The 57,671-nt window shown below is 60.8% G+C and carries 49 protein-coding genes (2 of these 49 running past the window's edge); 22 read left to right on the top strand and 27 right to left on the bottom strand.

From position 1 onward, the window contains the following. A protein-coding gene (locus tag ACZ5WW_RS22160) for a fatty acid desaturase (RefSeq protein WP_377162983.1) crosses the window boundary here: on the top strand, nt 1–274 show its 3' end. It extends 791 nt beyond the left edge of the window; only the last 274 of its 1,065 coding nucleotides appear in the window; the start codon falls outside the window, past its left edge; it ends in the stop codon at nt 272–274. Here the strand turns inward: ACZ5WW_RS22160 and ACZ5WW_RS22155 are convergent. Continuing rightward, on the bottom strand, nt 271–612 hold the full coding sequence (locus ACZ5WW_RS22155; protein WP_377162981.1) for a zinc ribbon domain-containing protein YjdM: 342 nt from the start codon (nt 610–612) through the stop codon (nt 271–273). The two genes, ACZ5WW_RS22160 and ACZ5WW_RS22155, sit on opposite strands and share 4 nt — an antisense overlap. A 102-nt stretch (nt 613–714) precedes the next feature. On the opposite strand from ACZ5WW_RS22155, the gene ACZ5WW_RS22150 reads away from it, so the two are divergent. Beyond that, nucleotides 715–1,467: a hypothetical protein gene (locus ACZ5WW_RS22150; RefSeq protein ID WP_377162979.1), complete on the top strand. Its 753-nt coding sequence runs from the start codon at nt 715–717 to the stop codon at nt 1,465–1,467. Between the two features lie 20 nt (nt 1,468–1,487). Here the strand turns inward: ACZ5WW_RS22150 and ACZ5WW_RS22145 are convergent, their stop codons facing one another. After that, entirely contained in the window at nt 1,488–2,108 is a 621-nt protein-coding gene (locus tag ACZ5WW_RS22145) for a protein-methionine-sulfoxide reductase heme-binding subunit MsrQ (protein WP_377162974.1), read from the bottom strand. A 7-nt stretch (nt 2,109–2,115) separates the two neighbouring features. Continuing rightward, nucleotides 2,116–3,081 carry a protein-methionine-sulfoxide reductase catalytic subunit MsrP gene (msrP, locus tag ACZ5WW_RS22140; RefSeq protein WP_377162972.1) on the bottom strand — a complete coding sequence of 322 codons (966 nt, stop codon included), beginning with the start codon at nt 3,079–3,081 and terminating at the stop codon, nt 2,116–2,118. Nucleotides 3,082–3,197: 116 nt separating this feature from the next. Between msrP and ACZ5WW_RS22135 the strand changes: the two genes are divergently transcribed. After that, the gene (locus tag ACZ5WW_RS22135; RefSeq protein WP_377162970.1) at nt 3,198–3,995 is read left to right on the top strand and encodes a phthiotriol/phenolphthiotriol dimycocerosates methyltransferase; all 798 of its coding nucleotides are present in this window, start codon (nt 3,198–3,200) and stop codon (nt 3,993–3,995) included. Here the strand turns inward: ACZ5WW_RS22135 and ACZ5WW_RS22130 are convergent, their stop codons facing one another. The 6 genes from ACZ5WW_RS22130 to ACZ5WW_RS22105 all read right to left on the bottom strand — a co-directional run bounded on the left by ACZ5WW_RS22130 (nt 3,996) and on the right by ACZ5WW_RS22105 (nt 9,431). After that, the gene (locus ACZ5WW_RS22130) at nt 3,996–4,322 is read right to left on the bottom strand and encodes an H-type lectin domain-containing protein (protein WP_377162968.1); all 327 of its coding nucleotides are present in this window, start codon (nt 4,320–4,322) and stop codon (nt 3,996–3,998) included. A gap of 70 nt (nt 4,323–4,392) precedes the next feature. After that, nucleotides 4,393–5,613, bottom strand: a complete 1,221-nt coding sequence (locus ACZ5WW_RS22125; protein ID WP_377162966.1) for a molybdopterin-dependent oxidoreductase — start codon at nt 5,611–5,613, stop codon at nt 4,393–4,395. A 41-nt stretch (nt 5,614–5,654) separates the two neighbouring features. Further along, nucleotides 5,655–6,284, bottom strand: coding sequence for a hypothetical protein (locus ACZ5WW_RS22120; protein WP_377162964.1), 630 nt, complete (start codon nt 6,282–6,284; stop codon nt 5,655–5,657). A 15-nt stretch (nt 6,285–6,299) separates the two neighbouring features. Next, nucleotides 6,300–7,187, bottom strand: coding sequence for a uracil-DNA glycosylase (locus ACZ5WW_RS22115; protein ID WP_377162962.1), 888 nt, complete (start codon nt 7,185–7,187; stop codon nt 6,300–6,302). Between the two features lie 42 nt (nt 7,188–7,229). Then, nucleotides 7,230–8,354, bottom strand: a complete 1,125-nt coding sequence (locus tag ACZ5WW_RS22110) for a sugar ABC transporter permease (RefSeq protein ID WP_377162960.1) — start codon at nt 8,352–8,354, stop codon at nt 7,230–7,232. A gap of 6 nt (nt 8,355–8,360) precedes the next feature. After that, on the bottom strand, nt 8,361–9,431 hold the full coding sequence (locus ACZ5WW_RS22105) for a TFIIB-type zinc ribbon-containing protein (protein WP_377162958.1): 1,071 nt from the start codon (nt 9,429–9,431) through the stop codon (nt 8,361–8,363). 126 nt (nt 9,432–9,557) lie between these two features. On the opposite strand from ACZ5WW_RS22105, the gene ACZ5WW_RS22100 reads away from it, so the two are divergent. From ACZ5WW_RS22100 to ACZ5WW_RS22080, 5 genes are all read left to right on the top strand, one after another. Then, the gene (locus tag ACZ5WW_RS22100) at nt 9,558–10,880 is read left to right on the top strand and encodes a Trx7/PDZ domain-containing (seleno)protein (RefSeq protein WP_377162956.1); all 1,323 of its coding nucleotides are present in this window, start codon (nt 9,558–9,560) and stop codon (nt 10,878–10,880) included. Nucleotides 10,881–11,082: 202 nt separating this feature from the next. Further along, entirely contained in the window at nt 11,083–12,204 is a 1,122-nt protein-coding gene (locus ACZ5WW_RS22095) for a DNA-directed RNA polymerase subunit alpha (protein ID WP_377162954.1), read from the top strand. Nucleotides 12,205–12,249: 45 nt separating this feature from the next. Further along, entirely contained in the window at nt 12,250–12,744 is a 495-nt protein-coding gene (gene rplQ / locus ACZ5WW_RS22090; RefSeq protein ID WP_377162952.1) for a 50S ribosomal protein L17, read from the top strand. Between the two features lie 182 nt (nt 12,745–12,926). Beyond that, nucleotides 12,927–14,195: a Gfo/Idh/MocA family protein gene (locus tag ACZ5WW_RS22085; RefSeq protein WP_377162950.1), complete on the top strand. Its 1,269-nt coding sequence runs from the start codon at nt 12,927–12,929 to the stop codon at nt 14,193–14,195. Nucleotides 14,196–14,286: 91 nt separating this feature from the next. Beyond that, on the top strand, nt 14,287–14,532 hold the full coding sequence (locus tag ACZ5WW_RS22080) for a hypothetical protein (protein WP_377162948.1): 246 nt from the start codon (nt 14,287–14,289) through the stop codon (nt 14,530–14,532). An 84-nt stretch (nt 14,533–14,616) separates the two neighbouring features. Here ACZ5WW_RS22080 and ACZ5WW_RS22075 read toward each other — a convergent pair whose 3' ends face one another. From ACZ5WW_RS22075 to ACZ5WW_RS22060, 4 genes are read right to left on the bottom strand one after another with little or no spacing between them, the layout of a single operon-like run. Next, a complete protein-coding gene (locus ACZ5WW_RS22075; RefSeq protein ID WP_377162946.1) occupies nt 14,617–17,103 on the bottom strand; it encodes a c-type cytochrome in 2,487 nt (828 codons plus the stop codon). A gap of 37 nt (nt 17,104–17,140) precedes the next feature. Then, nucleotides 17,141–17,884 carry a platelet-activating factor acetylhydrolase IB subunit gene (locus ACZ5WW_RS22070; protein ID WP_377162944.1) on the bottom strand — a complete coding sequence of 248 codons (744 nt, stop codon included), beginning with the start codon at nt 17,882–17,884 and terminating at the stop codon, nt 17,141–17,143. Nucleotides 17,885–17,942: 58 nt separating this feature from the next. Further along, the gene (locus ACZ5WW_RS22065; RefSeq protein WP_377162942.1) at nt 17,943–19,010 is read right to left on the bottom strand and encodes a D-alanyl-D-alanine carboxypeptidase family protein; all 1,068 of its coding nucleotides are present in this window, start codon (nt 19,008–19,010) and stop codon (nt 17,943–17,945) included. A 1-nt stretch (nt 19,011) separates the two neighbouring features. Further along, the gene (locus ACZ5WW_RS22060; protein WP_377162940.1) at nt 19,012–19,659 is read right to left on the bottom strand and encodes a type I 3-dehydroquinate dehydratase; all 648 of its coding nucleotides are present in this window, start codon (nt 19,657–19,659) and stop codon (nt 19,012–19,014) included. A gap of 150 nt (nt 19,660–19,809) precedes the next feature. Between ACZ5WW_RS22060 and ACZ5WW_RS22055 the strand changes: the two genes are divergently transcribed. Further along, complete coding sequence (locus ACZ5WW_RS22055) at nt 19,810–21,177, top strand: sugar transferase (RefSeq protein ID WP_377162938.1); 1,368 nt, start codon at nt 19,810–19,812, stop codon at nt 21,175–21,177. Between the two features lie 12 nt (nt 21,178–21,189). On the opposite strand, the gene ACZ5WW_RS22050 is transcribed toward ACZ5WW_RS22055, so the two are convergent. Genes ACZ5WW_RS22050 through atpD form a run of 9 tightly spaced genes read right to left on the bottom strand, consistent with a single transcriptional unit; the run spans nt 21,190 to nt 27,873 of the window. Further along, on the bottom strand, nt 21,190–22,071 hold the full coding sequence (locus ACZ5WW_RS22050) for a F0F1 ATP synthase subunit gamma (RefSeq protein ID WP_377162936.1): 882 nt from the start codon (nt 22,069–22,071) through the stop codon (nt 21,190–21,192). Beyond that, entirely contained in the window at nt 22,068–23,627 is a 1,560-nt protein-coding gene (locus ACZ5WW_RS22045) for an alternate F1F0 ATPase, F1 subunit alpha (protein WP_377162934.1), read from the bottom strand. The genes ACZ5WW_RS22050 and ACZ5WW_RS22045 overlap by 4 nt, the downstream gene beginning before the upstream one ends. Beyond that, nucleotides 23,624–24,418, bottom strand: coding sequence for a F0F1 ATP synthase subunit B family protein (locus ACZ5WW_RS22040; RefSeq protein WP_377162932.1), 795 nt, complete (start codon nt 24,416–24,418; stop codon nt 23,624–23,626). The genes ACZ5WW_RS22045 and ACZ5WW_RS22040 overlap by 4 nt, the downstream gene beginning before the upstream one ends. A gap of 4 nt (nt 24,419–24,422) precedes the next feature. After that, on the bottom strand, nt 24,423–24,704 hold the full coding sequence (locus ACZ5WW_RS22035; RefSeq protein ID WP_377162930.1) for a F0F1 ATP synthase subunit C: 282 nt from the start codon (nt 24,702–24,704) through the stop codon (nt 24,423–24,425). Nucleotides 24,705–24,718: 14 nt separating this feature from the next. Then, nucleotides 24,719–25,408 (bottom strand): F0F1 ATP synthase subunit A, encoded by a 690-nt coding sequence (locus ACZ5WW_RS22030; protein WP_377162928.1) that lies wholly within the window; start codon nt 25,406–25,408, stop codon nt 24,719–24,721. Further along, entirely contained in the window at nt 25,392–25,694 is a 303-nt protein-coding gene (locus ACZ5WW_RS22025) for an N-ATPase subunit AtpR (protein ID WP_377162926.1), read from the bottom strand. The genes ACZ5WW_RS22030 and ACZ5WW_RS22025 overlap by 17 nt, the downstream gene beginning before the upstream one ends. Beyond that, nucleotides 25,684–26,034 carry an AtpZ/AtpI family protein gene (locus tag ACZ5WW_RS22020; protein WP_377162924.1) on the bottom strand — a complete coding sequence of 117 codons (351 nt, stop codon included), beginning with the start codon at nt 26,032–26,034 and terminating at the stop codon, nt 25,684–25,686. The genes ACZ5WW_RS22025 and ACZ5WW_RS22020 overlap by 11 nt, the downstream gene beginning before the upstream one ends. Continuing rightward, on the bottom strand, nt 26,027–26,416 hold the full coding sequence (locus ACZ5WW_RS22015) for a F0F1 ATP synthase subunit epsilon (RefSeq protein WP_377162922.1): 390 nt from the start codon (nt 26,414–26,416) through the stop codon (nt 26,027–26,029). Before ACZ5WW_RS22015 ends, ACZ5WW_RS22020 begins: the two co-directional genes overlap by 8 nt. After that, the gene (gene atpD, locus ACZ5WW_RS22010; RefSeq protein ID WP_377162920.1) at nt 26,413–27,873 is read right to left on the bottom strand and encodes a F0F1 ATP synthase subunit beta; all 1,461 of its coding nucleotides are present in this window, start codon (nt 27,871–27,873) and stop codon (nt 26,413–26,415) included. Before atpD ends, ACZ5WW_RS22015 begins: the two co-directional genes overlap by 4 nt. 194 nt (nt 27,874–28,067) lie before the next feature. Between atpD and ACZ5WW_RS22005 the strand changes: the two genes are divergently transcribed. After that, nucleotides 28,068–29,717, top strand: coding sequence for a CocE/NonD family hydrolase (locus ACZ5WW_RS22005; protein ID WP_377162918.1), 1,650 nt, complete (start codon nt 28,068–28,070; stop codon nt 29,715–29,717). Between the two features lie 21 nt (nt 29,718–29,738). Beyond that, nucleotides 29,739–30,992, top strand: a complete 1,254-nt coding sequence (locus ACZ5WW_RS22000; RefSeq protein WP_377162916.1) for a lactonase family protein — start codon at nt 29,739–29,741, stop codon at nt 30,990–30,992. Nucleotides 30,993–31,090: 98 nt separating this feature from the next. Here ACZ5WW_RS22000 and fabV read toward each other — a convergent pair whose 3' ends face one another. Further along, nucleotides 31,091–32,284: an enoyl-ACP reductase FabV gene (gene fabV / locus ACZ5WW_RS21995; protein ID WP_377162914.1), complete on the bottom strand. Its 1,194-nt coding sequence runs from the start codon at nt 32,282–32,284 to the stop codon at nt 31,091–31,093. 81 nt (nt 32,285–32,365) lie between these two features. Between fabV and ACZ5WW_RS21990 the strand changes: the two genes are divergently transcribed. Next, a complete protein-coding gene (locus ACZ5WW_RS21990; RefSeq protein WP_377162912.1) occupies nt 32,366–33,130 on the top strand; it encodes a class I SAM-dependent methyltransferase in 765 nt (254 codons plus the stop codon). 135 nt (nt 33,131–33,265) lie between these two features. Here the strand turns inward: ACZ5WW_RS21990 and katG are convergent, their stop codons facing one another. After that, the gene (katG, locus tag ACZ5WW_RS21985) at nt 33,266–35,506 is read right to left on the bottom strand and encodes a catalase/peroxidase HPI (protein ID WP_377164136.1); all 2,241 of its coding nucleotides are present in this window, start codon (nt 35,504–35,506) and stop codon (nt 33,266–33,268) included. A 204-nt stretch (nt 35,507–35,710) separates the two neighbouring features. On the opposite strand from katG, the gene ACZ5WW_RS21980 reads away from it, so the two are divergent. Next, nucleotides 35,711–36,625, top strand: a complete 915-nt coding sequence (locus ACZ5WW_RS21980; RefSeq protein ID WP_377164134.1) for a LysR family transcriptional regulator — start codon at nt 35,711–35,713, stop codon at nt 36,623–36,625. A gap of 4 nt (nt 36,626–36,629) precedes the next feature. Further along, nucleotides 36,630–37,580, top strand: a complete 951-nt coding sequence (locus ACZ5WW_RS21975; protein ID WP_377162910.1) for a glycosyl hydrolase family 18 protein — start codon at nt 36,630–36,632, stop codon at nt 37,578–37,580. A gap of 5 nt (nt 37,581–37,585) precedes the next feature. Here the strand turns inward: ACZ5WW_RS21975 and ACZ5WW_RS21970 are convergent, their stop codons facing one another. Together ACZ5WW_RS21970 and ACZ5WW_RS21965 are read right to left on the bottom strand one after the other, a co-directional pair. After that, a complete protein-coding gene (locus ACZ5WW_RS21970; protein WP_377162908.1) occupies nt 37,586–37,873 on the bottom strand; it encodes a translation initiation factor in 288 nt (95 codons plus the stop codon). 12 nt (nt 37,874–37,885) lie between these two features. Beyond that, nucleotides 37,886–38,953, bottom strand: coding sequence for a nucleoid-associated protein (locus tag ACZ5WW_RS21965; RefSeq protein WP_377162906.1), 1,068 nt, complete (start codon nt 38,951–38,953; stop codon nt 37,886–37,888). 232 nt (nt 38,954–39,185) lie between these two features. On the opposite strand from ACZ5WW_RS21965, the gene ACZ5WW_RS21960 reads away from it, so the two are divergent. The 6 genes from ACZ5WW_RS21960 (at nt 39,186) to ACZ5WW_RS21935 (ending at nt 44,291) form a co-directional block, all read left to right on the top strand. Further along, nucleotides 39,186–39,485, top strand: coding sequence for a DUF2934 domain-containing protein (locus ACZ5WW_RS21960; protein ID WP_377162904.1), 300 nt, complete (start codon nt 39,186–39,188; stop codon nt 39,483–39,485). Further along, a complete protein-coding gene (locus ACZ5WW_RS21955) occupies nt 39,482–39,703 on the top strand; it encodes a hypothetical protein (protein ID WP_377162902.1) in 222 nt (73 codons plus the stop codon). The genes ACZ5WW_RS21960 and ACZ5WW_RS21955 overlap by 4 nt, the downstream gene beginning before the upstream one ends. A gap of 29 nt (nt 39,704–39,732) precedes the next feature. Then, nucleotides 39,733–40,428 (top strand): hypothetical protein, encoded by a 696-nt coding sequence (locus ACZ5WW_RS21950; RefSeq protein WP_377162900.1) that lies wholly within the window; start codon nt 39,733–39,735, stop codon nt 40,426–40,428. A gap of 8 nt (nt 40,429–40,436) precedes the next feature. Next, entirely contained in the window at nt 40,437–42,467 is a 2,031-nt protein-coding gene (locus ACZ5WW_RS21945; protein WP_377162898.1) for a PAS domain-containing sensor histidine kinase, read from the top strand. Then, entirely contained in the window at nt 42,464–43,138 is a 675-nt protein-coding gene (locus ACZ5WW_RS21940) for a response regulator transcription factor (RefSeq protein WP_377162896.1), read from the top strand. The genes ACZ5WW_RS21945 and ACZ5WW_RS21940 overlap by 4 nt, the downstream gene beginning before the upstream one ends. Before the next feature lie 70 nt (nt 43,139–43,208). Beyond that, nucleotides 43,209–44,291 (top strand): SAM-dependent methyltransferase, encoded by a 1,083-nt coding sequence (locus ACZ5WW_RS21935; RefSeq protein WP_377162894.1) that lies wholly within the window; start codon nt 43,209–43,211, stop codon nt 44,289–44,291. A gap of 3 nt (nt 44,292–44,294) precedes the next feature. Here the strand turns inward: ACZ5WW_RS21935 and ACZ5WW_RS21930 are convergent, their stop codons facing one another. Continuing rightward, nucleotides 44,295–44,954: a hypothetical protein gene (locus ACZ5WW_RS21930; protein ID WP_377162892.1), complete on the bottom strand. Its 660-nt coding sequence runs from the start codon at nt 44,952–44,954 to the stop codon at nt 44,295–44,297. Between the two features lie 355 nt (nt 44,955–45,309). Here ACZ5WW_RS21930 and ACZ5WW_RS21925 point away from each other — a divergent pair, with 355 nt between their 5' ends. Further along, a complete protein-coding gene (locus tag ACZ5WW_RS21925; RefSeq protein ID WP_377162890.1) occupies nt 45,310–46,017 on the top strand; it encodes a PEP-CTERM sorting domain-containing protein in 708 nt (235 codons plus the stop codon). 113 nt (nt 46,018–46,130) lie between these two features. Beyond that, on the top strand, nt 46,131–57,671 hold the 5' portion of the coding sequence (locus ACZ5WW_RS21920) for a putative Ig domain-containing protein (protein ID WP_377162888.1). Its footprint extends 10,389 nt past the window's final position; only the first 11,541 of its 21,930 coding nucleotides appear in the window; it begins with the start codon at nt 46,131–46,133; its stop codon lies off the right edge, out of view.

Genomic DNA, 57,671 nt, shown 5'->3' with positions numbered 1-57,671 from the left:
CATGCGCCGCAAAACGGACGGCGAGTATGAAAAAACAGGCGCTGAGCACTCCTGGGACACCTACCACTTTTTCTCCAGCTACATCACCTTCCGCGTCGGGCACCACTCCTACCACCACATCGCGGTGAAGCCCTACTACCTGCTGGACCCCGAGCCCACAGCCCCCAAACTTCCGGTGGGTTACTTCTGGGCCATCGCCATGGTGCTGCTGCCCCCATGGTGGCGCCATGTGATCAATCCCAAGCTCAATGCTGCTGCCGCACCAGCCTCCTAGCTGACGATCTTTTTCACAAAGCAGGCCTTCAGCCCGATCGCCATGCCGTCCATTTTGCAGGAGATTTCGTGGTCGCCGTCCACCAGACGGATGGGTTTGGACTTGGTGCCGACTTTGAGCACTTCGCTGGAGCCCTTGAGCTTCAGATCCTTGATCATGGCCACGATGTCTCCGTCCGCGAGCACATTGCCATAGGCGTCTTTCACCACGCGCTCGGCCTCCGGCTCATCGGCAGCCGCCTCCTTCGGCCACTCGTGTCCGCAGGTCATGCACTCAAAGCGGTCGGCATGGTCCAGGACATCATTCATCTCGCACATCGGGCAGGCAGGTTGGCTCATAGGAAACGACAAGACACTTCGCAGCCAAGAAACTCAAGCGCTGACTCAAGTTCAGCAATTTCAGCGCATGAACTCGCCAGATAGACTCGTTTCCTTGCGCCCATGAACATCCGCACCCTGCTTGCCCCTTTCCTCTTCATCAGTGCAGCCACCTTTGCCGCTGACCTTCCCAAGATCCCCGCCAAGCCCATCGCTGAAAAGCAGGAACTGCTCTTCTCCGATGACATGAACGGCACCGAGCACGACAAGCGCTGGCACCGCGTGGTGGACACTTTCGTCTTTGAAAACAACGCGCTCAAAGGCACGCAGACCCGGGTGAAGGACGAACCCTCCAAGGATGGCAAGTCCATCATCACCGCGCATGCCGCCGTCTACGGCCTGGAAGTCCCCACCAAGGACACCGTGATCGAGGTGAAGATGCGCTTCGACGGCTGCACCATGATGGATGTGGAGTTCGACGACCGCAAATACACCGCCGCCCATTACGGCCACCTCTGCCGTGCCCAGATCCGCCTCGACAAGGTGACCATCATGGATGAGCGCGAAGGCAGCCAGAACCTGATCATCAAGGAGCTCCGCAAAGACCCCGCCAAGAAGGACGAAGTGAACAAGCTCATGGCCGGCAAGAGTGCCACCTTCCCCGTGAAGCTGGAGCAGAACAAGGAATACACCGTGGTGGTGGAAACCGTCGGCGATGAAATGCGTGTCAGCATCGACGGCAAGGCCGTGGCCTTCCTCAAGTCCCCCGGCATCGGCCATGAAACGAAGTCCAAGATCGAGCTCGGCGTCGCCGGCCAGAGCGGCTGGTTTGATGACATCAAGGTCTGGAACGCTGCCCCTGCCAAGAAAAAGTAATCAGGCTGTTCCTGCGAATTTTACGAAGCGCGCGGTGCTGAGGCACCCCGCGCTTTTTTCATGCCCTCTACCACGCGATACCCCAGCAGCAGCGCAAGCACCGCAGCGAAGAAGAGCGGATAAGTCACATCCGACTTCACAATGGCCCAGTAGTGCAGCACGCCGCCGATGGTGATGTAATAGGTCAGGCGGTGGAGCTGAGCCCAGCGCTGCCCGCCCAGCCGCTTGATCATGGCATTGGTTGAAGTCACCGCGAGCGGCACCATCAGCAGAAAGCTGAACATGCCCAGCGCAATGAAGGGCCGCTTGTACACATCTCCCACCACGGTTTGCAGCTGCCAGTCCCGGTCATAGGCCAGGTAGGTCAGCAGATGCGCGAGGCCATAAAAGAAGGCATACAGGCCCAGCAGGCGGCGCTGTTTCAGCAGCCAGCTCCAGCCGCAAATTTTGCGCAGCGGAGTCACCAGCAGCGTCAGCATTAGAAAGACCAGCGTTAGCACCCCCGTGGTTCTGGTGATGAATTCCGCAGGATTCACCCCAAGCCTGCCGCGCCAGCCATCGATCAGGATGAGCAGCGCAGGCAGCAGCCCGTTGAAAAAGAAAAGCTGCCGGTGAAAACGGGTGTCTGCGCTGAAATTCATGACGGGTCTAGAAATCCACGCTGAGGTCCATGCCCGCATACATATGCGCCACCTGCTCCGCATAGCCGTTGAACATCAGCGTGGGCCTCGATCCCATTTCGCCGATGCGCCGCTCATGCGCCTGCGACCAGCGCGGATGGTCCACCTTCGGGTTCACATTCGAGTAGAAGCCGTACTCCCCCGGATTCGCGAGACTCCAGGTGGTGGGCGGCTCGCGGTCCATCAGCGTGATCTTCACCACCGACTTGATGCTCTTGAATCCATACTTCCACGGCACCACCAGCCGCACCGGCGCGCCGTTCTGATTCGGCAGCGTCTTGCCATACAGCCCTGTGGCCAGCAGCGTCAGCGGGTGCATCGCCTCGTCCAGTCTCAGACCCTCCACATAGGGCAGATCAATGCCTGCATGGCGCGAGTCCGGCATCTGCTTGATGTCATAGTAAGTCTCAAACGCCACATGCGTCGCAGCGCTCAGCGGCCCCACCTGGTTCAGCAGCTTGGACAGCGGAAACCCCACCCAGGGTATGACCATCGACCAGCCCTCCACACATCGGAAGCGGTAGATGCGCTCCACAGATTCAAACTTCAGCAGGTCCGCCAGATCAAAGGTGCGCGGCTTCTGCACCAGCCCGCCCACCTGCACGCTCCACGGATCAGTCACGAAGTCTTTGGCCTTCGCAGCCACGGCGGATTTGTCAGTCGAAAACTCGTAGTAGTTGTTGTAGCCCGCAATATCGGTGAAGGAGTTCACCTTCTCATCTGCCGCCAGAGCCGTCTGCAAAGCAGGCTCTGCCACCGTGGCGATGGCGGAGCCCGTGTTCGCCACCTCGGGCCGTGGGCTGAAGGCGCGATACAGACCTGCTGTGGCCAACGTGGAACCCGCCCAGATGGCGGACTTCATGAAGAAGCGCCGGTTCAGAAAGGTCTCCTCAGGCGTGACCTCGCTGGATGAAATTTGAGGGCTGTCTTTCATGACGGGCAGGACATGCAGTGCCAATGTGAGGCGGCGGCGGCGACTTTATTCCCGCACAACGAATGCCAACTGGCAAGTTGCATCTGCCATCATCACCCCCCACGCTCCGCACTTCCATGTCCCTGCTCGAACGTCTCTTCTCCATCGGCCCCGTCCGCAAAGCCATCTGGCAGCTGTGGTACCCCTTTCTCACCCGTCGGCTGCGCAATGAGGACGTGCTGTTTTTGAATTACGCCTTCGAGGCCGACCCGCCTGTGGGCCTGCAGCTTGACCCCGCTGACGAACCCAACCGCGCCTGCATCCAGCTCTACCACCACGTGGCTACGCAGGTGGATCTGCAGGGCAAAGACGTGCTGGAGGTGAGCTGCGGCCACGGAGGCGGCGCCTCCTGGCTCACGCGCACACTGCATCCCGCCAGCTACACGGGGCTGGATCTCAATCCCACCGGCATCGCCTTCTGCAAAAAGCGCCATCAGGTCAGCGGGCTCCGCTTTGTGCAAGGAGATGCTCAATCATTGCCCTACCCGCCTCAGACGTTTGATGCGGTGATCAATGTCGAGGCCTCGCACTGTTACCCCGATTTCCCAGGCTTTTTGGCCAGTGTCGCCCGCGTGCTGAAAACACACGGTCATTTCCTCTACGCCGACTTCCGCTTCCGCGATCAATGGGCAGACTGGGAGCAGGCCCTCTCACAGGCACCGCTCGAGATCGTGCAAACCCGCGACATCAGCCATGAGGTGCTGCGCGGCATGGAGCACAACGCCGCCCACAGCGCCGCGCTCGTCTCCCGCTGCCTCCCTGCACCGCTGCACTCGCTCGGGCGTGACTTTGCCGGAGTGCCCGGGGCACGCGTCTATGAAGCGCTGAAGTCAGGCGAGCTCTCCTACCGCTCCTGGTGCTTTCGCAAGCCGTGATCAGGCCCCGATGGCCAGCCAGTTGAACTCCACGGAAAATACACGCGACGCATCCCAGGTGGAGATGACCGCCTGAAAGCCAGATTCCGTGATGTTTTGCGCCTTCAGCGTCAGCCTCGAGCTCTCCCGCCGGTCCATGTCGAATCCAGTAAGCCCCAGATGGACGACGGGGATGCTCGAAAACGATGAGTCGAACACGACATCCAGAACAAACTCCCTCGGCTCCGCAAAGTCCGGGTACACCACATCAAGCGTCCAGCCCGGAGTGAGGATTCCGACACCGACATGGGACGACAGGACTTTCCAGGGAACAGCGGATGAGCTCATGGCAGCCTAGTAAAGCATCATCCGGGCCGGGAACCACCTTCATTGTTGTCACACTTAAAATCATGCGGCGTCACGCCACCACTTCCAGCAGGGCCTTTTGGATGTTGTTTTTCCCGGACTTCGGAAACGGACGCGGCATCGGCTGCGCATGGCCGTTTTCATCGATCGTCCGGCAGCGCAGCTCATACTTGCCAGGCGCAAGCTTCGCCAGCTTCGTCGTCCAGCGGCACAGCGTGTGCCGCAGCGGCCACTGGCGCGGCAGCCTTGTGGCGGAATCAAACTGGACCGGATGCAAGGGGGCGCCTTTGAAACCCGCAATGCCGCTGCCATCAAAGGGCACGATCTGCGCCTCCTGCCACGGCGCCCGGGTGAAGAGCGGATCGTTCGCAGGCAGCGGCTCATTCACATTCCGCAGCCAGTACTGCACTTGCCTGAGTCCTGAGATGCCCACCTGCGCATTGCCATGCAGCGTTAGTTCATCCTTCACGCTTAGCTTGTTTGGCAGGTCGCCAAAACGCGCGAAAGTCTTAAGCCACGAGTTGATGTCATTGTTGCCGTTCGCATACGTGTCGTCAGACTGGTGCGCGTTGGTAAAACCAATGCGCTGCAGCCATTTCACCGATTTGAAGCCGTAGGCCTCCGGCACAATCATCCGCACCGGACCGCCGCGCTCGCCGGTGAGAAATTCGCCATTGAGCTTGTAGCAGAGCATCACCGGCAGCTCTCCCGGCGGATCTTCAAACACGCGGTTCATCGGCAGGTAGCATTTGAAGATCTGCTTCGGGTCCTCGTTGTGGTGGCCGTGGTACCAGACATGACGCAGGTTCTCCACCGGTCCGCACTCCCACAGCACGTCCCGCAGCGGCACTCCCTCCCACAGGCCATGCCCAAGAGGATCGGCGAGGTTGTTGCAGGTGATCACTTTCAAATAACTGACCGCCTTTGTCTTCGCGATCTCCATCAATCTTTCAAATGTCAGCGCCGTGCCGTCGCTGCGCAGCATGGGCCGTTCGATCTTCGCATTGCTAGCTGCATCCGCGATGACCTCAAGCCGCCAGGTCTCACGCACCATGCCGATTTCCCGCTGCTTCTCGATGGGCAGCTTGTATGGCAGCGGATTGCCGCGTTCCACATTGTAAAAATCCCCTGAGGGAGTGATGCAGCAGCCGCCCTCCTCGCACACCGGCCCCGCCTTCTTGCCCGCGGCCTGCGCCTCGGCATGTGTCAGCACTGCAGCGCCTGCAGTACCGAGCTTGAACAAATCACGGCGGGAGAGTGCTCTAGCCTTCATGTGCCGGATTTAAACCCAGACCGTCGGCGAAAGACAAGCCCTCAATCCGGCAGCTTGCCGGCCGGGGGCGCTGGCGGCGGTGCGCCTTGCACCTTTACGCCGTTGCCTGCGTTTTCCAGGGTGGGATCAAAGGCAAATTCAAAGATAGCACCATCGAGCTTGTTGAGGAGGTATTCCTGCAGCAGGTCTGCATCGTCAGAAAACATCGCCTCCAGCATGGCTCGGCTTTCCGGTTCATCGAGTTTTTTGCCAGTGCCGATGGTCAGCATGCCGTGCTCCTGACCTCTCGCGGCTTTGATCGCCTCGATGCGCTTTTCCATCTCATTCAGAAATTCGGGCGTGTTCATCACCTGCTCAAAGCGCTTCATCAGCGGTGCCAGCTCCATGCTCTTGTTCAGTTCCTCGGGAGAAGCGTCCTTGTAGCGGCGGATGAAGTCGTCCACCTTGCGCCGCACGGCTTCAGACACCTGTCTTGGTCGGTAATGCTTGGGCTGCGGCTCTCCCTCCTTGGAAACCGTTTCCGTACTCGCCTCAGGAGGAGCAGCAGGCTTTACGGGAGCCGGCTTTTCAGCCACCACGGAGGGCTTGGGTCTGGCAGGCTGCCAGTTCAGCCACACCAGCGCAAAGAACATCCCCGAGGCCAGCAGCAGCAGCACTAGGTTTTTGTTCATAGGATGTAAGGCGGATTATTTCGCCTGAAAGTACCCGCGCTGCTTGGCGCTGATGGGCAGTTCCAGCTTTTCCATGACCTTGAGCATGTCCTCCCACACCTGGCGCTTGGCACGGATGCCATCCCCCATCTTCTCTTCACGCAGCAGGTAGGAGGGATGGTAGGTGACCATGGTGGGTATGCCCTGGGTGCTGTGAAACTTCCCGCGCAGGCCACCGACGCTGCCAGGGATTCCCAGACCTTCCGCAGCCGTGGCCCCCAGGGCCACAATGACTTTGGGCGCGATAAGACTGATCTCTGTCAGAACGAAGGGCAGGCACGCACGCATCTCCTCAGGCGTGGGTTTGCGGTTGCCGCTGCCTTGGTTGTCCATGGCCGGGCGGAATTTGCAGATGTTGCTGATGTACACCTGCGGACGGTCCAGCCCCATGGCCTTGATGATGGCTGTGAGCTTCTGCCCGGCCGGGCCCACAAAAGGCTCGCGCAGCTTTTCCTCTTCGGCTCCGGGCGCTTCGCCTACAAACATCAGGGAGGCCTGCGGATTGCCCACGGCAAAGACCATGGTCTTGCGCAGGCTGGCCATGGAGAGCGCGGGCTCCCATGTCTCGGCCATGGCACGCAGTGCGGCGAGCTTTTCCTCAATGGTGGAGCCCCCCACTTCCAGCAGCCCCGCCTTCTTCGTTTCTGCCGGCGGCGGCTCGCTCAGGATGCGTGCGAGAGGCGCCGCCGCAGGCGCTGCGGCCAGCGGTTTCATCGGCTCAGGCTTTTGCACCTCTCTCAGCGCAGGCTCACGGACGGCCCCGGTCAGCCGGTCCATCGTCCCCGGACGCAGCGCGATGTGCGTCTTCCCCTGCAGCTGGCGCTGCTGCAGGTGCTGCTTGAGGAGGCTTTTGGCGGTGGACATGGGAGAAAATGAATGACGAAACCAGAATGTCGAATGCTTCCGTCACTGCCTCCGGCTCAGCCTCATATCCATCCAGACAGCCAGGATCAGCACCACCCCGCGCGCGATGTACTTGTTGTGATTTTGCACCGAAGTCAGCACCATGCCGTTCAGCAGGCAGGCAATGATGAGGGCCCCCAGCAGCACCCCCAGCACATTGCCCCGGCCACCTCGCAGGCTGACCCCGCCGATCACACAGGCAGCCACGGCGTCCAGCTCCATCAGATCCCCCGTGGTCGTCGTCGATGAGCCAACATACGAGGTCTGCATGAAACCCACAATCGCCACGATGGCCCCCATTCCGCTGTAGGCGGCGATCACGCTGCGCTTCATCGGCACTCCGGAGACCATCGCCGCCTCGCTGCTGCCGCCGATGGCATAAAGGTGCCTGCCCAGCGCCGTGTGCTGCGTCACGCCATACACCACCAGCGTGACGGCGCCGAGGATGAGCGAAGGGAGCGGGATGCCACGAAACTGGCCTGTGACGAGCACAAACAGCACAATGGCCTGCGCGGCGGTGAACAGGCGCAGAAACACCATCTCCCGGCTGTCCGCGGAAAAACCATGCGCCAGACGGCGTTTGCGCGCACTCAGCGTGGTCAAGACCAGCGCCAGCACAAGCCCCGCAGCCAGTCCCCAGCCCAGTCCCTGCGGCAGGTAAAAGGTCGTCAGCTGAGAGTACAGATTGCTCTGCCCTCCCGGGGCCACCGGGACAGTGGCGTTGTCGATGACTCGCCAAAACAGGCCTTTGAAAATCAGCAGCGCTCCCAGCGTGACGATAAAGGAGGGCATGCGCTCACACACAATAAAGGCCCCCATCGCCATCCAGATCAAAACACCGCATAAAAATCCCACTCCCAAAGCCGCTGGCGCCGGCAGGTGGCAATGAAACACCAGCACGCTTGCGACACCGCCCAGCAGCCCCACACCGCTCCCCGCCGAGAGATCAATGTGCCCGGGCAGCAGAATGAGCAGCATGCCCATCGCCAGCGTCGCCGTGATGGACAGCTCCGTGACGAGCATCGACAAATTTCGTGCGCCCAGAAACGCCGGATCCTTGATGGCAAAAAACGCACAAATCGCGAGCAGCGCGATGGCGATGGGCAGTTCTCGAAAGCGAAGAGTCACACAGCGTCAGTTCTGAGATGACATAAAGATGGCGAGAATGATCAAGGCGATCACGACCGCAATCGTGATCTTCACCCAGCTCAGCGGATACTCGCCCCCAATCTTGCCCGTGGCACCGTTGACGGCGACCTGGTAAGTCCTGGTGCCATAGGTGTAGGTCAGCAGCCATACCGGCAGCAGCACATGCTTGAATGTCTGCCCGCTGTAGTCCGGAGAGATCCGCAGATTGCGGCTTGTGTCCCCCGGAATCTGCGCCGTGCACTGGCTGCGCAGCATGCTGTCCATCCGCCCTCTCGAATCCTGCGCCGCCTGGACGAGATCGATCTGGTACTGCTCCACCACCCAGCCGGAAAGATAGCCCGGATCATACGGCAGCAGATTCGTGGTGGTGGGAAACGGCTGCAGCTTTTCGAGCAATGCCGCATGCACGCCTTTGGAGGCCGGCACCAGCACATCGTCAAAGTCGCTGCTGACATGGCCGGAGGCATACTCCCAGCGTGTGTGCCTCGTGCGGTTGCCTTTGCTGTCAGTGGTGTAGTAGTAGTAGCCAGCCTCCGCCTCCCAGGGACACTCGGCATGGGCATCAAACGTCCAGTAGGGCAGGTACATGCCATGCAGCGTGTCAGTCATGGCCTTCTGACCTAGCGCATTCGGCGCCCAGAAGTGGCTGCCATACCAGCGGCGTATGTCTTCACGCACCTGGCTCTCGGAAATCTTGAACGGCAGCTGGCTGCCGGGCCGGATCGGGGCGCCGACGTCATCCATGGAGATGATCGCCGGAGATCCGCAGAAGTCACAGTTCTGAGCCACCCTCTTTTCATCAAAAACAGAGATGGCCTGGCAGCTCTGGCACTTCACCGTCTTGCGCACTGCCGCCCAGCCCCGCTGGTCGTCAGGAATGGCACGGAGCATGGCCACAAGGTCATTCTCCTCCACCAGCGAGCCATCGTTGTTCAGCTCCGCCGGAGAGACTGTGCCGCAGTACGGGCAGACCAGCGCATGCTTGGCTGGCGTCCAGACTGCCTCGGCACCACAGGCAGGACAGGCAAACTTGGAAATGGCGGTGACTTCAGGCATGGGAAGAACGCGTGGGTGGAAGCAGGCTCGATTTACCGGAGGAAACCGAAGCCTGTCCATTCCAAAAACCGCGCGAAAATAATTCCCGGCTTGTCATTGCCCCTGCCCTCTTGGCAGAATGCCTCCATGCAGCCCCTCCCGCTCATCGCCACCCTGCTTGCAGCCCTTGCCGTCTGGGCCCCAGCTGCCACTGTCAAAGACCGCGAAGGTGCGGTGCGTGGGGACAAAGCCCGCCTGGAAAACGATCCCCGCTGGAACTGGAACGACATCGACAGCGGCTTCCGCCTGGCCAAGGCCACCGGCAAACCGCTGCTCGTAGTGCTCCGCTGCCTCCCCTGCATGTCCTGCGCCGGCATAGACGCCAGCGTTCTCGAGGAGCGGGAGCTCGCTCCCCTGCTCGATCAGTTCGTCTGCGTCCGCATCATCAACGCCAACGCACTCGACCTCTCCCGTTTCCAGTTTGACTACGACCTCTCCTTTTCGGCCATCCTCTTCAACGGCGACGGCACCATCTACGGCCGCTTTGGCTCCTGGACACATCAAAAGGACCCGCTGAACAAAACCACCGCCAGCTTCAGCAAGGCGCTCGAGGCCGGGCTGGCCATCCACAAGGGCTATCCCGCCAACCGGGCCGTCCTCAGCGGCAAGCAGGGCGGCCCCACACCCTACCAGACGCCCATCGAGTTTCCCGCACTCGCGGGCAAATACCAGAGCAAGCTCGACTGGAGCGGCAAGGTCGTGGCCAGCTGCGTCCACTGCCACATGATCGGCGACGCCTTCCGGGCCTACCACCGCAGTCAAAACCAGCCGGTGCCCGTCGAATGGATCTACCCGCAGCCATCCATCGAGACACTCGGCATCACCCTCGCCACAGATGAAATTGCCAAAGTCGAGGCCGTGGCAGACGGCTCCGCCGCCAATGCTGCCGGAATCCAGGCCGGCGACATCTTCACCCACCTCGCCGGCCAGCCCCTCGTCTCCATCGCCGACGTCAGCTGGGCGCTCCATCGCTCCCCCGACTCGGGTTCCCTCCCAGCCACCATCGTGCGGAGCGGAAAGGAAACCGCCGTCACCCTCGATCTGCCCGCAGGCTGGCGTTTGAAGTCAGACATCGGCAAGCGCGTCGGCACCTGGCCCATGCGGGCCATGGCCTTTGGCGGCATGAAAATGGATGACGTTCCCGATGAGGAACGCACCACCCTGGGCCTGGACAAATCCCAGATGGCCATGCGCGTCTTCCATGTGGGCGAGTACGGCCCCCATTCTGCCGCCAAAAAGGAAGGCTTCAAGAAGGACGACATCATCATCCAGGTCGGGGACCAGAAGCAGCGCCTCACCGAAAGCGCCCTCATCGGCCACCTGCTGCAGCACCACCTCCCGGGGGAAAAAATCCCCGCCGTCGTGCTCCGGGGGCAGGAACGGCTGGAGTTCAAACTGCCTCAACAATAGTTAAGATCCCTTGAGTTTCAGGGCCATCTCACGCTCACGCCCCCCCTGAAATTCCCGGTTGCATTCCAAAGACCGGCTTCCATACTCCACGCCCCCTGCGAGTCGTCATTTATTCGCCGTTGGTCTCCGCGCCTGCCTCTCTTCGAGATGTGCAGGGTTCTCGCCCGGAGGTAACCCGGCCGTTAGTGTTAACACAAATCCTATGTCAGTACGTCTTGCTCGATTCGAGATGCCCAGCCGCCTTGTGAAAAACGAGGCCACGGCCACCGAAACCTACGCCCAGTTCACTGCCGAACCTTTCGACAAAGGTTATGGTCATACGATCGGGAACTCCCTCCGCCGTGTCCTCCTCTCCTCCCTTGAAGGAGCCTCCATCACTTCCGTGAAAATCCGCGGTGCTGAGCACGAGTTTACCACCCTCCCGGGTGTGCTCGAAGACGTCGTTCAGATCATTCTGAACCTGAAGAAGGTACGCTTCAAGCATCACAGCGACGCCAAGGAGCCCCGCCTTCTTTCGATCATTGCCGACAAGGAAGGTGCCGTCACCGCTGGCGACATCAAGGAAGACAACCACTACGAAGTCATCAACAAGGACCTCGTCATCTGCACGCTGGACCGCAAGACCAAGTTCGAATGCGAATTCGAAGTGCGCGTCGGCCGTGGCTTCTCCACCTGGGAGGAAAACAAGCGCGTTGACACCCCCATCGGCGTCATCCCGATCGACTCCATCTACAGCCCCGTCACCCGCGTGAAGTACGCCGTGGAAAACACCCGCGTCGGCCAGAACACGGACTACGACAAGCTGGTGCTCGACATCTGGACAGACGGCCGCATCACCCCGCAGGACGCCCTCCTCCAGTCCGCCGCCATCCTTCGCCACCACCTCGATGTCTTCGTCAACTACGACGACAAGGCCATCGAGTTCGAAGCCGCACCGGAAGCCCAGAGCGAGGAAAACAGCGAGCTGCGCAAGCTCCTGAACATGAGCGTCAACGAAATCGAGCTCTCCGTCCGCGCCGCCAACTGCCTCAACAACGCCAACATCACCAGCGTCGGCCAGCTGGCCATGAAGACCGAAGGCGAAATGCTTCGTTACCGCAACTTCGGCAAGAAGTCCCTCACCGAGATCAAGGAAAAGCTCGCAGAGCTTGGTCTCTCTCTCGGCATGAAGTTCGATCCAGCGCTGCTTGAGGCCACCCCCGGCGGTGTCTCCCTCCTTGCCCGCAGCAGCATGATCGGCGACGACGATGAAGAAGCCGACTCCCTCGACTTCAGCAAGCTGGTGGACAGCCATCTGCCAGACGCCGACGACGAAGACGAGTAATCAATCAAAGGTAAACAGAAGACACATTTAGTTAGCATTTAGGACATGAAACACGGAAGAAAAATCGTCAAACTTCAGCGCAAACAGGATCACCGCGACGCGCTGCTCATGAATCTCACCTGCTCCCTCATCGAGCACCGCCGGATTCGCACCACACTCGCCAAGGCCAAGGCTCTCCGCCCCTACGCTGAGAAGCTCGTCACCCTCGGCAAGCGCGGCACCCTCCACGCACGCCGCACCGCTCTCTCCTCCCTTCGTCACAAAGACATGGTGAAGAAGCTCTTCGAAGAGATCGCCGTGGCCTCCAAGGACCGCGTCGGTGGCTACACCCGCATCACCAAGCTCGGCCAGCGCCGTAGCGACTCCGCTCCGATGGCCTACATCGAGTGGGTGGACGCCTACGTGCCCAAGGCTGCTGCCGCACCCGCGCCAGAAGCTGCCGCCGAACCCGTGGCCACTGAAGAAGCCGCTGCTCCGAAGAAAAAAGCCCCGGCAAAAAAGAAGGCCGCTCCAAAGAAGAAAGAAGCCGCTGCTGAATAAGCAGGCCCTTTGACCAAGGAATCATCCCGCGCGGGAGTCGCAAGACTCCCGCGCTTTTTTATGTCCGCGCCGTCTGTCCGACGGCTGCTTTTGGCTCGCTCACCAAAGCATGGGAAACCGGCACTCATGTACCAGCATGCCGTGTTGCATGCCGCCTGACTTCGCGTTCCATGAGCCCCACCATGGAATCCACTATCAAAATCGCTCTCGTTGGCGCCGGCATGTTCGGCGGAGATGTTCACGCACGCGCATATGCGGACCTGCAGCGCTTCGGCATCGCAGGCCAGCTGGCACGTGTCGGCCTCGACAAATATTCGCGCGAACTCGCCGGAGTGAAATTTGATCTCGTCGCCGTCGCCACCCGCAGCGAAAAGTCAGCACTCAAAGCTGCGGCGGCCTTCAAGGAGCTCACCGGCCACGAACCTCGCGCCTTCCATGGCGATGCCCCGTGGGATGACATCCTGGCGGCCTTTCCAGACCTCGATGTGATGGCCGTCGCCACCCCGGATCATCTTCATACGCAGCCGATTCTCGCTGCGCTGGCCAAAGGGGTGCATGTCCTGACCGAGAAGCCCATGTGCCTGTCGATCCAGGAATCAGATGAAATCATTGCCGCGGCCAAAGCCAGGAATCTCATTGTCGCCGTGGACATGCACAAGCGCTACGACCCCGATCACCTGCGCATACGCGATGACATTCAGAACCGCATCGGCGCACCGCTCTATGGCACCGCCTATCTTGAGGAACCGCTCGAAGTCAGCACCAGCACCTTCAAGTGGGTGGAAAGCAGCGACCCCTTCAGCTACGTCGGCCCCCATTGGACAGACCTGATCTGGAGCTATTACCACAGCAAGCCGGTTTCACTAACTGCCGTGGGCCAGAAAAAACGTCTGGTTCGCGATGGCATCAATGCTTTCGACGCAGTCCAGGTCCGCGTTGATTTCGACAACGGTATGTCGATTAACTTCCACAATAATTGGGTTACCCCTGCCGACTTCGAAGGTCCGGTAAACCAAGGTCACGAAATAGTCGGCGCGGACGGCAAAGTCGAAAGTGACCAGCAATATCGCGGTTTCCGCTGGTGGAACCAAGGAGGCGGCTCACGCACGAGCAATAATCACTTCACCCGTGAAGTATCTCGCCCAGATGGCAGCAAAGGTTACATCGGTTATGGAGTCGATAGTCTGACAGTTGGTCTTGTGGCTATCTGCCGGGTCAAGTTTGCCAATGAGTCACGGGATGCCGTGGCGGCTCTCTACCCAACGGCTGAAGAAGCCCGCATCACCTGCGCTATTGTGGACGCCGCCGCCCGAGTTCGGGATCTCAACTGGAAATACATGCAGGAAGGCAAAGGTGCCACGGTCACCGCACGGTTTGATCAGAAAGGTATAACTATCATAGACCCAAATTCCACCGAGGTATTTCAAAGCATTTACGACAAGGCTCTCTAGGTCATATAAGGGTATATAACGCTAACTTCTAAACTTGACTTTAAACTAAGTTTTTCATAAACACGTATTTGTACCCCGATAAATAAAACAAATGATTCTGTCATCTTCTCAACTTCGCCGCGCCGCTGTCCTCCAGGAAAAAATTGAAACCATGCAGCAGGAGCTGGCGGAGCTGCTGGCAAGTCCCTCCACCGAGTCCCCTTCGGCGGCAGGCAAGCCCGGCAAAAAGAAGCGGGTGATGTCCGCCGCAGCGCGCAAGAAGATCGCTGACGCTCAGCGCAAGCGCTGGGCCAAGCAGAAGGGCGAAGGCCCTCCGGCAGAAAAGAAAGCCAAGTAATTCCAGCTTAACTCTCTCAAAACAAAGGCCCCAGTTCGCAAGAACTGGGGCCTGTTTATTGGCTGAAGTTAGCGGAGCCGGAAGTTATTTCGTAAACATCGGGTCCTCTGGATTCCCCTTGCTCAGCAGATAGGCCATAAGGTCAAGGATATCATCCTCCTTGAGCATGAACAGCAGTCCCGGTGGCATCATGCTGATTTTGCTCTCTTCCGTTTTCACAACTTTACGGGCATCCACATTGGTGAAGTTGTTGGGGTCCATCATGTTGGTGCAGACCATCATGTTGTTCTCCTTCATGTTGGCGATGCGTCCGATCACCTTGCTGCCATCCTGCATGGTGAAAACAGTGCTGCCATACTGGTCGCTGATCTCCTTGCTGGGCTCCAGGATATGCTCCAGCAGGTCTCTCGGGCTGTACTTGCCGGCCACACTGGTCAGGTCAGGTCCCACAGCACCGCCCTCGTTGTTAAAACGGTGGCAGGCAAAGCAGGTCGCCGCACCAAACATGTTGCGCCCATTGGCAAAGTTACGGTTGCCCTCCAGGCCAACCCCCAGCGACTTGCTAAGCTCATCCAAAGTCCAGGCTTTGACAAACTGCATCGGCTTTACCGAGAAGCTCGGCGCCTTGGCCTCCGGCTTCGCATCCAGCACGTCCTTGATGGCCAGCTTTTCCTCCTCCGTCATCGTGGACAACGCGTTCTGCTTGATCTCACCGATGAAGAGGTCAAACGACGCCCCGCCTTTGTAGTTCGCAGCCCGCAGGAACCAGCGGAAGTAATCTGCGCGCAGCTCCTTCGTCCAGCCAGACTTGGCAAATCGAAGAATGCGGGCGTAGTCGATCTGCTCCTCCTGGGTGGGCGAGCCATTCACCAGCGGCTCAGCCTTGGCCACGATGCCTGAGTCTCCCAGATAGACCAGCACCTCGCACAGATCACGGTTCAGGGCTGGATCATTCGTGGGGAACAGCGGCGCAAGATGCTTGATCAGCTCTTCCTTGCCCGCTGCATCCGGCTCTCCCATGCGCGTGAAGGCCAGCATGTAGTCACGGATCAGCGTCACACGATCCAGGCCTTTAAGCGCCTTGAAGTCAATCTTGTTCAGTGCGGCAATGATTTGCGGCTGCAGCGCCTTGTCTCCACCGCTGCTGCGGGCCAGTGCCATGAGCGCCGTCAGTGCGGCACGTGGATTGGATTCGTTCAGCGCCTTGTCCTTCCATGAGGCGATGGGCTGGTGCTCCAGCGCAATACGGGCGGCAAAGCGCAGATTGCGGTCCGGAGAGCCAAGGTGCGGCCAGGCGGCCTCCACAGCTTTGGCATCCTGTCTGGCATGATAGCTTTCCAACTCCTGACGTGCCTTCGCCGTTGCATTGTCACTTTCAGCAGCGGCATCATTCTTTCCGCTGTCTCCACCCACATAAGTCACCCGATAAAGTCCCGACTGCACCTTGCGCCCGCCAACGCTCACATACATCGCCCCGTCTTTTTTCGAGACTTCAATGTCTGTCAGCGGCAGCGGCGAAGCACTCATGAACTCCTCAGTCACGCCCGTATAACCTCCGCCGTTCGGCGAAAGATGCACGGCATACATTTTGCCATAGCTCCAGTCGCAAATGTAAAGCGCCTCCTGATACTTGGCAGGAAACTTAGCTCCATAGCCAAAGGCCACACCCGTGGGCGAACCTGGGCCGATGTCCACCACCGGCGGCAGGCTGTCCTCCCAGCGCACAGGCCATTTCTTGCTGCAAGTGCGCCAGCCAAACTCACCACCGCTCTGCATGAAGCACACACGGGTGGGGCGGTACCATGGCATGCCGGTGTCCCACTCCATGTCCGCGTCAAAGCCGAAGATGTCTCCACTGCGGTTCATGGCGATGTCGTAGGTGTTGCGGGTGCCGGTGTTCACCAGCTCCCACTTCTTGCCATCAAGGTCGGTCTTCGCCATCCAACCACCGGGAGCCAGCACATCACGCATGAAGCCACGCCCCAGCAGCATGGGGTAGAGCTGGTCTTCCGACCAGTGGCGCGGCACGCGGCTGGTCTCGCAGCTCGGCTCGGGCGTCTGATTGCCGCACATCACGTACAGGCTTTGACCATCCGGCGAGGCAATGACGCCATGCGGTCCGTGCTCACCCGCCTTGCCGGGGAAGGAGCGCAGCATCTCCACCTTGTCGAACTGGTCATCGCCATTCGTGTCCTTGCAGCGGTACAGGCCTCGCCCTTGGTAGGCCTCATCGTTCACCACACCATACAGCGCCCCTGCATGATACAGCAGCCCCTGGCAGTGCCCGAAGTCCACGCTGAGCTTTTCCACCTTCGTCTCACCCGGGCTGCCCCTGAGCGCAGGAGGCGTGATGCGATACAGCGCGCCATACTGGTCGCTGCAAATCAGGCGACCTTTGTCATCCTGAGTCATGGACACCCAGGAGCCTTCCTGCTCCTTCGGCACGGAGTAGAGCAGCTCCACTTTGAATCCTTTGGCGATCTTGACCTTGTCGGCCGGTGTTGCTTGATCCGCCAGCTGAGCGAACGACGCCGTCGCGCAGAGCAGAAGAGGAAGGAGAATGATTTTCATGGTTGGATAATGATGAAACTGGCAGCCTTGCTCCGAACTACTTCATGAGTTCCTTGACCTTGCCTTCGATGGCGTCGGCCCACATCTGGTAGCCCTGGGCGCTGAGGTGGAGCAGGTCGGGCATGATCTCCTTGGGCAGCGTGCCGTCGGGCTGCAGGAAGGTGTTGCCGATGTCCATGTAGAAGACACGTTTACCGTCGGCGAAGCCGGAGATGAGGTTGTTCGTGGCGACGTTCTGTTTTCTCATCGCATCTTCCTTGGTGGCTCCGCGTGGAAAGATGCCCAGCACCAGCACCTTTGTCTCCGGCAGTTTTTTGCCCAGAATGTCGAGGATCATCTTCACGCCCTCGGCGGTCTGCTCGGCGCTGCTGGCATAGACCACACCGCCATGTTCGGCGGCAGGGCGGCCCTGATGCCCGGTGTTGTTGGTGCCGATCATGAGCACCACAAGCCGGGGCTTGATGCCGTCAAAGTTCCCGTTCTGCAGCCGCCAGATCACATGCTCGGTGCGGTCGCCGCCAATGCCAAAATTCGCCGCTTTCAGCGGTGCCCAGGTTTTCTCCCAGACCTCCTTGCCATTTTTTTCCCAGCCCTGTGTGATCGAGTCGCCCAGAAACACCAGCTGCGCCTCTCCCTTTTTGGAAATGGCGTTGAAGCTTTCATGGCGCTTCATCCATCCGCCCTCACGTGGCTTGGGGTCGATGGCAAGATTCTTGGCCGTTTCAGCAAAGCTGGTGGCGGCGACACAGAGGGAGGCGAGCAAGAGGGTGCGGAGTTTCATGGTCAGTGGCGGCGATGATGCCGGGAAGCCATGAAACTCGCAAGCCGCGAATGTTATTTCACGCCTTTAGCGCCCAGTCGAGCAGTGCCTGGGCATCACGCCAGACACCTTCGTGGCTGTCGTTGAGTATCACCACAATGCGGCGGCGGCCGTTGCGCTCCCCGGTGGCCACCAGGCAGTAGCCTGCAGCTTCGGTGTAGCCCGTTTTCATGCCGTCGCAGTAGCTGGCGGAGCGCAGCACGCGGTTGGTGTTGGCCAGATCAATGGATTTGCCGTCGGGCTTGGTGAATTTAAAGCTCTGCAGCTTCACAATCGCCCGGATATCAGGCAGCTTGTCAGCCGCCTTGGCGATCATCGCCAGATCACGCGCCGTGGAGTAAGGATCCTCGTCGGTGAGTGATGGCAGCCCGTGGGGATTGACAAAATGCGTGTTCTTCAGGCCAAGCGCCTGTGCACGGGCGTCCATTTTTTTGGCAAAGGCGGCCACGCTGCCTGCATTGTCCCGCGCGAGCGCTTGCGCGATATCGTTGGAGCTCTTCACCAGCATCGCTGTCAAAAGCTGACGGCGGGTGTACGTCTCCCCCACCTTGAGGCCGATGCGCACCGGGGCGCACTGCGTGTCCGCCAGCTCAATGGTGACGACTTTGTCCAGATCTCCCGCCTCCACAATGAGCAGGCCGGTCATGATTTTCGTCGTGCTGGCGATGGCGCCACGCAGATCCGGGCTCTTTTCAAACAGCACATCATCGTTTTCAGGATCGATGACGATGCAGCGCCCGGCGGTGATCTGCGGAATGGAGCCCCGGAGATTTTTGATCTCGATCTCACGGCGGACTTTCTTCGTTCTCTCAATCTCCTCGGCAAGCTGAGTTTCCAGCCGATGCTTCAGCTGCGCGACCGCAGCCTCCCGCGCGGCGACATCCGCCTTCGCCTGCGCGATCATCTGCTTCTCGGCGGCAAATTCATGCTCCCGTTTCGCAATCGCAGCGGCCTTCGCCTCCACCTCCTCCTCACGCCATTGCAGCTGCTGCTCACGCTTGGGGTCTCCGCAGCCCGAAATGGAAAGGCAGAGGAGACCGGACAGGACGGCATGGCGGAGAGGGCGGGACTGGCGGGGGGAGATCATTTCAGAGTTCAGCGAGGAGTTCTTTCAGGCGGGCGACTGGCCACTGTCCTGGAGCATTCGAAGCACCAATAAAGCCGTAATTCAACAGGCTGCCACATTTAGCCAGCACCAGCCGTGAAACACGCCCCCACGGCCCCATGCCCATCACAGAAACCCGCAGCCGGTGGGTCTGCCCCGCCAGCTTCATGAGACGGATCAGATCCTCCTGCGTGTTCAGATACGTGGCGATCTTCACCGCATCCAACCCCGCCTGCTGCGCAAAATTCACCGCCCCGTTCAGCACTTCATCCGCCGGCGTAGCCTGAAAGTCATGGAATGAGCCGACCACCGGCACACCTGCCGCCCGCGCTTTTTGGATCGTACCCTGCATCTGCGTAGCACTGCGAAGCTCGAGGTCGATCAGCGTTGCGATATCCAGCAAAGGCTCGAGCATTGCCGCCCGCGCCGCCGCATCCTCCGGTGCCTGTCCGCCCTCCGCCGGATGCCGCGCCGTGAGCAGCAGCGGCAGGCTGTTGCCTGCCAGTGCAGCTCGCAGTTCCTCCGCAGGCATTTGCAGCTGGTCCAGACGGAGTTCCGCCACATCACACAAATTCGCCCGCGCAGCGTTGTCGATCGAGGTGAAGTGCGTGAAAGCTGCTGAATCGGACACAACTCCAACCGCAAGTGGCCGGGAGGAGAAAAGCAGGTTTTTAGAGGAAACAAGTTGAGCCATTGGCTAGGCGGAATATAATTTTAATAAATGTGAACAAGATTTAGCATCTTACTCCTCATTATGCTGGGCCGGAAGCAAGAAATCAATTTGCAGCTGACTGAACTGCTGGACAGCGCACTGCTGGCGTTCTGCCTGTGGTTCGGTCATTTTTTGCGTGCAGACTTGGTGCCAGTCTTCTTTCCCGATGCCGTGCAGATTCCGCCCATGGAGAAGTTTTACTGGGTCGTTGCGGTCGTAGCCCCTTTCACGCCCATCGTTCTGGAGGCACGCGGGTTTTATTCCAACATCTACAACAAAACACCCGGGCGCTCTATACGCCAGCTGGCTGAGGCCCTGGTCATCATCGGCATGTTCATTGCCTTCTGCATCGTCTTCTTCAAGTGGTCCGTCGAGAGCCGTGCTGTGGTCGTTTTTTCTGTGGCGCTCGGAGCCCTCTCACTGCTGCTGCGCGAGGCCTGGCAGCGTGAAATCCTGCGCAGGCAGATGGCTTCAGGCAAAGGCCGCGAGCGCGTCATCATCGCTGGCGCGCAGGCAGATCTGGCGGCCTTTCTGGCCAACATGACCTCCGAGCAACGTGCCGAGATCGAGGTCGTCGGACAGATTGACATCATGCAGAGCCCGATTTCCGATCTTGTCGCAGCCCTGCATGCGCACTCCATCAGCCGTGTGCTTTTTGCCGCTCAGCATGTGCACTTCAGCAAGATAGAAGAAGCGGTGCAGGCCTGCGAAACGGAAGGCGTGGAGGCCTGGATCGCGGCGGACTTTTTCCAGACAGCCATCGCACGTCCGACCTTTGACGTGCTCGGAGGGCGCCTCATGCTGGTCTTTCACTCCACGCCACAGGCCTCGTGGGAGCTGCTGTTCAAGGCCATCGTGGACCGTGTCGGGGCGCTCATTCTGCTCCTTTTATCATTGCCGCTGTGGCTGGTGGCTGTTCTCGGCATTCGCTTCAATTCCCGCGGGCCGGTCTTCTTCAGGCAGGAGCGCGCAGGCCTCTATGGCAAACCCTTCATCATGTGGAAATTCCGCACCATGCACCAGGGTGCAGAGGCAAAACGCCAGGAACTGGAGGCGCACAATGAGATGGACGGCCCCGTCTTCAAGATCACCAATGACCCGCGCATCTTCGCCTTTGGCCGCTGGCTGCGCCGCACCAGCATCGATGAACTTCCGCAGCTCATCAATGTGCTGCGCGGGGAGATGAGCCTCGTGGGTCCGCGCCCGCTGCCCGTGTATGAAATCCAGCGCATCGAGAAGCATGCGCAGCGCCGCCGCCTCAGCGTGAAACCTGGCCTGACATGCCTCTGGCAGGTGACGGGCCGCAACGGCATCAAAAACTTCGAGGAGTGGGTGGCTCTGGATCTGAAGTACATCGACAACTGGTCCTTCTGGCTTGATCTGCAAATCCTCGCGCAGACTCTGCCCGCTGTGATTCGCGGCATCGGCGCCAGCTGAGTTCGCACGCTTCTACCGCTTTTTCCCCAGGGCTTCATAACCCGAGACGACGTCAAACAGCTCCTCGTCGATCGAGCTCTGGCGCAGACGGTGGTAGCTGCCATGGAGGTGCTCCAGCAGTTCGTCGATGTTCTTTTCTGCTCGCTGCATCGCGGCCAGACGGCTCGCATTTTCACTGGCCAGAGATTCGGCACAGGCCCGAAAAAGTGAGATGAAAAGGTACTCGCGAATGAGTGAGCGCAGCGTCGCAGGCAGCTCGTTGAGCACTTCCGGCAGGATCTGCGTGGGCCATGGCACCTTCGTCAGTTCCTTCTGCCAGACTTCATCCAGCGGCAGCAGGCGCTGGCTCACGGGTTCGTACAGCGCGCCAGACTGCGGATGGTTGTGAAAAAGATACACCTGCTCATTCCCGCCAAAGGTCATTCGTGCCTCGCTTTGGATCTGAATCTGCGCAATGAGAGGTGTGATAGCTTGGACGGAGTTGGGCACGGCAAAACGGCCTGCCATGGCGAGCCCTGCGTCAGAGAGTCTGGCGTGAACTCTCTCTCCCACCGCCCAGACCTGCGGCCTGCCTGGCAGCGAAGCAAGCGTCCGGATGGCATAGTCGGCAATGATGTCATTGAACTGCCCCACCAGCCCCTGATCTGAACCGAACACGATGGCGCCGATAGCGCCGCCCTGGTTTGAACGCCGGCTCTCAGGAGAGCGCTCTCCCTGACGCAGGCAGACGCTGAGTCCCAGCTCAACCGTGCGCCAGTAGTCTGCCAGCGCTTTCACCGACTGCTCATACTGGCCGATGCTCGACGCAGCCAGCGCCTTCATGGTGCGCACGACGGACTGCAGCTCACGCGCACTGCTGATCTGGCGCTGCAGGCTGGCAGTCGTGTCACTCATGCCTGGCTGACGGGTTGGTTCTTTTGTTCTGGCAGGAAGGGCTTCAGCGCCTCACGGGCAATGCCGATGATTATTTCGCGCTCTGCATCGAGAAGCTTGCGGTCGCTTTCGAACAGGGCAGCGATCTGGGCAGGAATACCTTCAGCCGCGGCCTGCACCGCGAGCTGGGCCTCCGTCATTTTCTCCAAAGCCACTTCGTCAAACAAACCCGCCGTCAGGGCCAGAAGCACGACGATTTGCGCGGGCACCGGCACCGGCGCGCTTTCAGCCTGCTTCAAACAAGCACGGATGCGCCGTCCGTGCTCGATCGTCTTGCGTGTGGCTGCATCCAGTCGCGCACCAAACCGCGCGAAGGTCTCAAGCTCTTCAAACTGTGCGTAGGCCAGCTTCAGATCTCCGGCCACGGCTCGGTAGGTGGCACGCTGGGCCTTGCCACCGACACGTGACACAGATTTGCCCACATCCACCGCCGGCAGCACACCCAGCTCGAACAACGAGGGGGAGAGGTAAATCTGTCCATCTGTGATGGAGATCAGATTGGTCGGAATGTACGCAGAGATGTTCTGAGCCTCGGTCTCGATGATGGGCAGCGCAGTGAGCGAGCCACCACCGCGTTCTTCACACAAATGGGTGGCGCGCTCCAGCAGGCGCGAATGAATGTAAAAGATGTCCCCAGGAAAGGCCTCACGTCCTGGCGGCCTGCGCAGCAGCAGCGAAAGCTCACGGTAAGCACGCGCATGCTGCGTGAGGTCGTCATAGACGATCAGCACGTCCCTTCCCTGCTCCATGAAGTGCTCGGCGATGCTCGTGGCAGCATAGGGAGCGACGAAGGCAAGCCCCGAAGGATCACTGCCCTCGGCCACCACGACAACGGTGTACTCCATGGCCCCGTGCTCACGCAGAACTGCGATGCCTTTCGCCACGGCGGAAGCACGCTGTCCGATAGCACAGTAAACGCACAGCACATCCTTGCCTCGCTGGTTCAGGATGGTGTCCAGAGCGATGGCCGTCTTCCCAGTCTGGCGGTCTCCCACAATAAGCTCACGCTGCCCGCGGCCGATGGGAATCAGAGCATCGACCACCTTGAGTCCCGTCTGCAGCGGAACAGTGACTGGCGCACGCTCCATGATGGGAACGGCCGGGCGTTCCACGGGAAGACGTGCGCTGCCAGCCACTGTGCCCAGACCATCCAGTGGCTTCCCGAGTGGATCAATGACACGGCCGAGCAACCCTTCGCCAACGGCCACGTCCATGACACGTCCGGTCCTCCGCACTTCATCACCCGCGCGAAGATCCGCGTAATCACCGAGCAGGACCACGCCGACTTCGTCCTCATCCAGATTGAAGGCAATGCCCGAGACACCGCCGGAAAATTCGAGCAACTCATCAAAGCCAACGCCGGGCAGTCCTGAAACTTTGGCGATGCCGGTGGAGACATTCGTGATGGTGCCCACCTCGTGCAGCGAAAGCCGCGGAGCCAGAGATTCACGCGCCCGGCACATGCACGTGAACACGTGGTCAAAAACACCGCTCAAATTTTCAGGCACCGCATTCATACAGGGGTCTTCTCAGAGTCTTTGGCGGACACTGCAGCCTTCGCCAGAATTTCATCCACACCTTTCTCCAGGCTGGCCAGATAGTCGGCAATGCTCCATGCGACTTTCTGCCCGCCTGCACTGAGCTCAATGCCGCTGACAATCTCCGGCGCGGCTTCAAACCGCAGAGACTTGCAGGCAGGGAAGGCCGCATTGACGGCCTGTTGCAGGATACGGCGCTGCTCTGAAGGAAGCTCGAATGCGCTGCGGATGAGCGCAGGCTCCTCGGTTTTTTCCATGGCTTCTGCCAGCCTGCGCCGCTCCGCATCATCCATCGCCAGCAGACGCTCGGACAGCACCGCCGTCATCCGCTCCTCGAGGCTCACTCCGGCAAGATCCGTCAGTGTCTTTCTGGCAATGGCAAACACCTCCTCCTGAGTTCTTCGGGCTATGGATTCATGCAGCGTTTTAGCCTCACTACGCAGCAGTTCGCCCTGACGGACGCTGAGGGCATCTGCAGCGCGGCGTGCTTCCTCGAGCAACCGCCGGTGCTCCGCCTTAGCGTCATAAGCCGCCCTGCCCATCATGTCCGCACGCCGCAGCTCAAACTCCGCATTCTTGCGCTGAAACTCCTCCTTCTCCTGGTTTGCCGCAGCCTCCTTCGCGGCCGCATCCGCGATCTGCGCGGCGATGCGCTTCTCCCGCGCATCAATGGCTTGGAGCACAGGCTGGTAAAGGTAGCGCTTCATCAGCCACACCAGGATGAGGAAGTTCAGTGTCTGCGCACCGACGGTGAACCAGTCTATGAGCATGATGTTACTTGGCGACGGTTTGCGTGATGAAATGATTCCAGAACGGATTGGCGAAGATCAGGATCATCGAGACCACAAAGCAGTAGATGGCCGTGGACTCGATCATGGCGAGGCCGACAAACAAGGTGCGCGTGATGGTCGCAGAGGCGTCCGGCTGCTGTGCGAGCGAGGTCAGCGCCGTGGCAACGGACCTGCCTTCGGCAAAGGCCGGCCCCATGCAGCCAAAGCTGGTGGTGAGCCCTGCGGTGATGATGGAGGCTACGGCTATGAGGGTGGTGTCATCCATGGTAGGTTCGGAGGTTAAGTTTTGGCAGATGCTTTCAATTCATGAGTGCTGATGGCCGCCGCAATGTACACGGCGGCGAGAATGCTGAAGATGTAGGCCTGCACCATGCCCGTGAGCAGCCCAAGCAGGATCATCAAAATGGGAAACAGAAAGGGGGTGATCGTCAGCAAAATGGCCAGGATCATCGCACCGCTCATCATGTTGCCAAACAGGCGCACAGCGAGCGCCAGGGTACGCGACACCTCGCTGATGATGTTGAACGGCAGCATGACCACCGTCGGCTCCATGTAGGATTTGAAATAGCCTCTCAGCCCTTGGTCTGAGATGCCATACAGCGGCACCGCAATAAGCACGCACACCGCCAGTGCAGCCGTGGTGGAGAGCGACCCCGTTGGCGGTTCATACCCTGGAATGACCGTGCAAAGCGCAGCCGTGGCTACAAACAGGAACAAGGTGCCAAGAAAGCCGATGAATTTCTCCGGCTGCGGCAACCCCACGTCCTTGATCTGCTGCTGCATCGCCGTGACGACAATCTCCAGCAGGTTCTGCCAGCGTGAGCGCTCATGCTCCGTGGTGAGACGGCGTGTGATGAGCCGCGCCCCCACGGCCAGCAGCAGCATGATGCCCCAGGTGAAGACAATGGTCCCGTTCAGCTTGAACCAGCCATGCTGCCAGAAAATCATTTCATCAGGACTCAGGCGCATGATGATCCTCCTTTTGTTTTCCGCGTGTCAGCCAGGTCACGGCCAGACGTGCTATGATGAAACCCGCCAGACAGGCCACCAGGCGCTGCGACTGGCCGTTTGAGACAAAGTAGAACCCCGCCATCACAAGCCCCATGCGCAGCAAGGCGCTGCACAGAAACAGCCGCGCTGGCCTGGGTGAGCTGAGCCCTCGACGGACGGTCCACCAGAGGCCTCCGTAAAAGATCAAACCTAGCAGCACCCCTGCCGCAACGCAGAGCGCCAGGGGCAGCGGGTTACTCATCATGTTTTTCCTCCTTGTTTTTTTGTTCCTCGCCCATCGCCTTGTCCTCTTTGTCGATCCAGTGCCAGGCATTCGCACAGCCCAGCACCAGCCCGGCAACCAGCAGCGCAAGCGTCCAGGAATGCTCTCCAGGGTGGTGCTTGTCCAGCCAGAGGCCCAGAGCAGCTCCGAGCAGTGTGGGCACCACGACAGACCAGCCCACCAGCCCCATCATGCCAAGCCCAAACCATACGGGCGAGACAGAGTGGCGTCGCGCCCTGAGCTTGCGCGTCGCCTTCGCCCCGACCTGCTCGGCCAGGGTGGATTCGCCTTTCGCTTCAGGGGATGGCGGCAGCTTACGCATGCTTGAAATTGGCAAATCGCCGCAGAAATCCGGTTTCTAATTTCGCCATCACGGAGCGGGCGCTGCGCTCTTCCTCATCCAGTTCCAGAAACTCCTGCTCCACTGATTCGCGCAGCTTCGCCAGGCTGCTTCCTGCCATGGCACGATGCACGGACACGAGCACATCAGGCCCGGTCTTCACCAGCACTCCCTCATCCACCGCCATGTAAACCTCCCCCTCCGCCTCTGTCTCATAGACCAGGATGCCGGGGCACAGGGCTGTCACACAGTCCTGCCGCTGTGGCAGCAGCCCAAATGACCCCTCCCGCGTCTCAGCCACGATGCGCTTCACACCGCTTCTGACGGCGAAAATCTGGAACGGCAGCAGGACCTTCAGGTTCATACCTCGTTGCCGGGCTTCGCCTCCTGTTGAGTTTTCCATTTCTCCTTCGCCTCGTCGATCGTCCCGATCATGTAGAGCGCGCTCTCGGGACAGTCTTTGAATTCGTCGTTCAAGATGCGCTCGCAGCCGTCCAGCGCGTCCGCAAGGCTGACCAGCTTGCCCGCATGGCCGGTGAACTGCTCGGTGGTGAAAAACGGCTGCGTGAGAAAGCGCTCCAGCCGACGCGCACGCGCCACCACATTGCGGTCCTCAGGCGAGAGCTGCTCCAGGCCCAGCATGGCGATGATGTCTTTGAGGTCCGCGTATTGGGCGAGCGTGCGCCGGATCTCCTGAGCGAGATGGTAGTGCCGCTCCCCCACGATGCCTGGCGTTGCCATCTTGGAGCTCGACTGCAGCGGATCGATGGCCGGAAACAACCCTTCGCTGGCCCGCTTTCGGGAGAGCACGACCGAAGCAGAAAGATGTGAAAAAGTGTGAACCGCCGCCGGATCGGTGAAATCATCCGCAGGGACATACACTGCCTGGATCGAGGTAATGGCCCCCGTGTCCGTGTTGGCAATGCGCTCCTCGAGCCCTGACAGCTCCGTGCCCATGGTGGGCTGGTAGCCAAGACGCGCAGGCATCTGCCCCATCAGGCCTGAAACTTCCATGCCCGCCTGGATGAAACGGAAAACATTGTCCATCAGCAGCAGCACGTCCCGCCGCTCGTCATCCCGGAAATACTCGGCCATCGTCAGCGCCGCATGTCCCACCCGGAAGCGGCTGCCCGGCGGCTCGTTCATCTGGCCAAAGACCATCACCATGTTGGGCAGCACGCCGGCATCTTTCATGTCGCGGTACAGCTCCTCGCCTTCACGGCAGCGCTCGCCGATGCCGCAGAAGATGCTCACCCCGTCCTGATGACCGACCATGTTGTGGATCATTTCAGTGAGCAGCACCGTCTTGCCCACACCGGCACCGCCAAAGAGCCCCGCCTTGCCACCGCGCTCCAGAGGCACCAGAACATCGATCACCTTGATGCCCGTCTCGAAGATCTCGGATTTTGTGGAGCGCCTCACCAAAGCAGGCGGCGCACGGTGCACTGAGCGCCACTTCGCACCTGTCAGCGGTCCCTGCCGGTCGATCACATTGCCAAACACATCAAACATGCGCGAAAGCAGGGCTCTGCCCACCGGAGCTTTCAATGGGCCGCCGGTGTCCTCCACCCGCATGCCGCGTGCGAGCCCCTGTGTGGGCGTCAATGCGATGCCGCGCACATGCCGTGCATCACGCTGCGCCAGCACCTCGATGACTATCTCACCCGCGGCTCCTGCCTGCAGCATGGTGTGAATGGACGGCAGATGACGATCAAAACGCACATCCACCACACTGCCCCTCACCGCGACGACCACGCCCAGGTTTGCAGACGTCGGATCAGCGTCCGTTGTCGGTTGAAGGTCCAAGCTCAGCGTGGTCATCGTGTTCTTTGTTCCTTGTCTTCAGCCAAACATGCAGCCCATGTGCCAGCATGCAATGGGGTGTCCTGCCCATTTCATGTCTTTCACCATAGGCTCGTGTCCTATGTTGTCTGGCATACTTGGCGGCATGCACCGAGCTTCCACCACTTTGAAGCCGGTTGAAACGTGCTGTGCACAGAGCCCGTAGTGACTTGATGCGCCACGCTCTATTTGTTCTCCTGACCGCCTGCGCCTCCCTGCACGCAGCCTCCCCCACCAAGCTCGACTTCGGCCCCGTCCGTGAAGAGCACATCATGATACCCATGCGCGACGGCAAGAAGCTCTCCGCTTATGTGTTCTTCCCGCCCGGAGAAGGCAAGTTCCCCGCCATCTTCGAGCAGCGTTACGCGGACATCTCCAGCGCCGGATCGCGCAAGGCAGCGGCCAAGTTTGCCGAGGGCGGCTTTGTCATCGCCCTGGTGAACTACCGCGGCACGCATGAGAGCGAGGGCGTCTATCGTGGCTACCGCGGCCTGCAATGGGGACCGCTGCGCGACGGCTATGACGTGTGCGAGTGGCTGGCGGCTCAGCCCTGGTGCACAGGCAAGATCGGCACCTATGGCGGCTCCCAGGCGGGCTACGCGCAAAACTATCTGGCAGTGACTCAGCCACCGCATCTTGTGGCGCAGTACATGACAGACACCGGCCTGAGCCTCTACCAGGAGGGCTACCGCATTGGCGGTGCCACCAAGCCACAGCGTTTCATCAAAGGAGGCTCCGTGGCACGCGACATCAAGGACAACGAAGCCATGCTGCGCGAATGGGACCAGCACCCGGACTATGACGATTTCTGGAAGGACGAGGATGCCTCGCTGCATTTCGACAAAATGAACTACCCCTGCTTCACCATTGGCAGCTGGTTTGACTTCATGTGCCAGGGCAGCGTGGCCAGCTTCATCGGGCGCAATCAGCACGGCGGCCCGAATTCGCGCGGCCAGCAGCAGCTCATCATCGGCCCCTGGCTGCACGGTGGCTACCCGAAGTCGAACAAGATCGGCGAGCTGGTGTTTCCGGAGAACGCCTTCTTTGATGTGTATGCGCACATGACCAAGTGGTTCAATCACTATCTCAAAGGCGAAAACAACGGCATCGAGAAGGACACGCCCGTGAAATACTACGTGATGGGCGCGACCGGTGAAGAAGGCGCCCCCGGCAATGTGTGGCGCGAGGCCAAAGACTTCCCACCCGCCAGCAAAGCCGCTGACTGGTTCCTGCAGCCCGATGGCAAGCTGGCCCCCGCCAGGCCCTCTGCCGCCAAGGCCAGCACCTCGTATCTAAGCGATCCCGTTCATCCCATGAGCCTGCCCTATGCCGGATTTCCCGGGGCCAAAGATGCGCGCGGCTTTGAAGAGCAGGCCGAGGTGCGCACCTGGACGACCGAGGTGCTGAGCCAGCCGCTGGAGGTCACCGGCCGCATCAAAGGTGAGGTCTTCGTTTCCTCCACCGCCAAAGATACCGACTTCTTCCTGCGCGTGACGGATTTGTATCCCGACGGCCGCTCCATCCTGCTGGTGGATTACCCGCTGCGTGCCCGCTATCACGAAGGCTTTGACCACCAGAAGCTGCTCGTTCCAGGAGAGGTGACCAAGCTCTCATGGGACATCGGCTGGGTCAGCATCATCTTCAACAAAGGGCACCGCATCCGCGTTACCATTGCCAGCACCGGCGCGCCCTACTATGAACCCAATCCGCAGACCGGCGCACCCATCAGCCATTTTATCACTGAGCCCGGTGTGTCTGCCATCAATACCATCTGGCATGACTCCAATCATGCCTCCAAAGTCATCCTGCCCATGCTGCCCTGATCCCTCCCCTTCCCCATCTTCATGCAAACACCCGCTTCCTCCCTTTCACGTCGCTCCTTTCTCAGCACCGCCCTCGCCGCAGGTGCGGCCCTTTCAGTGCAGGCCAAAGACCAGGCACCCCTGATCGCCTACGTGGGCACCTTCACCTCGCCGCTGCAAAACATGAAGGCCACGCAGGTGGACCTTCCGCCGGGAAACGGCCAGGGCATCCACCTCTTTGAAGTTAACCGCAGCACAGGCGCCATGACCCCATGCGGCCTGTACAAGTCAGGCAGCAGCCCGAACTGCCTGACCTTCAACGCCGCCCGGACGGTGCTGTATTCCACCAACGAAACCGACGCAAACGGCAGTCACGAGGCAGGCTCTGTCAGCGCCTTTGCCATCAATCCCAAGGACGGACAGCTCACGTTGATGAACACCGTCAGCTCCGGCGGCAAGGGCCCGACCTACATCAGCCTGCATCCCTCAGGCCGCTTTCTGCTGGTGGCAAATTACTTCGGCGGCTCATGCGCGGTGTTGCCCGTCAAACCCGATGGCAGCCTGGGCGAAGCCACCGATTTCAAGCAGGACTCTGGCACCATCGGCCCAAAGAAAGCCACCAACGCGCCTCCGGGCAGCTTTGCCTTCAGCGGGCATGATGGCACACACTCCCACATGATCCAGGCCGATGCCTCGGGCCGTTACGTTCTGTCCGTGGATCTCGGGCTGGACCAGATCTTGGTATGGAAGTTTGACGACCAAAAAGGCACGCTCACACCGAACGATCCTCCCCATGTCACCCTGCCTCCGGGCGACGGGCCGCGTCACTTCGCGTTTCATCCCAACAGCCGCTGGCTCTACTCGCTGCAGGAAGAGGGCTCCACCGTGGTGCTGTTTGACTATGACACTGAGAAAGGCCGCCTCTCCTCCCGCCAGACCATCTCCAGCCTGCCGCCCGGATTTGCAGGCAGCAATTTCTGCTCGGAGATCCTTGTTTCCCCCGACGGCCGCTTCGTTTACGTCGGAAACCGCCTGCACGACAGCATCGGCATTTTTGCCATCGGGAAAGACGGCACGCTGACCTTGGTTGGCGAAGAGTGGACGCGCGGCAACTACCCGCGCAGCTTCAACTTCGACCCCACCGGCGAATTCTTCTACAGCCTCAACCAACGTGGCGATAATGTGGCGATCTTCCGTGTGAACCGGAAAACCGGCGTCCTTGCCTTTACCGGCCACTACGCAGCCGTCGGCAATCCTTCGAGCATTGTGTTTCTGGATCTGGCGAAAGGCCAGTGACCACTCCGACGAGGATCATCTGGATTCTCGCTTAGTTAAAAAGTCACGGAGGGATCACCGTTGATCCCTCCTCTGACTTGGTTCTGCATCGACGCCGCTTACGCCAGTGATGGCACTCCAATGCTGACGTCCACCTCGGCGTTGTAGTCCACGCCTTCCAGGCCAAAGCCAAAGAGACGCAGGAAGCTGGTCTGGTAGCCTTCAAAGTCGCCCAGCTGCGCCAGATTTTCCGTGTTCACCTCGGCCCAGCGTTTGCCCACGAGCTCCTGTAGCGCAGGCTTCATTTCCCAGTCGTCCACGCGGATGCGTCCGGCTTCGTCCGGCTGCGGATTGCCGTTGTAGAGGCGCTCGCGGAAAAGGCGGTCCATCTGCTCGATGCAGTCCTCATGTGTGCCTTCGGCCTTCATCGCCTTGTAGAGCAGGGAGATGTACAGAGGCACCACAGGGATCGCGGAGCTGGCCTGGGTGACCAGCGCCTTGTTCACGGAGACCCAGGCCTTGCCCTTCAGGGAGGCAAGCTTGCCGTCCAGCACGCGCTGCACGCGCTCGAGGTCCTCCTTGGCACGGCCGATGGTGCCGTTCTTGTAGATGGGCCAGGTCACTTCCGGCCCGATGTAGCTGTAGGCCACAGTCTGCACGCCTTCGGCGAGAACACCGGCGCTCTGAAGCGCGTCGATCCACATCTCCCAGTCTTCACCGCCCATGACGGCCACGGTTTGCGCGATCTCGTCTTCGTTCGCGGGCTCGATGGTCACTTCATTGACCACGCCGTTGCCGGTGTTGAGGTTCTTGTTGGTGTAGGAAGCGGAGCCGATGGGCTTGAGCACGGACTTGAAGACCTCGCCAGTCTTCGGGTGCGTTCGGCGCGGAGACGCGAGGCTGTAAATGACGCAGTCCACCTGGCCGAGATCTGCCTTGATGGCCTCGATGACGGTGTCCTTCATGGCATCGGAGAAGGCGTCGCCGTTGAAGGAGCGGGCATAGAGGCCGGCAGCCTTGGCTTCGGTCTCAAAAGCGGCGGAGTTGTACCAGCCTGCGGTGCCGCAGCGCTCGGCCTCGCCGGGCTTTTCAAAGAACACACCCATGGTGGCGGCACCGGAGCCAAAGGCCGCCGCGATGCGGGAGGACAGGCCGTAGCCGGTCGATGAACCCACCACGAGCACCTTCTTGGGCCCGTTGGCGATGGGGCCGCGCGATTTCACGACGGCGATCTGTTCAGCGACATGTTTGGCACAGCCGGTGGGGTGGGCGGTGGTGCAGATGAATCCACGGATTTTGGGTGCGACGATCATAGTAGTTAGTGCGCTGAGCGTTAGCAGCCACAGGGGGGCTGGCAACTTGTTTTCCCACCCGGTCTCTGCCACCTTGGCCGCATGCCAGCCCCGTCACCCGCTCCTGAGCAGCGCTTTTCCGACCGTGTGGAAAACTACGTGCGCTACCGCCCCGGCTACCCGCAGGAGATCATCCCGCTGCTGCAGCGCGAGGCCGGGCTCTCACCTCAGTCTGTCATCGCCGACATCGGTTCCGGCACTGGCATTTCCGCCGGGCTTTTCCTGAAAGCCGGATTCAGCGTGCATGCGGTGGAGCCCAATGGGGACATGCGCGCCGCAGCAGAGCGGCTGCTGTCACATGCCCCCCGCTTTCACAGCGTGAATGCCAGTGCCCAGGCCACCACATTGCCGGACCACAGCATCGATCTCATCGTGGCCGCACAGGCTTTTCATTGGTTCAACTCATCTGAGACACGCGCGGAGTTCACGCGCATCCTCAAACCAGCTGGCCACATCGCCCTCATCTGGAACGAGCGCAAACTCGGCTCCACCCCTTTCCTCCAAGCTTTTGAGCAGCTGCTTCTCACCTTTGGCACGGACTACACCACCATCCGCCATGAGAACGTGAACGCCGCAGCACTCGCTGCTTTCTTCAGCGGCCCATACGTCACGCATACTTTTGCCAATGGACAGCGCTTCGACTTTGAAGGGCTCAAAGGCCGCCTGCTCTCCAGCTCCTACGCACCTGGACCGCACCAGCCGCACCATGCGGAGATGCTGGCCGAGTTGCGCCGCATCTACGACGCACACCAGGTGGCAGGGCAGGTCTGTTTCGAATACGACACCCGCGTGCATCTGGGGCGCTGAACTCGCAGGCACCGCACGCAGACCTGCTTCCTGCCTCGGGTCATGCAGACTGACCGCATGTTTCAAACAAAAAACCCGCCCCGGCTGCGATGAGCCGAAGCGGGTGCGGTTTTGGGGTGGGGAATCAGCTGCTGTTCAGCGATGGAGATCAAAGCGGTCCAGCTCCATGACCTTGGTCCATGCGGCGACGAAGTCTTTGACGAACTTCTCTCCGGCATCAGCGCCCGCATACACCTCTGCGATGGCGCGAAGCTGGGAGTTGGAGCCAAAGACAAGATCCACCGACGTGGCCGTCCATTTCACCTCGCCGCTCTCGCGGTCACGGCCTTCGTAAAAGTGCTCGCACATCTTCGACTTGCTCCACTCCGTGCCCATGCTCAGCAGGTTCACAAAGAAGTCGTTGGTGAGCTCTCCACGCCGTTGGGTGAAGACACCGAGGTCAGGAAACCCGACATTGGTCCCGAGCACGCGCATGCCACCCACCAGCACCGTCATCTCAGGAGCCGAAAGCGTGAGAAGCTGCGCACGGTCCAGCAGCGTCTCCGGTGCGGGACGGTCAAGCTCGTGGCCGAGGTAGTTGCGGAAGCCGTCCTGCCTGGGCTCCAGCACGGCAAAGGACGCAGCGTCCGTCATCTCCTGGGTGGCGTCGGTGCGGCCAGGGGTGAAGGGCACCTGCACCTCATGACCGCTTTTCTTCGCCGCATCTTCCACAGCCGCACATCCGCCGAGCACGATGAGGTCTGCAAGAGACACTTTTTTGCCACCTTTCTGCTCCGCATTGAAGTCCTTCTGGATCTTTTCCAGCACAGCCAGCACCTTCTGCAGCTGCTCCGGCTGGTTCACAGCCCAGTCTTTCTGCGGAGCCAGGCGGATGCGCGCCCCATTGGCACCACCACGCTTGTCACTGCCACGGAAGGTGGCTGCGGAAGCCCACGCCGTGGAGACAAGCTGGCCGGTGGTCAGGCCTGAGCCCAGGATGTCTGCCTTGAGACGGACGATGTCCTGCGCACCGATGAGTTCATGGTCCACTTTGGGCACGGGGTCCTGCCACAGCTGCGGTGGCGCCACCTCGGAGCCCAGCAGACGGGACACAGGGCCCATGTCGCGATGAGTCAGCTTATACCAGGCTTTGGCAAAAGCGGCGGCAAACTCATCCGGATGCTCCAGAAAGCGCCTGGAGATTTTCTCATACGCCGGGTCTTCCCGCAGCGCGATGTCAGTGGTGAACATCATCGGCGCGTGGCGTTTGGCGGCGTCGTGCGCATCCGGCACCGTGCCGGCACCCGCGCCTTTTTTAGGCTTCCACTGCTGCGCTCCCGCCGGGCTCTTCGTCAGCTCCCACTCGTAGGCAAAGAGGTTGGTGAAGTAACCATGGGACCACGCCATGGGCGTGGAGGTCCAGGCGCCCTCCAGACCGCTGGTGATGGTGTCTCCGGCGTTGCCTTTGCCGTGTTTGTTCTTCCAGCCGAGGCCCTGCTCTTCGAGAGGTGCGCCCTCTGGCTCCGGACCCACATTGTCAGCACTCGCGGCACCGTGTGCTTTGCCAAAAGTGTGACCTCCCGCAATCAAGGCCACGGTTTCCTCGTCATTCATGGCCATGCGCGCAAAGGTCTCGCGAATGTCTTTCGCTGCAGCGATAGGATCAGGCTTCCCGTTGGGGCCTTCGGGATTGACGTAGATCAGGCCCATCTGGACAGCAGCCAGGGGCTTTTCCAGTTCGCGCTCGCCCTTGTAGCGTGCGTCTCCCAGCCACTTGCTTTCAGGCCCCCAGTAGATGTCTTCCTGCGGTTCCCACACATCTTCACGTCCGCCGGCGAATCCCATCGTCTTGAATCCCATCGATTCGAGCGAGACATTGCCCGCGAGCACCATCAGATCGGCCCAGGAGATTTTCTCGCCATACTTCTGCTTGATGGGCCAGAGAAGGCGGCGCGCCTTGTCCAGGTTGGCGTTGTCCGGCCAGCTGTTGAGTGGCGCAAAGCGCTGCGTGCCATAGCCTGCGCCACCCCGGCCGTCGCTCACGCGGTAGGTGCCCGCGCTGTGCCAGGCCATGCGGATGAAGAGCGGACCGTAGGTGCCGTAGTCCGCCGGCCACCGCTTCTGCGAGGTGGTGATCACCTCCTTGAGTTCCTTCTTCAAGGCAGCCAGATCAAGCTTCTTGAACTCCTCCGCATAGCTGAAGCCCGCGCCCATGGGATTTCCCCGGGGCGAGTTCTGGTGCAGCATTTTGAGATTGAGCTGGTTCGGCCACCAGTCTCCGTTGGACATGGCTCCTGCGGCGGTGGTGCGGTTGGGGCCTGCGGCGGCACCCATGACGGGGCATTGGTTCATATCTGGGGTGGGTTGGGTTGTTTTTTCCTGGGCCGTGGTCGGCATGACTGGCGTCAGCATCAGCGCAGCCGCCAGGGCCTTGTGTTGCAGTGTTTTCATGGCTTGGTGGTTGGGTTCAGGTTCAAGGTTTCGAACGTTGAGAAGTCGTAACGCCCAAATGATGGATGCCCGCCTCAAATGCATCCAATGCATTATCTGAATGCTTGCGATGCACCACACACATAGCTAGGCTGGCCCATGAGAAGCGATCTGAACCTCCACCTGCTGGAACAATTCGTGGCTCTCGCTCGCACCAAAAACTTCACCCGCGCTGCCGATGAGCTGCACCTTTCACAGTCCGCGCTGAGCCGCGCCATCCAAAAACTGGAGGATCAGCTCGGCGCCCCCCTCTTTGAACGCAAGCCGCGCGAGGTCGTGCTGACGGACCTTGGCGAACTGCTGCTGGAGCGTGCCAGAAAGATTCTCCAGCTCATGGAGGACACCATCTCGGAGCTTTCAGAGGCGGGCCGTCGCGGGCGCATCCGGCTGGGGGCCATCCCCACCATCGCCCCTTACTTCCTTCCCGGCCTTCTGAGCCACTTTGCCCGCAGGCATCCCGACATCCTGGTGATCGTGCAGGAAGACACCACTGACAATCTCATCCGGCGCTGCAGCCACGGAGAGATCGACCTCGCCATACTGGCCCAGCCGGTGATCGCGCGGCATCTGGAGGTGGAGCCGCTGTTTGAGGAAGAGCTGCTGCTGGTGGCACCTGTAGCGCATCCTCTGGCCACTGCCAAAAGTGTGAAGATCGAGGCCCTGGAGAGCTTCCCCTTTGTCACGTTGAACGAGGCGCACTGCCTCGCGGAAAACATCTCCTCCTTCTGCCGCAGAAAGTCCGTGCAGCCGGTGACGGTGGAGCGCACCAGCCAGCTGGCCACCGTGCAGGAGCTCGTGGCACTGGACCACGGCATTTCGATCGTGCCCGAAATGGCGCGAAAAATCGACACCAGCGACAGGCGCGTGTACCGGTCTTTTGCCGGGGAGAAGCCCGCACGCACCGTCGCCATGCTGTGGAATGCCGGCCGCTTTCAAAGCAGGGCGGTCAGGGTGCTCATGGAGGAACTGCGCAGCCTGACACGGAGCTCCTCCTCAGCTCCCCAACGAAAAAGCAGCCGATTGTAAGAGCATGAAAATCCTCCGCCTCATCGCCACCATGCTGCTGGCCGCAGTCTCCTTGCAGGCGCAGCCCCGCATCGTGGCTTATGCGCCCAACTGGATCGGCCTCAAAACCTTCGTGCCGCAGATCGACTTCGCGAAGCTCACGCACATCAACATTGCCTTCGAAAACCCAGCCGATGCGGACGGGGCGCTTTCCTTCCAGCCTGACAACGAATCTCTCATCCGCCAGGCTCACGCACACGGCGTGAAAGTCCTCGTCTCCCTTGGCGGAGGCTCCGCTTCGGAGGACGCATCCCGGCGCAAGGCTTGGTTTGACCTGATCAGCACCACGAAGCGCAAAGGCTTCATCGCCCAGCTCGCAGCCTACGTCAGCACGCATGATCTCGACGGCCTTGATGTCGATCTCGAAGGGCCCGCTATCAATCGCGACTACGCCCCCTTCATTCAGGAGCTCTCTGCGGCTTTGAAGCCAAAGGGCAAGTTTCTCACCGCCGCGCTCTCGAAAGGCTACGGCGGCAAAGACGTGCCCGACGCTGCGCTGGCGTGCTTCGATTTCATCAATGTCATGGCCTATGACGCCACCGGCCCCTGGCAGCCGGACAGGCCCGGCCCGCATTCATCGCTGGAGTTTGCACAGGGCAGCGTGGACTACTGGCTCCGGCGTGGCCTGCCAAAGGCCAAGCTCGTGCTCGGCGTCCCTTTCTACGGCTGGGGCTTTGGCAAAGCCTTCCGCCAGCAGGAGTACCGCTATGCAGATCTCATCAGGCAATACCCCAAGGCCGTCACCGATGATCAGGTCGGCGACACGATTTGGCACAACGGCATCCCCACCATGCAAGCCAAAGCCAGGCTGGTGCTGGACCAGGGCCTCGGCGGTGTGATGATCTGGTCGCTGAACTCGGATGCCCCAGGCGAGAGTTCCCTGCTCTCCGTCTTGCATGGGGCGCTGCAAAAATGACCCGGCTACTTCACCCCCCGCACCTCAAACCCTTCAGCCTCCAGCACTGCACGCACCTTGGCCGCCTGATCCCCCTGGATTTCGATGCGCTTGTCACGCACAGTTCCACCGCAGCCGCAGGCAGAGCGCACACGCTTGGCGATGGTCTCAATCACCGACACCGGCAGGTGCGTGGCAAAGTCCTTGATGACGATGACTGTCTTCCCGCCTCGATGAGCCGTTTCTCGCTGGAGCACGACCCGGCCCATCTTCCAGAGACGCTGTGGGGATGAAGGATCAGGCTGTGGATTCATCTGCAAAACGGCTCAGGATGCGCTCAGGTCCCTGTTGTAGTACACCTTCACGTACTTCATGCCCTTGTTGTCATCAAAACCACGCTCCAGCTGCGGATCGGTTTCGCTGGCGGCAGGCTTGATGTGGATTTCCACCCCGGTGTCCAGCTTGAGGACGGCGGCGATTCGCTTCTTGGCCTTCGTGAGGTCTTTCTTGGAGATCTCAAAAGTCTTCTCCAGCGGCTGCCCCTGCTCCTCCTCAATACGAGCCCGGTGCTCGTCAAACTTGGCGATGACTTCAGGAGACTTCAGCACAGTCTGGCCGAACTCCTCCAGATCAAACTTCTCGCGATCTTCAAAGTAGTCGAGCGCGTCCTTGGCGGCGGTGGCGGTTTCCCAGGGCGGGCTGTCATCATCGGCAGGCTGCTGCTCCTCCAGGAAGGAGACAGCCATCTTGGCGTAGGCGTTGGTGAGGAAGGCCGCGTCAGGCACAGCTTCCACGCCAAGAAATTCGCGCACCCAGAAGCGGGTGTCTCCGCCGCTGCGGTCAAAGGTCAGCACGTAATAGCCTTTTTCCGCCCAGTAGTTCAGGATGAGGCAGCCTTTGTCGATCTTATCGGGATTGATGCCGTGCTCGGTGCTCAGCTGCAGGTCTCCATTGCGCGGCGTGATGGTCAGGAAGGGCACCACGCTGTCGCTTTTCAGGATGCAGAGACCGCTGACGAGCTCTCCCTCGATGTGGACCTCCTTGAGCAGGCTGATGCAGAGGTCCCCTGCTTTGATGTTCGGGTGGTTGGACTTGGCATACAGGCGCTGCGCGATCTCAACCCCCTTGGCGAGCAGCTTTTCCTCATCTTCAAAGATGGCCTTGGCGCAGTTGTTCACCTCGTGCTGCTGCAATGAGGCATGGTGGGTGAAGCGGTGGGCGATGCAGGCCTTGAAAGGCTTCAGGAAGAGCGCTGTGAGCGCTTCCTGATCTCCTTCGGCGACTTGAAACACCTCGCGGGAGGTTTGCAGCGGCTCCTCACGCAGGGGATTGCCGATCTTGGCGAGGACGACTTTGGTGGCGGTGGCGGTATTGAGGCGGAGTTTGACGGACATGCGGGGCGCGGAGAGTAGAAAGGGAATGCATTTGGCAAAGGATTAAACCATTCTCCAATTGAAGTTTGCGCGTTCGGAAGCTTTGAAAAAGCAGCCCACAGCACCACGACAAATCCGTCAGGGTTTCCCTGATATCACGAGCAGGGCGGTGCCAATTGCGGGGAAAACTTGACCGTTCAGAGTGAAACCGACGTGCCACACTGCATTTCATCACACCTTCAATCTCCACACCATGAATGCTGCTGTATATACCCCCCCCGGTGAGACCTGCAGTCCAGGTTCGCACCCTTCCGACAAAGAAATAGCCCTGCTCGCTTTCAAAAAATGGAAGACGGAAGGCTGTTCGCACCTGCGCCCGGAGCACTGGCTCCGGGCAGAAAAAGAGCTGCTGGCCATCTACGCCGCCCAGGGGCAGGCATTCGTGCCCGCCGAATCTGACCGGCTCGAGGAGTTTTGGGAGCAGGAGATGGAAACCCTCTCCTGCTGTGTCATGGAAAGCGAAAACACACTCGCAATGAAAGGCTGGTCATGAATGATTCCTGCACCATCCAAAAAATGGACGTCACTCCGGCCAGTCTTCACATCTCTTTGGGTGTGCACTCCGCTGACACTTCCCATGCTCAGCAGCCGCCGTATGGAGGCCGGCTTTCGAGTGAGGAGATAGCAAAGAAAGTCATGAAGCTCACCGGCAGCGTGCGCCTGGCCTCCCGATCTGCCCATCACTGGCATCACTGCGGCATCAACGAATGAGCCAGGGGCAAGGTTGACTGGAGGCCTCCATGAACAAAATCTCACGTGACAGCAGCCCGCAGGCCGGAGTCCTCCGCTCCGGCAGGGCCGGGCATGGCCTGTCTAAACAAACGGCAGTAACCCACCTGGCACGGCGCAGACGGGCATGCCGGACCGGCGCAGACACGGCAAGTCTCTGGATCGAAGAGCCCCTGCGTTTTCACCGTGCACGGTATGAGCACCTGACACGCCACCTGCACGGAAAGTTCAACCAGACCTCGGCTCTGCTCACCTGCATGCTCTTGCTGGTCTTGGTCGCGCGCGCCGCAGGCGGTGAGTACGTATCGCCAGAGCGCTGGCTCTGCGGCCTGCTGTCCGGTTGGTTTATCATCTCCATGGCCAGGCTGGCGCTGTTCACCTGCCTGGCGGCGCCTCGCAGCATCTGCTATGCGCAGGGCAGACTGCGCATTTCCGGCCTGGGCACATTGCACGCGGAGCAAATACGGCACTGGTCGTTTCAGCACGGTGTCAGGATCAGCTCCCATGCCAGGCCGGGAGTGCGCCTGCAAATCTGCTGCCGCTGGTGCGGCTTTGAACGCCACTGGACGATGCTGATGGAGGACAACCCCGAGACTGAGCGCTTGGAGCAAGTGCTCAAGGCACACCTGCCCCGCCTCTCCCATGCATCCGGCAGGCTGCCCCGGCCACGGACGATTCAGATTGAAGCCGGAATCCTGAGTCAGTAGGTTGCTTCATGCCGCGCCCCACCTCCAGGCCGTCTGATTCGGCAGGCTCCACCCGGGTAAAAAAACGGAATGGCATTGCAGGCCGTGGTCGCAAGCCCGTTTCCGGGACATTGCCCGCCAAGGACAAGCGCAGTCACAAAGCCAAAGAAGGCGCTCTCACCACCACCGATCTGCGCTTCCGCATGCTCATGGACCATGCCCCGGTGCTCGTATGGGTGAGTGATCCCCGCAAAAAACGCACTTGGTTCAACCGGCCCTGGCTGGACTTCACAGGAAGAACCGCCCAGCAGGAGATCGGCGACGGCTGGGAGGAGGGTGTCCATCCTGAGGATCTTGAACGCTGTCTCGCCATCTGCGCGGCTTCTTTTGACGAGCGCATGCCTTTTGAAATGACCTACCGCCTCCGTCGTCACGACGGGGAGTACCGCTGGCTGCTCGACAAAGGCGTCCCTCTGCAAGATCCCGGCCGGCAGTTCATCGGCTACATCGGCAGCTGCGTGGACATCACCGACCGCAAAGCTGCCGAGGCCGCCGTACGAGCCAAGGAAATGCAGCTCCGGATGATCACTGACAACACTCCGGTGATGCTGATCCAGTGCAGCCGCGACCTGCGGTACACCTTCGTCAATCGCGCCTATGCAGACATGCTCGGGCTGGAGCCTGAGGAAATCATCGGCAGACCGATCATCGACGTCCTTGGAAAAAAGGCTTTTCGTATCATCCGCCCCAAAATCACCCGCGTGCTGAGTGGCCGCCGCGTCGAGTATGAAGAGGTGATGCCCTACCCGCGCTCTGGCCGCCGCACAGTCCACGTGATCTATGTGCCAGACACCAACATACTCGGCCAGACAACAGGCTGGCTTGCTTCCATCAACGACATCACTGACCGCCGCCAGATTGAGGACGAGCTGCATCGTGAGCGTGTTTTTCTACGCCAGGTCATAGACGCCACCCCGAGCATGATCTTCGTGAAGGACAGCCAGGGGAGGTTCCTGCTGGGCAACGCCGCACTCGCGCACAGCTGCAGCACCACCGTGGAAAAGCTCGTTGGCAGGACGGACGCAGACTTTCACCGCACATCGGACCAGATCGCCCATTTCAAACAGATCGACCAAGAGGTCATGTCCAGCGGCACCACGCTCCGGATTCCTGAGGAGGAGATCACCCAGGCAGACGGGCAGGTGCGCTGGTTCAGCACCGGAAAGGTCCCCTTGTTCAATGACGCTGGCATCTGTGACAAGGTGCTCGGCGTGGCGACGGACATCACCGAGCAGCGTCAGACGCAGAAAGAGCTGGAAAGGCGGGTGGCGGAACGCACCGCGGAGCTCAGGGCTCAGATGGATGAGAGAAACAGGCTCGAAAACGCACTGCTGGACATCTCCGAGCAGGAGCAGCGCCGCCTCGGCCAGGATCTGCACGACGGACTCTGCCAGTCTCTTTCGGGGCTGGCTTTCATGGCGCGGTCACTGACGAAAACCCTGGAGGCGCAGGCACTCGCCGGCCCCGCTGCCGAGGCCGCCCGGCTGGCAGATCTCATCCACCAGTCCGTCGAGCAGTCCCGCAACATCGCCAAAGGGCTGCACCCTGTGGTCATGGATGCAGAGGGCCTCGTTTCCGCCCTGCATGAGCTCGCGGCACGCAGCAGCGGCAGCATCTCCTGCCGCCTGCGCTGCGAGCAGATGGTGCCCATCACGGACAATGACGTGGCTCTGCACCTCTACCGCATCGCCCAGGAGGCGGTGACAAATGCACTGAAGCACTCGGGGGCACGCTCCATCACACTTAGCCTCAGGCTACGGCAGGGCCTGCTCTCTCTCAGCGTGGCCGATGACGGCTGCGGTCTGCCAGAGGTCATTCACGCGGGCGACGGCATGGGCCTGCGGCTGATGAAATACCGCGCGGATGTGATCGGCGCAGATTTCGCCATCGGGAAACGTAAAACACACGGCACCAGGATGACCTGCCTCCTGCGCATGCCTGCTGCATCCCATTCTCAGTTGTCATTCCTTCCGAATCTCCACCCTCAGAACGAGCGATGAAAAGCACTCCCGGCCAGCAGCGCATCCTCATCGTGGATGACCACCCCATTTTTCGCAAAGGCATCGCGATGCTCCTCGAGCATGAAAAGGACATCGTGATCTGCGGCGAGGCAGAGACCGCCGCGCAGGCCATGGGCCTGGTGGAGCGTCATGAGTTTGAGCTTGTCATCGCCGACATCTCTCTGAAGGACATCAACGGCATCGAGCTGGTAAAATCACTCAAAGCCCTCAGGCCTCACCTGCCGGTGCTTGTGCTCTCCATGCACGATGAATCCCTTTATGCAGAGCGTGCCCTCCGCGCCGGAGCGCGCGGCTATTTGATGAAACAGGCACCACCAGATCAGGTGGTGACCGCCATCAGGCAGGTGCTCCGCGGAGAGCTCTACCTCAGTACCGCGGCAAACCTTCTCATGCTCAACAGCTTTGTGGCTGGGCGGGACAACAGCGGCAAAAGCTCCGTGGAAAAGCTCAGCGACCGCGAGCTGGAGATCTTCGAGCTCCTCGGCCAGGGACGGGGCACCAGCATGATCGCCCATGATCTGCGCCTGAGCGTCAAAACCATCGAGGCCCATCGTTCCCACATCAAAACCAAGCTTGGCATCAGCACCGCACCCGAACTCGTCCGTGCCGCCGTCGAATGGGTCACACGCCGCACCAGCGGCATTGGCTGAGCCCACGGCCGCCCCCTGGCAGCACGCCTCCGCTTGCAGACAGCTCAATGCAGGACGAGTGCACTCATGCATGACCGACCGCGCAACGAACACCGCCTCCCAGGACCAGCACCCGTGGCTGGTGCGCATCCCTGAAATTTTCTCAGGGATTTCATCTCCCATTCTGCGCCAGATGGGGGCACTCTCCAGCACCCGGCTGGGGCTCGACTATTATCTGATCAAGACAGCAAATCCGGCGGCTGTCCGTCAGTCTGAAGCAGCGAAGTTTGCGCGCTGGAATCTGCCCATGGAGCATACCTGGCCCTGCAATCCTCAAAAGATGGACGGTTTCATCGAAAAGGCCGCGCAGACACTGCTCAAAAAATTCGGCAGCCGCAATCCCCAGGGAATCTTCATCGGTACGCTGCAGCCCACCTCTCCGGACAAATATTACAAAGGACTGGCGTCCAACCTCCGCGGACGGGTCCTCCAGCTGTTCCCCAAGCTGCCCGCCGCGACCGTGGAGGAGCAGTCCCCGGAGGCGGAGACCCTGTTTTGTCTCGTCGGCAAAGAGGGACTGTTTTGCGGTATGCAGAGCCCTCGCGCCTCAAACGGCCTCTATGCCGGTGGCAGCAAATACATCGACCAGGATTCACCGGACACCATCAGCCGCGCGGGCGCCAAAATCGCGGAGGCTCTGCATTTCCTGCTCCTTTACCGCCCACCGATGCAGGAGGGATCTCACTGGATCGAGCTGGGGGCCTGCCCCGGCGGCATGACGTCGGAACTGCTCGCCCGCAATCAGCGCGTGACGGCGATTGATCGTGCCCCGCTCGACAAACGTCTCGACGGCCGCCCCGGCCTGAGGTTTTTCCTCGAGGACGTAGCCACCTTTCAGCCACGCGCAGGCACCACTTATGACGCGCTGCTGTGTGATATGAACGGACCGCCGGAGGAATCCATCGAGCAGGTCATCCGCCTTTCCCGGTTTCTAAAGAAGGGAGGCCTCGTCGTTTTCACGCTCAAATTGCCTCGCGTGGATTCCCTGGAGGAGCCCAACGAGCTCTTCCGCCTCATCGTCGGCATGTCCATTTCTGCCGGTCTGCGCCTCTTTGCGCAGACGCACCTGACGTACAACCGGCACGAGTTGACGATGTTCTTTGAGACGGTGTGAAGGTTATGGGATGAATGTCAGGAGCCACTCTGCAGCCTCTTGATTTTTAAAATTTGGCCCGGCCAGCATTTCGCTCAGCTTCCGACGGCATTCTACCGGCTCGCCCTTGGCCAGCATAATGAGGCTGCTCTGCAGGCCATCGTTGTCATGGCCTTCGGCAACTCCTGCGGCAAGAGCTTCGAGCAGATCTGCCAGACAGTCTGAGCCGCCCGTTTTCGCCACCAGTTCGCCGATGAGTTCCCGGGACCAGAAATTATTGTCAGGCGACTTCAGCGCATCCAACAGCAGTGGGAGATCGGTGGTGCTGACAACGTCCTTGAGGCGGGCGTGAGCTTCCAGCACCAAATCGCTATCACCGTCATTGGCTTCATCGAGGATGCAGCGGAGGTCCGCTGCAATGCTCTGGCTGATGGCCTTTTCAAGCTCGGCGGAGAATTCTTCCTCCTCCTCGGCTGGTGCCTCTGCGGAAGGCAGATCCTCCGGCTTCAGCAGCACGGCACCTTTGAGGAGGCGGCAAAATTCCTTCTTGGTGGCTTTGTGCATCGTTCCCACCTTGGAGATGGGGTCCTTCATGACCTTGTACTCGATGGACAGACGCGCCCATTCCACAATGCGGATGTAATTCTCTCCCTGCTTCCAAATCTGACCTTGTTCCAACTTCATCGGCTCCATTAGCCGCGACATGGACCAACGCCATGAGATTCTGCACTTAAGGACAGAACAGGCTTGGGACCGCAGGACAGGGCCGCCGGTCATTCGGCCCCAAAGCGCCCAGGCTGGGATCGTGGCCTGCCAGCAGATACCCCGCACCGTGGAAGAGCATGACTAATAAAAGGGTAAAAAGTCAAGCTTTCCAAATAAATTTGAATTCAGACTTGTTTACTGGCATTGTTGTTATTATAATTATAATACATGTGATATATAAGGACTTAAAACTCAATTACATCCCTGTCCGGAAGCCTCCCACCGCACTCGTTCCTCCGATTTTTTTCCCGCCGCCAACAGCCAAAAGCCCCCGATGAAAAAGACCTCTTCACTACCCAGACTCCTCTGCCTCTCTCTGGCACTGGCGTGGATCCAAGGTGCTCAGGCCAGCACGGTCTTCTGGGGCAGCAATTTCAACGACAATCTCTTCAATAGCGCCGGCGACATCCTGGATGAGACTTATTCCTTTGAAATTGGGACGTTTACTGGCGGCTTCACCCCCACCTACCAGAACGTTGACCAGTGGGAGGCCAACTGGCATGTCATTGACCGCGTCTTTGCTCCGGACAGCAACGGCTGGAATCCTCTGCCCATCCCGGACGGGCAGTTTTTCGTCGCCACCGTCGATCTCAACCCTGACGGCACATCGAGCTCCAGCGACGCAAACCCTGGAGACACCTTCACCATGGGAGACACGGTTTACCTCTGGGCTTACAATTCAAAAAGCATCGTGCCCAGCAGTGAATGGGCGCTGGTAACCGACGGCTCACCTGTTGGCGATCAGGCTGATGACTGGATCATTCCAGACCCATCAAACACCAGCGGTTCCTTCGTCTGGCAGCTGACCGACGCCAACTCCGCCATCATTGGCGGTGCCAATGGGGTCCAGGGCCCCGGGACCTACTCCACGACACCGGGTGTATTCAGCCTGCAGACCGCCGTGGTTCCAGAACCGGGCTCTGCCCTCCTGTTGCTGGCGGCAGCAGCCGCACATCTGACACGTCGCACACGCCGCGCCTGACCCGCCCCCCTGCTCTGATCTGAAGACACCCCATGAGGGAAAACGCATCACGATTATTCGAACCAACGGGCCGCTTTTCGCCGGCACGTTTCTTCGTTTCAATGTGGGGTGTTTTGTTTGCCGCTTTCACGGCGGCCAATGCCGCGACCGACTTCAGCGACTACTCCCTTTTCGGCAGTGCCAGCAGCACCACCGTCAGCAGCATCAGGATCGGCCCCACCACAGACAGTGAAACGGCCATCACCGCAAACACCACCGCCACCGGTGACGACGTCACCGGCAGCGACGATGAAGATGGCGTGACGGTGCCCGCCAGCTTGGTGACAGGCACTTCCGGTAGCATCACCGTCAACGTCACCAACAGCAGCGGAGCCACGGTGTACCTCAACGCCTGGATCGACTACAACCGCAACGGCGTGCTCACCGACGCTGGTGAGCAGATCGCCACCAACACAACGATCGCCACCGGCACATCCAATTCCAACAGAACCGTGACCTTCACGGTTCCCGCCACGGCCTCCATGGGCACGGCGGGTGTCCGCGTGCGCCTGACATCCACCAGCTCTCCAGGCCCTATCGGCCTGAAGGGCAACGGTGAGGTCGAAGACTACATCACCACCATTGTCTGCCCGACCATCACTCTCAGCACCTCCTCACTGTCTGGCGGCGCGGTGGGCAGGCCCTATTCTCAGACTTTGGCCGCCACGGGTGGCACCGGTAGCTACAGCTGGGCGCTGACCTCCGGCACCATGCCGGCAGGCCTCTCTTTGAACACTTCAACAGGGGAGATTTCAGGCACGCCTACCACCGGCAATGCCGACGGGGTCAACCTCACATTCACCGCCACAGACGGCGCAGGCTGCCAGGGCTCTGCAACGCTGCTGCTGCAGATTGTGAACGGCATTTTCATCACCCCCACAACGCTCCTTCCGCCGACCGTCGGCACCCCCTACTCTCAGGTGGTCACGGCGCAGGAGTCTGGCTTTGACGTCCAGCAGGCTTTCTCCTCCTCTTCAGTCGGCACTCTCGCCGCTGCGGACGCCGTGCTCGCAGGCACCAACCGTACTAGCAACTGGACCGGCTCGGCATCCACGATCTCCTACAACAGCAGCGGCGCCGGCGGCGGCCACTACACAGACACCGACTTTCCCGCTGGACCGGGCGACAATTTCGCCCTGAAAGCCACGGGCATCATCACGATTCCGACCGCCGGCGCATGGACCTTTGCCACAAACTCTGACGATGGTGCGCGCGTCAAAATCGACGGCACGACTGTCATCAATGACGACACACAGCACGCGACCACCGACAAATTCGGCACCGTGACACTGACGGCAGGAACCCACGTCATAGAGCTTGTGTTTTTCGAACTTGCAGGCGGCGAAGCCATCGAGCTCTTCGCTGCCCCCGGCACGCTGAGCACTTTCAGCTCCGCCTTCAAGCTCATCGGGGCCCCTGACGGACTCAGCGTCGTGCGCTCATCCCCCACCTATACCTGGAGCCTTGCCTCAGGCTCCCTGCCCGCGGGCCTCACACTGAATGCCAGCACCGGATTGATCAGCGGCACGCCCACCAGCGCCTCAAATTCTAACTTCACCCTTCGCGCCACGGACAATTATGGCTACAGCAACACCCAGTCCTACAGCCTGCTGGCCTGTTCAGCCGTCACCTTGAGCCCGCCCACACTCTCCTCCTGCATGGCGTACTCCGCCTACAGCCAGACCTTCAGCATCACGGGCGGCACAGCGCCTTATGCATACTCCATCAACAGTGGCTCACTGCCGGCCGGGCTCTCGCTGGACACCGCTGCGGGTGTCATTTCAGGGCGTGCCACCTCGACCGCTGCGGCATCCTTCACCATTGCAGTGACGGACATCAATGGCTGCTCCGCTTCGCGCGCCTACACTCTAACTCCGGCCTCGCCCACGGATTTCGGTGACTATGCAGGATTCGGAAGCGCCAGCAGCGCCTTGGTTTCCACTCTCAGGCTCGGCGCGCTGACAGACGCCGAATCCGCACCCACCACGAATGCCACCGCCACCGGTGACAACATCACCGACCTCGCTGATGAAGACGGCGTCACACTGCCGGCTTATTTGGCGCAGGGCACGTCGAATTCAATCACGGTGAACCTCACCAACACGACAGGGGCCACGGCTTACCTGAACGCCTGGATCGACTACAACAACAACGGAGTGCTGACAGACAGCGGCGAGCAGATCGCCACCAACACAATCATCGCCACCGGCACCTCCAACTCCAACCGTACGGTGAGCTTCACCGTTCCGGCCGGCGCCACGGCAGGCATCACAGGAGTGCGTGTGCGTCTGACCTCCACCAGCAGCCCCGGCGCCACCGGAGCCAGCGGCAACGGTGAAGTCGAAGACTACGCAGTCAACATCCTCCCCCCCACCGACTTCGGCGACGACTCCGCCTTTGACATCGCAGGCAGCACCCTTTCAACCTCCCTACGTATGGGAGCGCTGGTGGACGGTGAAAACTCCAATCTCGCCAATGCGGCAGCCACGGGAGACGACACCAATGGCAGCGACGACGAAGACGGCGTGACCCTGCCAGCCTCCGTTATCCAGGGGCAGCCAGGCGTGACCGTGACAGTCAACGTCACCAACACCACCGGAGCGGACGCCTATCTCAACGGCTGGATCGACTTTAACAACAATGGCATCCTCACCGACAGCGGTGAGCAGATCGTGCTCAATGATTTGGTCAGCACCGGAACGAGCGGCGGCAGCCGCACCTACACCTTCACCGTGCCAAGCTCCGCCTCCACGGGTGTGATCGGCGCCCGCTTCAGGCTGACCTCCACCGCCACCCCGGGCAGCTCCGGAATCTCCGGCACAGGCGAGGTGGAGGACTACGCGATCACCGTCCTGCCCGCCTCCGACCATGGCGACTATTCACGCTTTGCAGATGCCAGCAGCTACAACTCCAGCGACCTGACCATGGGAGACCTGGAGGACACCGAATACACGCCGGTGACCAATCTAGCGGCCACGGGTGACGACATCACCAACATCAATGACGAAGACGGAGTGACACTCCAGGCCATCCTCGTCCAAGGGCAGGCAGGCGTCGCGGTGACCGTCAAACTCAACAACACCACGGGCGCACCTGCCTACCTCAACGGCTGGGTGGACTTCAACAACAATGGCTCGGTCGCAGATTCCGGAGAGCAGGTCATCGCAGACGCCGTGGTCGATGACGGCACCACCAGTGGCTACCAGACCTACTACTTTGATGTCCCGAGCAACGCCACCACCGGCACCGTGGGGGCACGCTTTAGGCTGACCTCCGCGGCCTCACCGGGACCCACAGGCGCCTCCGGTTACGGTGAAGTGGAGGACTACACCACCACCATCGTGGTCCCGTCCTCCAACTTCCGTGACTACTTTTATACGATCCGTGCCGTGGGCACCCGCTTCTACCTGGACGAAATCTCGGTTTACAACCCCAACTCCTCCACCCCCACGGTCTCAGTCAATCCGGGCATTCTCGACCTCAATGCAGCCTCTCCGGGTTTCAACACCGGAGCAACAGACGCGATGATGAACGGACTGGCGCTCGACTGGCTGAACCGGCGCTTCTACTGGGCCGCAACCTCCACCGGCTCCAGCGGCTACAATTTCAGCTTGTACACGGCCGCCTATGACAACGTGAGCAAAACCTGGAGCTACCAGCTCGTCACAAACTCAGCGCGGACAAACGTCCCCCTCAACACCGGCAGCCCCGTCTCAGGCTCGGCAAGCTCCGGCGCCTTCCCCCGCGCTGCGTTCTATAACGGTGAATACTATGCTGGCGGCCAGCTCAGCAACAACGTGGCAGTCTGGCATCTGAACTCGACCGGCCTGGGGCTCACCTCCCCTGCTTTCAACGACTACACCAACTTTTTCCACCTTTCCCAGACCTTCAATGGTGGCGACTTCGTCATCCGCCCGCAGGACGGCCTGCTCGTCACCTCCACGGTGATCAGCAACGCCAACACACTGTTCAACCAGTTCATCGACGATGGCATGAACGCGTCGGGACCGGCAGCCAAGACTGCAAGCGTTGACTCACAGATCCCCTACTCCAGCAACAGCTCGGTGCAGATCGCTGGCGTGGGTGGAGTTTCACGCCTCTATGCGCTTGGCTCCGCCGGCACAAACATTTATCGCATCGACAGTTATGACACCACTTCGCCCAAGGCGGTCAAAGTGGGTCCGCTGCCCACCGCCTCCTACACTGACTTGTCCGAAGGCATTTCCTCCTCCGTGACATCCCTGGGGGTTAAAGGCATTGTGTACAACGATCCCAACGGTCTTTCCGACGGCATCATCAGCGGCACCGGGACCAATGCCAGCGGCACCCTTTACGCCATGCTGGTCGACACCTCTGGCAATCTCGTGGACTCTTTCCCTGTCAAAAGCGACGGCACGTTCATCCTCGGCGGTGCCTCGGCCAACACCTCCTACCGCGTCGTGCTCAGCACCTCCTACGGCAGCCTGGGCTCTACTGCACCCGCCGCAGCCATGCCCACGGGCTGGCTCAATGCGGGTGAGTTTCTCGGTTCAGGGGCTGGGAGTGACGGCACGGTCGATGGCAGGCTCTCAGTCACCGTCGGCAGCTCGGGCATCGTCAACGCCACTTTTGGCATCTCCCAGACTCTCTCCATTGGCGACCTCGTCTGGAATGACTCCAACAACAGCGGCACCCAGGATGCAGGCGAAAGCGGCATCGGTGGCGTTACGGCTCGGCTTTGGGCTCCCGGTTCGGACAATGCCATTGGCGGTTCGGGCACCGCAGCGGACACCCTGCTTGCCACCACCACCACCGATGGCACAGGAGCCTACAGCTTCACCGGACTCGCAGCCGGGAAATACTTTGTCACTGTCACCCCTTCCACGCTCTACTCCGTGGTCAGCAGCACGGTCGCAGGTGATGACGGAAACGACGGTGACAACAACGGCTCCCAGCCAGGAGGCCGGGGCACGACGGTGTACAGCCCTGTGGTGACGCTGGCCCAAAACACCGAGCCTGGCAGCATGTCCTCAGGCGGTGGCAACACGGAGAACACCATCGACTTCGGACTCCTGACAGCCATGGACTACGGCGACTACGCCTCCTTTGCTTCTGCCGGCAGCGCCCTGGTTTCCAATCTTTTCATCGGACCCCTGACAGACTCGGAATACTCCGCCAACACCAATGCAAACGCGACCGGAGACGACCTCACAGGCTTGGACGACGAAGATGGAGTCCAGGTGCCCGCTGCTTACCAGGGATCATCCAGCACCCTGACCGTGACTGTCACCAACCTGAGCGGTGGCTCCGCCTTCCTTCACGCTTGGGTGGACTTCAATGGCAACGGCGTTCTCACCGACCCTGGGGAGCAGATCGCAAGCAACATTCTCATCGCCAATGGCACCAACGGCACCAGCCGCAACATCAACTTCACCACTCCCGCGACTGCCGTCCTCGGAACGGTCGGCCTCCGCGTCCGCCTGACCTCCGTCAGCACCCCGGGCTCCACGGGAAATGCGGGCAACGGAGAAGTGGAGGATCACCTCGTCAACATTCTTCCTGCAGTGACGGATTTTGGAGACAACCCCGCCTTCGCCGCCGCCTCCCAGATCGCGAGTACGGAGATCTTCGTCGGCACCGCCGCCACCGATGCGGAAGCGCTCAATCCCACCACCGGCACGGCCAACGCAGACGACACCACCGGCACCGATGACGAAGATCTCGTCATCCCTTCCGTGGTTTCCGGCGGCGACCAGACGATGAGCATCCCGATAACTCTCAGCGGCAGTGTCATGCTTGGCCGCATCGGCGTCTGGGCGGACTGGAATGGAGACGGAGATGCTCTGGACGCCAACGAGACTGTCGCTCTTAACAGTTCCGGCCTCATCGGCGGCAGCAACACCGTCATCGCCACTTTCAGCCCGCCCATCGGCACCAGCACCGGCACCAAATTCATCCGCATTATTGTCGTCGAAGGCACTGCTGCGCCAGCCTTCAACGGCTCTTCCAGTCTCAAGGGCGAAGTCGAAGACTATGCCATCACCGTTACCTCGCCGACCATGGATTACGGAGATCTGCCCGACTCCGTAATCGGCACTTCCGCCAGCAACTACCAGACGCTCACCAACGACAACGGCCCTGCTCACATCGCCAACAGCTCGTTGCGCCTCGGTGCCACCGTCGATGCCGAAGGCAACGGCCAGCCCAACAGCACCGCCACCGGAGACGGCGCCGACGAGGACGGGGTGGCCACGCTGCCCACGCTCACACAGAACCTGCCAGCAACGCTCACCATCAGCGCCACAAACGCCTTCGGCTCAGCCGGCTTCCTCAAGGCTTGGATAGACTGGAACAACGACGGCAACCTGACCGCCAATGAGGAGCTCGGCCCTGAGATCAGCGTGCCCAACGGCACCAGCAATGGCAGCTTCAGCTTCAGCTTTACCGTTCCCAGCTCCGCAGTGCTCGGGGCCAGTCTCGGCCTCCGCGTCCGCCTTGCCAGCACGACGATCCCCGCCTCCAACGGCATCGTCGGCACGGGTGAGGTTGAGGACTACCTCGTCACTGTGAACGCATCCACGGCGGACTTCGGGGACTACCCCAGCTTTGCCTCAGCCTCTCGCGTGGCCAGCACATCGATCAAGATCGGCACCAATGCCACCGACGTGGAAACCAGCAATCCAGCCTCTGGCAACGCGACGGCAGATGACACCACCGGCACCGATGACGAAGACCTGACCATGCCCACGCTGCAAATCGGCACCAGCAGCACGCTGACAATCCCGGTCACACTCACCAGCCCGGTGACGTCTGGCAGGATCGCCGTCTTCGCGGACTGGAATGGGGACAATGATGTCCTCGACACCAATGAAGCCGTCTCGCTGAGCACCTCCAGCCTTGTCACCGGGACGAACACCATCACCGCCACGCTCAGCCCGCCCGCAGGCATCACCGGCGGCACCAAATACCTGCGCATCATCGTCAACGAAGGCAGCACGGCTCCCTCCTTCAGCGGCAGCTCGGCGCTTCAGGGCGAAGTCGAGGACTATGCCATCACAGTCAATGCCTACACGCTTGACTATGGTGACCTGCCAGACACGGGCACTGGCACCGGCACGGGCAACTACCAGACCCTCACCAGCGACAGCGGCCCCTCCCATACCGCCACCTCCGCCACGCTGCGCCTGGGCGCCACCGTGGATGCAGAGGCCGACGGCCAGCCCAATGCCACAGCAACAGGTGACGGCGCAGATGAAGACGGCATCAGCAGCATGCCGGTTTTCAACCGCGGCCAGCCATACACAATTCCTGTCTCCGTCTTTAACAACACCGGCAGCACCGCTCGCATCTTCGGCTTCATGGACTGGAACAACGACGGTGACTTCGCCGACGCAGGAGAAGCCCTCACCGCCGTCGCAGTCAGCTCATCAGCCAGTCAGCAGACCGTCAACATCACCGGAACCACACCCGGCACGGCGGTGATCGGCACCTTCGGCGCACGCTTCCGTCTTGCCACCGCCACCACCCTGGCCTCCACCGGCACCACCAGCAACGGTGAAGTGGAGGATTACATGGCCACAGGGGCCTGCCCCACGCTGACCATCACTCCGGCGACTCTGCCGGCCACGAACCAGTACTCCGCCTACAGTCAGACCTTGAGCGCGAGCAACGGCACCGCTCCATACACATGGACTGTCTCCAGCGGCGCCCTGCCAGGAGGGCTGACCTTGAGCAGCTCAGGTGGCATCAGCGGCACTGTGGCCAGCGCCAGCGGTGCGTATGTCTTCACCGCCAGAGCTACAGATGCCAACGGCTGCACCGCCACTCAAAGCTACACCATCAGTGTCGGCTCTGGCGGCATGAGCGTGGGCAATCTCGTCTTCCTCGATGAGAACAACAACGGGCTCAAGGATTCCGGTGAACGCGGCATCCCCAATGTGCCGGTGGAAATCTGGAGCGCAGGCGCGGACGGCCGCGTCAACTCGGCCGATGACCAACCCGTGACCAGCGGCAACGCCTCCGTGCTCAGCTCCGGTGGCATGCTCACCAGCGGCACCTACGGCACCATTGCATCCGGCTTCTCCACCCTGACAGCGCGCACAGACTGGACTGGCGCCTATCAGTTCACCGAACTTCCCACAGGGGTCTATTACCTCAAGATCACGCCGCCAAACAAATCCGTCTTCGCCAGCAAGTACGGCACCGGCACGACCACCTACAGCCTCAATCTCGACTTCCCGCTCGCCAGCACCAGCTTCGTGCTCATCGACAACGGCATCGATAACGACAGCAACGGCGTCCAGACCGCCGGCTCCTTCACCAGCAGTTCGGACGCTGTGCTCGCCGGAGTCGGTGCTGCCGTCTTCAGCATGCCCTTCACACTTGCCACCGCCACCGAGCCCGGCACCTCCAATCTCGGCAGCGATGAATACACCATCGACTTCGGCCTGCGCCCCTGCCCCGCCATCGGCATCACCCCGCTTACCGTCCCCGCAGTGAGTTCCGGCGTGGCCTACAGCACCACCTTGAGCGCCACCGGCGGCACCGCGCCTTACACCTATGCCATCACCCAGGGCACCCTGCCCTCCGGCCTCAGCATGAGCAGTGCGGGCGTCATCTCCGGCACCACCTCCACCACGGGCACCAGCGCCATCACCGTGCGCGCCACGGACGCCCGCGGCTGCCAGGGCTTCACCACCATCCAGCTCAGCGTCACCACCGCCATGAGTATCACCACCTCATCGCTGCCCAACGGCACGGAAGGCACGGCCTACACCTCCACCACACTTGCCGCTACCGGCGGCAGCAGCCCCTATCAAAACTGGCGTGTCAGCACCGGCGTGCTCCCCACGGGCATGACGCTCAACAGCAGCACCGGCGTGCTCTCCGGCACCCCCTCATCCCCCGGCACCTACGTCGTCACCATCGCGGTGGATGACGCCCTCGTCACTCCCGCCAGTGTCAGCGTGACCAACGGCTCCGTAGAGACGGACGCCTGGAGCGCCATCACCTTCACGCCACGCACCAGCGTTACCGGCTGGACACTGGGCAACAGCGCCCTCTCCGGCACCACCACCGCAGTGCAGCTCTACGGCGTCAATGACAGCAATGCCAGCAACTCGCTGCTGGGCCAGACCCCGGCGGGCTTGCAGTACCTTGCCTCTCCGTTTGTGGACTCCTGGGCCTCACACACGGTCAGTGGCTTCACTGTGGGCCGCCCCTACACCCTGCGCGTCCGCTATGCCATGCGCGGTGCCTTTGCCAATCCGGCCACGGCAGAAGCCCAGCCGCCATTCTACAGCAATGCGCTGTGGGTCGCCGGCTACAATGCCTCGGCCGCAAGCCTGTTTGGCCCTGCAAACGTAAACTTCCCCGCAGCCAACGCCGCCAACTTCGACAACTGGGCCACGCTGGACGTGCCTTTCGTGCCCCAGACCTCCAGCATGGTTTTCTCATACGGCCTGGACGGCATGGCCATCGACGATGTGCAGTTCATTCCCACCGTCGCAGCCACCGCCACCGCCACCAGGCAGTTCACCTTTGTCATTTCAGGAAACCGTGACTGGGGTGATCTTCCAGACACAGGCATCGGCACCGGCACAGCCAACTATCAGACGACCAACAGCGACAGCGGCCCATCCCATTACCGCAACAGCAACCTGCGGCTCGGCGCCACACTTGACATCGAATCCGACGGCCAGCCCGACTCCTCAGCCACGGGCGACGATCTCAGCGGCACCGATGACGAAGACGCCATCACCACGCTGCCGGCCTTCGCTCGCGGCCAGAGCTTCAGCATCCCCGTCTCTGTGTTCAACAACACCGGAACCAGCGCCAATGTCTTTGCCTTCATCGACTGGAACAATGACGGCGACTTCCTGGACCCCTCCGAAGCCCTCAGCTCCGTTTCCGTCAGCTCCGGCGCTTCACAGCAGAGCGTCAATGTCACCGGCACCGTGCCGGGCAATGCGGCCCTCGCGCAGGTCGGCCTGCGCGTGCGCCTCAGCACCGCAGGCTCTCTCGGAGCCTTTGGCGTTGCGACCAATGGTGAAGTCGAAGATTACCTCACCACCACCACCTGCCCGACGGTCTCCATCACACCGGCAACACTGCCCGGCGGCACGCTCAGCAGTGCGTATTCGCAGACCATCTCGGCCTCCGGCGGCACCGCACCTTACACCTACGCGCTCAGCTCGGGCACGCTGCCCTCAGGTGTCACGCTGAATGCCACCACCGGTGTCCTCAGCGGCACGCCCAATGTGGCCGGCACCTTCAGCTTCACTCTCAGCGCCACGGACGCCAACGGCTGCGCCGGGTCCAAGACCTACTCCGTGGTGATGACCTGCCCTTCTCTCACCATCACACCGGCAGCGCTCACCGCAGGCACCGTCGGCATCTCCTACTCCCAGACTCTGAGCGCCGGCGGTGGTTCCTCCCCCTATGGCTCTTGGACGGTCATCAGCGGCTCGCTGCCTGCCGGCCTCGCTCTCAATGCCAGCACTGGTGTCATCTCCGGCACTCCCACCACCAGCAATGGGGCCGGCGCATCCTTCACCGTGCGCACCACAGACGCCAACGGCTGCCAGGGCTCGCAGGCCGTCACGCTGAAGATCTGCCCGGTGGTCACCGTCAGTCCCACCACACTCACCGCACCCACGGTGAACAGTGCCTACACACAGACCCTCACCGCTTCTGGCGGCGCGGCGGCCTACACCTTCACCGTCAGCACCGGCACGCTGCCCGCCGGCCTGAGTCTGAGCAGCGCGGGCATTCTCAGCGGCACGCCTACCACCACCAGCAGCAGCACGTTCACCATCACCGCCACAGACGCAAACGGCTGCCAGGGATCTCGCTCCTACACCCTTGCCCCCTCCTGCCCGCTCATCTCAGTTGCCCCTGTCACCCCTGCACGTGCCACCATGGGCACGGCCTACTCACAGGCCATGAGCGCCAGCGGCGGCCTGTCCCCTTACGGTTCGTGGACAGTCACCAGCGGCACGCTGCCAGCAGGCCTCTCTCTCAATGCCAGCACCGGCGTCATCTCCGGCACTCCCACGACCTCCAATGGCGCAGGCACCAGCGTCACCATCCGCGTCACAGATGCGAATGGCTGCACCGGCTCCCAGGCCGTCACCCTGCAGGTCTGCCCCGTGCTGACGCTCACCCCAGCCAGCCTGCCAAACGGCACGATCAACACCTCGTATTCACAGACCATCACCACCTCCGGCGGCGCCAGCCCCTACACCTACACTCTGGGCAGCGGCTCTCTGCCCGCAGGACTGACGCTCAGCTCCGGCGGAGTGCTCTCAGGCACGCCGACCAGCACCACTGCCTCCACTTTCACCGTCACCGCCACGGATGCCAATGGCTGCACCGGCTCGCTTTCCTACACCGTCACTCCTGCGCCAGACTCCGACTACGGTGACTACAGCCTTTTTGCCAATGCCAGCAGCCGGATGAACTCCACCCTGCGCATCGGTGCGCTCACCGATGTGGAAGCCTCCGCCACCACCAACACCGCCGCCACAGGCGATGACAACACCGGCAGCGATGACGAAGACGGCGTCACCCTGCCTGCCACCATCACCCAGGGCGGAGCCAGTTCGATCACGGTCAATGTCACCAACACCAGCGGC

This window comes from Prosthecobacter fluviatilis (assembly GCF_055388355.1).
Note: the sequence above shows the minus strand (reverse complement) of the source record. Positions and strands in the feature narration are given on the sequence as shown.

Coding starts and splice junctions, on each gene's coding strand:
- ACZ5WW_RS22000 (WP_377162916.1), top strand. CDS start 29,739: ATGCAAACACCCGCTTCCTCCCTTTCACGTCGCTCCTTTCTCAGCACC.
- ACZ5WW_RS21960 (WP_377162904.1), top strand. CDS start 39,186: ATGAATGCTGCTGTATATACCCCCCCCGGTGAGACCTGCAGTCCAGGT.
- ACZ5WW_RS22145 (WP_377162974.1), bottom strand. CDS start 2,108: ATGAATTTCAGCGCAGACACCCGTTTTCACCGGCAGCTTTTCTTTTTC.
- ACZ5WW_RS21925 (WP_377162890.1), top strand. CDS start 45,310: ATGAAAAAGACCTCTTCACTACCCAGACTCCTCTGCCTCTCTCTGGCA.
- ACZ5WW_RS22150 (WP_377162979.1), top strand. CDS start 715: ATGAACATCCGCACCCTGCTTGCCCCTTTCCTCTTCATCAGTGCAGCC.
- ACZ5WW_RS22050 (WP_377162936.1), bottom strand. CDS start 22,071: ATGAGTGACACGACTGCCAGCCTGCAGCGCCAGATCAGCAGTGCGCGT.
- ACZ5WW_RS22100 (WP_377162956.1), top strand. CDS start 9,558: ATGCAGCCCCTCCCGCTCATCGCCACCCTGCTTGCAGCCCTTGCCGTC.
- ACZ5WW_RS22030 (WP_377162928.1), bottom strand. CDS start 25,408: ATGCGCCTGAGTCCTGATGAAATGATTTTCTGGCAGCATGGCTGGTTC.
- ACZ5WW_RS22120 (WP_377162964.1), bottom strand. CDS start 6,284: ATGAACAAAAACCTAGTGCTGCTGCTGCTGGCCTCGGGGATGTTCTTT.
- ACZ5WW_RS22115 (WP_377162962.1), bottom strand. CDS start 7,187: ATGTCCACCGCCAAAAGCCTCCTCAAGCAGCACCTGCAGCAGCGCCAG.
- ACZ5WW_RS22135 (WP_377162970.1), top strand. CDS start 3,198: ATGTCCCTGCTCGAACGTCTCTTCTCCATCGGCCCCGTCCGCAAAGCC.
- rplQ (WP_377162952.1), top strand. CDS start 12,250: ATGAAACACGGAAGAAAAATCGTCAAACTTCAGCGCAAACAGGATCAC.
- ACZ5WW_RS22040 (WP_377162932.1), bottom strand. CDS start 24,418: ATGCTCATAGACTGGTTCACCGTCGGTGCGCAGACACTGAACTTCCTC.
- ACZ5WW_RS21990 (WP_377162912.1), top strand. CDS start 32,366: ATGCCAGCCCCGTCACCCGCTCCTGAGCAGCGCTTTTCCGACCGTGTG.
- ACZ5WW_RS22095 (WP_377162954.1), top strand. CDS start 11,083: ATGTCAGTACGTCTTGCTCGATTCGAGATGCCCAGCCGCCTTGTGAAA.
- ACZ5WW_RS22020 (WP_377162924.1), bottom strand. CDS start 26,034: ATGCGTAAGCTGCCGCCATCCCCTGAAGCGAAAGGCGAATCCACCCTG.
- ACZ5WW_RS21950 (WP_377162900.1), top strand. CDS start 39,733: ATGAACAAAATCTCACGTGACAGCAGCCCGCAGGCCGGAGTCCTCCGC.
- ACZ5WW_RS22125 (WP_377162966.1), bottom strand. CDS start 5,613: ATGAAGGCTAGAGCACTCTCCCGCCGTGATTTGTTCAAGCTCGGTACT.
- ACZ5WW_RS21935 (WP_377162894.1), top strand. CDS start 43,209: ATGACCGACCGCGCAACGAACACCGCCTCCCAGGACCAGCACCCGTGG.
- msrP (WP_377162972.1), bottom strand. CDS start 3,081: ATGAAAGACAGCCCTCAAATTTCATCCAGCGAGGTCACGCCTGAGGAG.
- ACZ5WW_RS22130 (WP_377162968.1), bottom strand. CDS start 4,322: ATGAGCTCATCCGCTGTTCCCTGGAAAGTCCTGTCGTCCCATGTCGGT.
- ACZ5WW_RS22015 (WP_377162922.1), bottom strand. CDS start 26,416: ATGAACCTGAAGGTCCTGCTGCCGTTCCAGATTTTCGCCGTCAGAAGC.
- ACZ5WW_RS22025 (WP_377162926.1), bottom strand. CDS start 25,694: ATGATGAGTAACCCGCTGCCCCTGGCGCTCTGCGTTGCGGCAGGGGTG.
- ACZ5WW_RS22080 (WP_377162948.1), top strand. CDS start 14,287: ATGATTCTGTCATCTTCTCAACTTCGCCGCGCCGCTGTCCTCCAGGAA.
- ACZ5WW_RS22075 (WP_377162946.1), bottom strand. CDS start 17,103: ATGAAAATCATTCTCCTTCCTCTTCTGCTCTGCGCGACGGCGTCGTTC.
- atpD (WP_377162920.1), bottom strand. CDS start 27,873: ATGACCACGCTGAGCTTGGACCTTCAACCGACAACGGACGCTGATCCG.
- ACZ5WW_RS21955 (WP_377162902.1), top strand. CDS start 39,482: ATGAATGATTCCTGCACCATCCAAAAAATGGACGTCACTCCGGCCAGT.
- ACZ5WW_RS22045 (WP_377162934.1), bottom strand. CDS start 23,627: ATGAATGCGGTGCCTGAAAATTTGAGCGGTGTTTTTGACCACGTGTTC.
- ACZ5WW_RS21970 (WP_377162908.1), bottom strand. CDS start 37,873: ATGAATCCACAGCCTGATCCTTCATCCCCACAGCGTCTCTGGAAGATG.
- ACZ5WW_RS21965 (WP_377162906.1), bottom strand. CDS start 38,953: ATGTCCGTCAAACTCCGCCTCAATACCGCCACCGCCACCAAAGTCGTC.
- ACZ5WW_RS22005 (WP_377162918.1), top strand. CDS start 28,068: ATGCGCCACGCTCTATTTGTTCTCCTGACCGCCTGCGCCTCCCTGCAC.
- katG (WP_377164136.1), bottom strand. CDS start 35,506: ATGCCGACCACGGCCCAGGAAAAAACAACCCAACCCACCCCAGATATG.
- ACZ5WW_RS22085 (WP_377162950.1), top strand. CDS start 12,927: ATGGAATCCACTATCAAAATCGCTCTCGTTGGCGCCGGCATGTTCGGC.
- fabV (WP_377162914.1), bottom strand. CDS start 32,284: ATGATCGTCGCACCCAAAATCCGTGGATTCATCTGCACCACCGCCCAC.
- ACZ5WW_RS21930 (WP_377162892.1), bottom strand. CDS start 44,954: ATGAAGTTGGAACAAGGTCAGATTTGGAAGCAGGGAGAGAATTACATC.
- ACZ5WW_RS22070 (WP_377162944.1), bottom strand. CDS start 17,884: ATGAAACTCCGCACCCTCTTGCTCGCCTCCCTCTGTGTCGCCGCCACC.
- ACZ5WW_RS21945 (WP_377162898.1), top strand. CDS start 40,437: ATGCCGCGCCCCACCTCCAGGCCGTCTGATTCGGCAGGCTCCACCCGG.
- ACZ5WW_RS21975 (WP_377162910.1), top strand. CDS start 36,630: ATGAAAATCCTCCGCCTCATCGCCACCATGCTGCTGGCCGCAGTCTCC.
- ACZ5WW_RS21940 (WP_377162896.1), top strand. CDS start 42,464: ATGAAAAGCACTCCCGGCCAGCAGCGCATCCTCATCGTGGATGACCAC.
- ACZ5WW_RS22155 (WP_377162981.1), bottom strand. CDS start 612: ATGAGCCAACCTGCCTGCCCGATGTGCGAGATGAATGATGTCCTGGAC.
- ACZ5WW_RS22105 (WP_377162958.1), bottom strand. CDS start 9,431: ATGCCTGAAGTCACCGCCATTTCCAAGTTTGCCTGTCCTGCCTGTGGT.
- ACZ5WW_RS22035 (WP_377162930.1), bottom strand. CDS start 24,704: ATGGATGACACCACCCTCATAGCCGTAGCCTCCATCATCACCGCAGGG.
- ACZ5WW_RS22065 (WP_377162942.1), bottom strand. CDS start 19,010: ATGATCTCCCCCCGCCAGTCCCGCCCTCTCCGCCATGCCGTCCTGTCC.